Consider the following 56,951-nt stretch of genomic DNA (forward strand, 5'->3'; position numbering starts at 1 on the left):
CGGTGAACATCGTCATCCCGATCATCACGCCGAGCGTGCCGCCGATGATGGCCAGCGCGCCCGTACCGAAGCAGACCTCGGTCAGCAGGCGCGCCATCTCCCGCGAGTACCGGGCGATCGTGCGGGGCGACCAGGCCAGTGCCCGCGCGTAGAAGGAGAGCTGCTGGCCCAGTCCCTCCAGGCCGGCGCCGGGACGCGCGATGATCTCCAGCGTCCTGTCGGAGAGCTCCTCCCGCTCCTCCTGCTCACGCTCCTCCTGCGTGCGCTCGGCCGATGTCGTCATACGATCACAACGCCTTCGGTGGAACGACTTGCAGGTAGATGGCGGTCAGCACGACGTTGATCAGGAAGAGCGCCAGGAACGAGATCACCACCGCCTGGTTGACAGCGTCCCCGACGCCCTTGGGCCCGCCCGCCGGGTTGAGGCCCCGGTACGCGGCGACGACACCCGCGACGAACCCGTACAGCACCGCCTTGAACTCGCTCACCCACAGGTCCGGCAGCTGTGCGAGCGCGTTGAAGCTCGCCAGGTACGCGCCGGGCGTGCCGCCCTGCATGATGACGTTGAAGAAGTAGCCGCCGAGCACGCCGACCACGCTGACCAGCCCGTTGAGCAGCACCGCGACCACGGTGGCGGCGAGCACTCGCGGCACGATGAGGCGCTGCACCGGGTTGACGCCGAGCACCTCCATGGCGTCGATCTCTTCGCGTATCTTACGGGCGCCGATATCGGCACAGACGGCAGAGCCGCCCGCTCCGGCCACGAGCAGCGCCGTGATCAGCGGGGCCGCCTGCTGGACGATCCCGAGCGCGGCAGCGGCGCCCGTGAAGGACTGCGCCCCGATCTGCTCGGTCAGCGAGCCCAGCTGCAGCGCGATGACGGCCCCGAACGGGATGGCGACCAGCGCCGTCGGCAGGATCGTCACGCTGGCGAAGAACCAGCACTGCTGGATGAACTCCCTGAACTGGAACGGACGGCGGAACGTGCCACGCAGCACCTCCCACGCCAGCGTGGTCATCCTGCCGACCTGCGCGAGCGCAGCAGAGCCAGGCACCGATACTCCGGTACCCCTGACGGCCATCGGCTTCCTCCACGCTCCTGTCGTGCTGCCCTTCAGCACTGGGCCTGCGCGCCTCGCGCCGGGCAGGTTCGGCGAACTAGACCTTCAACGAGTGGGTCGTCGTCACCCCTCCGTCGGCGACGAACTCCGCCCCCGTGCAGTACGAGCTCTCGTCGCTGGCGAGGAAGACGACGAGATCCGCGATCTCGTCGGCCTCACCGAGGCGACCCAGCGCGATCCGCTTCGACAGCCAGCTGGTGTCCAGCTCGATCCCGCCCATCGCATCCTGCACCATCTGAGTATCGATCATGCCAGGATGTACCGAGTTGGCGCGAATGCCGTCTTTGCCGAGTTCCAGTGCCGCGACCTTGGTCATCCCCCGGATGGCGAACTTGCTGGCGGTATACGACATCAGCATCGGCACGCCTGCCAGCCCGTCAATCGAGGAAAGGTTCACGATCGATCCGCCACCTGCCTCTCGCATGGGTTCAACGACCGAACGCATACCGAGGAACGTACCGGTTTGATTAACACGGATAACGCGTTCGTAATCACTGAGGGTGGTGTCGGCCAGCTCCGCGAAGTGCAGCACGCCCGCGTTGTTGACCAGCACGTTGAGCGTGCCGAACGTGGCGACCGCCAGCTCGACGGCCTCGGCCCACTCCGCCTCCTCGGTGACGTCCAGGTGGCAGAACAGTGCCGCGTCACCGAGCTCCTCTGCCAGCGCCTTGCCGTCCTCGTCGTTCACATCGGCGACGACGACGCGCGCTCCCTCGGCAACGAACCGGCGCGCCGCCGCCGCACCCTGCCCCCTGGCAGCCCCGGTGATCAGCCCTACCTTGCCGGACAGCCGACCCATGTTCACTCCCTTACCTGCTCGACACTCGCTACCGCGCTCACATCAACTCGTCACCGAGCGGCATCATCACCGTCTTGAGCTCGGTATATGCCTCGAAGGCCGACTGGCCTCCCTCCCGGCCGAGGCCGGACTGCTTGAACCCGCCGAACGGGGCATGCGGCTCGATCTGGAACCCGTTGATCCCGACCGTGCCCGCCCGCACACCGCGCGACACGCGGAACGCACGCTGCACGCCGCTGGTGAACACACCGGCGCCGAGCCCGTACTCGGTGTCGTTGGCCAGCCTGATGGCTTCCTCCTCGTCACCGAACGGGACCACCGACAGTACCGGCCCGAAGATCTCCTCCTGTGCGATCGTCGAGGAGTTGTCCACATCCGCGAAGATCGTAGGCGAGACGAAGTTGCCTGCCGAGTACTCGCCCTCGAGGCGCTCCCCGCCCATGACCAGCGTGGCACCCTCTTCCTTCCCCTTGGCGATGTAACCGAGCACCCGCTCGAGCTGCTGCTCGTTGATCAGCGGGCTGGCCAGCACGCCGGGGTCGAACGGGTCCCCGAAGGTGATGGCCGAGGCCATACCCTTGGCCGCCTCGAGGAACTCGTCGTAGATGTCCCTGTGCACCAGTGCCCGGGTATTGGCCACGCAGGCCTGCCCGGAAAGCCCCATGGTGACCGCGCCGACCACCGTGGATGCAGCGAGAGTGACATCCGGGGCGTCGTCGAAGACCACGGCGGGACTCTTGCCGCCCAGCTCGAGCGAGACCCGCTTGAGCGTGCCCGCCGACGCCTCGACGATGCGCTTGCCGACGCCCCTGCTGCCGGTGAAGCTCACCTTGTCCACATCACTGTGCGTGATCAGCGCTTCCCCGCACTCCTCGCCGGTACCGGTGACCATGTTGAGCACGCCTGCGGGAAGCCCCGCTTCCGCCAGCAGCTCGACCATGCGCAGCACGGAGTACGTCGCGTACTCCGAGGGCTTGAGCACGACACTGCAGCCCGCGGCGAGCGCGGGGGCGACCTTCTGCGCGAACAGCAGGAACGGCGCGTTCCACGGCAGGATCGCGGCGACCACTCCCAGCGGCTCGCGGAACGTCATCGTCAGGTGGTCGCCGCCCTGGTAGGGCGGCAACGTCTGCCCGCCGATCTTGTCCACCCAGCCCGCGTGATGGTCGAAGACATCGGCCGCGGCGCCAACCGACGTCGCGTAGATCGAGCCGAAGGACAGCGGCACGCTGTTGTCCAGTGCCTGCAACCCGCGCAGCTCGTCGGCGTGCTCGCGCAGCAGCCGCGCGTACCGTTGCAGCACGGCGATACGCTCACCCGCGCGCGCCTGCGACCATGTGCCCGCCTCGAAGGAGCGCCGTGCCGCCGCCACGGCCGCGTCCACATCCGCCGCACTCGCTCTGGCGAACTCGCCGATCACCTCTCCCGTCGCCGGGTGACGGTGCGTCCACGTGGCACCACCGTCCGCGGCGCCCCAGTGGCCGTCCACAAGGAGCTGCCCGGTCCGCACACCGAGCTCGTCCCGGTGCGATAGCACGCTAAGCGTCATGATTCGTGTCTCCTCACCTGCGTTGGCCCCTGCCCGCTCGGCGCGGTCACGGGAGGTCGTTCACCTCGGTGGCCGCGAACATCCGGTCGGTTGCCCGGCCGTCGAAGTAGCCACCCACCTGCTCGGCCAGCTCTGCCGGGCTCCACTGCCCCTCGGCGGCGTCGAAGCGTGCCTCGACCGCCGGCGGCGCCATCAGCGCCACCATCCCCCCGTGCACCACGAACACCTGCCCGGTGATCCGCTCGGCTTCGGCAGAGGCGAGGTACGTGACCAGCGGCGTGACGTGGTCGACGGAGAGCGGGTCGATGCCGCTCTCCGGTGCCGGGCCGAAGATGTCGGAGGTCATCGCGGTCCGCGCGCGGGGGCAGATGGCGTTGGCACGTACGCCGTACCGCGCCATGCCGCGCGCGGTGGCCGTGGTGAGTGCCGCGATCCCGGCCTTGGCCGCCGCGTAGTTCGGCTGCCCCTCGGAGCCGAGCAGGAAGGCCTCCGAGGTCGTGTTGATGACGCTGCCGTACACCGGCGCGCCATCCGATTTGGACTTGCCACGCCAGTAGGACGCCGCGTTACGGGAGAGCAGGAAGTGCCCGCGCAGGTGCACGCGGATGACGTCGTCCCACTCGGCGTCCGTGGCGTTGAACAGCATCCTGTCCCTGGTGATGCCGGCGTTGTTCACCAGGATGTGCAGGCCGCCGAACCCCTCGACCGCCGCGGAGGTCAGCGCGTCCGCCGTGTCCCGCTCGCCGACGTCACCCGGTACGAAACGTGCCGTGCCGCCCGCTTCCGCGATCTCGTCGACGACGCTCTTCGCCGATTCGTCGAGGTCGCCGACGACGACCGAGGCGCCGGCTCCGGCGAGCGCGAGCGCCTCGGCCCTGCCCAGCCCGCTGCCCGCACCGGTCACGACGGCGACGGTGCCTTCGAGACTGCCACTCACGCGATGTTCACCACCTGCCGGATCAGATCGTGGTTGCCCGCACGCAAGACGTCCAACCCGTCGTTGATCTCGTCGAAGGTCAGACGCTTGCTGATCATCCCTTCCAGGTCGAGCATGCCCGCCCGCCAGAACTCGATCATCCTCGCCGTGTCCCTGTGTACATGGCACGACCCGTAGAAGGACCCGAGGATCTTCTTGTCGTGCATGAAGAGTTCCTGCGCGCTGAACTCGACCATGCTGTCGGCCTTGCCCGCGCCGACGATGACGACGGAACCGCCACGGCGCGTCTGGTCCCAGGCCGACCGGATGGTCGCGGGCTGGCCCACCACGTCGAAGGCGTAGTCGAACCCGGCACCGCCCGCGAGCTCCTGCTTGAGCTCGTCCAGCTCCTCGGGGGCGACCGCGTGGGTAGCCCCGAACTTGCGGGCGAGGTCGCGTTTGGCCTCCACGGGATCCACCGCGACGATCGTGGTAGCGCCCGCGATCCGGGCTCCCTGCAGGACGGAGATCCCCACCCCGCCGCACCCGATGACGACCACGTTCGAACCCGGCTCGACCGCCGCGGTGTTGAGCACCGAACCCACACCGGTGAGCACGCCGCAGGCGACGAGCGCGGCGATCTCGAACGGAACGTCACTGTCCACCTTGATCGCTCCTGCCGCGGGGACGACGACCTCCTCGGCGAACGTGCCGAGGCCCGCGTAGCCGAACAGGGCGGCGTCGCCTCGCTGGAAGCGGGGCGAGGTGAAGGCGGCCACCGCGTGGACGGCGCAGAGGTTCGGCTGCCCACGCAGGCAGTCCGCGCAGGCGCCGCACGGCGGGACGAAGGAGACAGTCACGTGGTCACCGGGGGCGAGGTGCTCCACGCCGGAACCGATCTCGACGACCTCACCGGCGCCCTCGTGCCCGACCACGCCGGGCGCCAGCGCGGGCAGCGTTCCGTCCATGGCGGAGAGATCGCTGTGGCAGATGCCCGAGGCGCGCACCTTGATCCTGACCTCTCCCGGGCCAGGCGACACGGTCGTGACGTCGTCGCACAGATCCAACTCGTCCACGCCGATCTCGGTCAGCACAGCAGCTTTCACGTGAACTCCTCCTCATCGAGGTCGCCGCGTTGGCCTTCTCGTAACTCGGGCGGCTCACCTCAGCCGGGTCACCTGGTCCGGCACGGGCACCCGAGTTTCCCGGCGACGGGCTACCGGCCCGCCGCGACGGATACGCGCCGACTCCGCCGTCTCGGGGCGGCTCTCGCCCGCCAACTCGTGAACAGCCCTCCCGGTGCACCACCACGAACTAGAACTTGTTACTAGCAGAGACTAGAACGTGTTCTCGATTTGCACAAGGGTCAGCCGGGCGCGCCGGACGCGCGGTCGTCTCGCGCCGGTTCGGCCAGCACACAACGGGTACCGCTGTAGATCGTCGGCATGCACTTGTTGCAGTGAATGCACAGCGAGTCCTCCCGGTCCCCCGCGGCGATGGTCTCGACCAGCGCGGGCTCGCGCAGCAGCGCACGCGCCATGGCCACGAACTGGAAGCCCTCCCGCATCGCCTGGTCCATCACCGGTTTGCTCGCGATCCCGCCGAGCAGCACCATCGGCAGGCCCGTCTCGTGCCGGACCTGCCTGGCACCGTCCAGGAGGTAGGCGTCCCGGTACGGGTAGCTGCGCAGCAGGAACCTCCCGAACATCCGCACGCCGAGCCGGACGGGCCGGGGCATCGCGTCGGCGAACTCGCCGATCGGCACGTCACCACGGAAGAGATACATGGGGTTACTCAGCGAGCTGCCCGCGGTGAGCTCGAGCGCGTCGACCGAGCCGTCGCCCTCCAGCCAGCGGGCGACCGGGATCGCCTCGTCGAGCCAGAAACCGCCGGTGGTCCCGTCGTCCATGTTGAGCTTGACGATGATCGCCAGGCGGTCGCCGACCGCGTCCCGGACCGCACGGGCGACCTCGCGCAGGAAGCGCGCCCTGTTCTCCAGCGACCCCCCGTAGGCGTCGTCGCGCCGGTTGAGCCTCGGGCTGAGAAAGGAACTGACCAGGTAGTTGTGCCCACAATGGAGCTCGACCGCGTCGAACCCGGACTCGGCGGCGAGCACCGCGGCGTCGGCGTGGTCCCGCACGATACGCCGGATCTCGTGCTCGCTCACCGCGCGCGTGCGGCGCATGCTCATCGGCTGCAGCAGCTTGCCAGGGGCGAGCGCGCGCATGCCGGTACTGAGCGGGTTGGCCACCGGCCCGGCGTGGCCGAGCTGCGCGGAGACGGCCGCACCCTCGGCGTGCACCGCATCCGTCAACTCCCGTAATCCGGGTACGGCATCGCGCCGCATGTGGATCTGGTGACGATCGGTCCTGCCCTCCGGGGAGACCGCGCAGAACGCCACGGTCGTCATGCCCACTCCGCCTGCCGCGGGCCGCCTGTGGAAGTCGATGAGCCCGTCGGTGACCAGCCCCTCCCGGCTACGCCCCTCGTAGGTCGCCGCCTTGATGACGCGGTTGCGCAGGGGCACGGGGCCGATCCTGGCCGGGCCGAGCACATCCGGCGTATGCCGATGCGACTGCTGTCCGTCGGGCACGGTATCGACCTCCAGCCGAGCGTAGTCCGGTACACGGGTCCTCCACACGATTCTAGAACTTGTTCTAGGATCGGGATAGGAGGCATGCTGTCCATCAACACCGACCCCAGGAGAAGCGGAGGCAGGCGATGCGCATCGGCTACACGGATGAGCAGACGAAGCTGCGCCACCATCTGCGCGACTACTTCGCCGATGTCATGACACCCGAACGCCGCACCGAGCTCGCGGGCGAAGGCGGCGAGTACGGGGACGGCACCGCCTACAAGGAGATCGTGCGCGAGCTGGGCCGTGACGGCTGGCTGGCACTCGGCTGGCCCGAGGAGTACGGCGGCCAGGCGCGGCCGATGCTGGACCAGCTCATCTTCACCGACGAGGCGGCGGTGGCAGGCGTGCCGGTGCCGTTCCTGACGATCAACACGATCGGCCCGACCATCATGCGCTACGGCACCGATGAGCAGCGCGCGTACTTCCTGCCCAAGATCGCCGCGGGTGAGCTCCACTTCTCCATCGGCTACTCCGAACCCGACGCGGGGACCGACCTGGCCTCGCTGCGCACCCACGCTGTCCGGCACGGGGAGGGCCCCGACGGTGAGTACGTCATCAACGGGCAGAAGATGTGGACGAGCCTGATCGAGTACGCCGACTACGTCTGGCTTGCCGCGCGCACCGATCCGGACGCCGAGCGGCACCGGGGCTTGAGCATCCTGATCGTGCCGACCTCGGCGAGCGGCTTCTCCTGGACCAAGGTGCACACCGTCGCCGGACCGGGCACGAGCGCGACCTACTACTCCGACGTGCGCGTACCGACCTCGGCACTGGTCGGCGAGGAGCACAAGGGGTGGCGGCTGATCACCAACCAGCTCAACCACGAGCGGGTCGCGCTGACCTCGGCGGCACCCATGCAGGACGCGCTGCGCGAGGTTCGCCAGTGGGCTCAGCAGACCACGACACCCGACGGCAACAGGGTGATCGACGCGGAGTGGGTACAGCTGCACCTTGCCCGCGTGCACGCGCACGCCGAGTACCTCAAGCTGCGCAACTGGAAGACCGCATGGGCGGCGAGCAACTCCGAGCTCGGCCCTGCCGAGGCCTCGGCGACCAAGGTGTTCGGCACCGAGTTCGCCACCGAGGGCTACCGGCTGCTGATGGAGGTGCTCGGCGCGGGGGCGGTCGTCTGCGAGGGCTCGCCGGGGGCGCTGCTGCGCGGCAAGGTCGAGCGGCTGCACCGCTCCTCGCTCATCCTCACCTTCGGCGGCGGGACCAACGAGGTGCAGCGCGACATCATCGCCGCGGCCGCCCTCGGGCTGCCCGTTTCCCGCTGACGCCCGACCCCCGCGACCGGGGCGGCCCCTTCCGGACCACGACCCGCACAAGGAGCACCATGGACTTCTCGCTCACCGAAGCACAGCAGGACCTCGGTGGTCTCGCCGCGCGCATCCTGGGCGACTGGAACGAACGTTCCGGCAGCAGCCGCGCCGAAGCGTACGACCCCGATCTCTGGGCGCAGCTTGCCAGGGCAGGCCTGCTCGACGCCGCACTCGGCGAGTCGGTCGGCGGCGGCGGGTTCGGCTTGCTCGAGCAGTGCAGCGTGCTGATCGAGCTCGGCACCGTCGCCGCCCCGGTTCCCTACCTGTCCAGCATCACCGGCGGCGCCGCCGCGATGGCCGAGTTCGGCTCCGGGCTGCACACCGAGCGCTGGGTGCTGCCCGTGACCCGCGGGCAGCGCACGCTGGCCGTCGCACTCGCCGACGAGGGCAGCCCACCCGGTTTCACCGGGCGCTACGTCGACGGTTCCCTGCGGGCCTCCGGAGCGCAGACCGCCGTGCTGCACGGCGCGCACGCGGACGGCTACGTGTGCGAGCTGGCCACCCCGGACGGTGCGGCTCTCGCCGTGCTCGACCGCGCGCACGAGGGGCTGAGCATCAGCGAGCAGCACGCGGTCGACGGCACCGGCGCCGCCCTGGTCGAGCTGGATGACGCCGTCATCGACGAGGACGCACTGCTCGGCAGGCCGGGCTCCGGCGCGGCGACGTGGCTGCGGCAGCGCGTCACCGTGGGGCTGTGCGCGTCGCAACTGGGCATCACGTCCCGCGCGCTGGAGATGACCAGCGAGTACGCGCAGAAGCGCGAGCAGTTCGGCGAGGTCATCGGGTCGTTCCAGGCGGTGCGGCAGCGCCTGGCGGAGGCCTACCTCGATGTGGAGGCCGTCCGCCTGACCCTGTGGCAGGCCGCGTGGGCGCTGTCCGAGGGCAAGCCCGCAGCCGAGGAGGTCGCCACGGCCAAGTTCTGGGCCGCGCAGGCCGGGCACCGCGTGGCGCATTCCGCCGTGCACGTGCACGGCGGGGTGGGTATCGACACGGACTACCCGCTGCACCGCTACTTCGTCGCGGCGAAACGCGCGGAGTTCGCGCTCGGAGGCGCCACGGCCCAGCTCCGCGCGCTCGGCTCACTGCTGGCGGACACCCCGGCATGACGGCGACCGCGGACGGACCACCCACCGTCACCGGCCACCTGCTGGCCCGTGCCACGGAGGAGCACACCGGGCTCGCCTTCGGTGCGGCCACCTGGACCTGGCAGGAACACGTCCAGGAATGCGCCGAGCACGCCGCGCTGCTGCGGGAGCTGCACGACGCGGACGCCCCGTTCCACGTCGGCGTGCTCGCCGACAACATCCCGTCCTTCTCGTTCCTGCTCGGGGCCGCTGCCCTGTCCGGAGCCGTCCTCGTCGGGCTCAACCCCACGCGCAGGGGCGACGCTCTCGCGCGGGACGTGCGCATCGCGGACTGCCGGATCGTGATCACCGAGAGCGCCTACCGCCCGCTGCTCGACGGTCTCGACCTCGGCGCCGCGAACGGGAAGGTGTTCGATGTGGACAGCACGGAATGGGGCGAGGCGCTTGCGGCGCACCGGGGAGCGCGGCTGCGTCCCGTCCCGAGCGAACCGGACGACCTGCTGATGCTGATCTTCACCTCGGGCACGAGCGGGGAGCCGAAACCGGTCCGGTGCACGCACGGCAAGATCGCCTACCCCGGCGAGATGCTGGCGTCGCGGTTCGAGCTCTCCGCAGCGGACACGGCGTACGTCGCCATGCCGCTCTTCCATTCGAACGCGGTCATGGCCGGGTGGTCGGTGGCCGTGGCCGGCGGTGCCACCCTCGCGCTGCGCAGGCGGTTCTCCGCATCGGGCTTCCTGCCCGACGTGCGCGCCTACGGGGCGACCTACGCCAACTACGTGGGAACGCCGCTGTCCTACGTCCTCGACGTCCCCGAGGGCGCCGACGACGCGGACAATCCGCTGCGCGTCGTCTACGGCAACGAGGGCGCACCTGCCGACCTCGCCGCGTTCGCCGAGCGGTTCGACTGCGCCGTCGTCGACGGGTACGGCTCCACGGAAGGCGGGGTGGCGATCTCGCGCACGCCGGACACCCCGGCAGGCGCGCTCGGCCTGCTGCCGGACGGCGTGGACATCCTGCACCCCGATACCGGGCAACCGTGCCCACCTGCCCGGTTCGACGCGGCCGGGCAGCTGCGCAACCCGGACGAGGCGATCGGCGAGCTGGTCAACACGGCGGGAACCGGGATGTTCGCCGGGTACTACAACGCCGCGGACGCCGAGTCCGACCGCGTGCGTGACGGCATGTACTTCACAGGGGATCTCGCCTACCGCGATGACGGGGGCTTCTGCTACTTCGCGGGGCGCACCGGGGAGTGGCTCCGCGTGGGCGGGGAGAACCTCGGCGCGGCCCCCATCGAGCGCGCGCTGCTGCGCCACCCGGACATCGTCGAGGCCGCCGTGTACGGCATCCCGGACGAGCGGGTGGGTGACGCCGTGACGGCCGCGCTCGTGCTCGCCTCGGGGGCCTCCTTCGACGCGGAGGCCTTCGGTGCGTTCCTCGCCGAGCAGGGCGACCTCGGGCCGACCCAGTACCCGCGCTACGTGCGCGTGCTGGCCGAGCTGCCGCGCACCCCGACGCACAAGGTGCTCAAGCGCGAGCTCGCCGCGCAGCAGCTGGACTGCCCCGAACCGGTGTACGAGCGCACGTCCCGCGTGCCGCCGAGCTACGCGGCCCGGTGAGCCGCCCGCCACGCGGTAGCATTCGGGCAAGGCGCGCAGCGCGGGAGTCATGGTCGAACGTCGTGGGCGGAGTATCGGGTCGGTGAGCACCAACGGGCGGCAGCGGGCAGCGGCCGCGCGCGGGCGCGGCCGCCCGCCCGTGATCACCCGCGAGCAGATCGTGCGCGCCGCACGCGAGGTCGGGCTGGCCGACCTGCGGATGGCGGCCGTGGCCGAGGTACTCAACGTACGCCCGGCCGCGCTCTACCATCACGTGCGCGACCGGGACGAGCTGATCGAGCTCGTCGCCAGGCAGGTACTGGAGGAGACCGAGTACGACGAGTGGGCCCCCGGCACGGACACCGACTGGCGGGGGTGGCTCCGTGCCTACGCCTACGCGCTGCGTAAGGCGATGCTGGACAACGCATCGCTGTTCCAGTACATCCGGCTCAGCACCGCGACGACCGCGCACCGTCTCGACCAGATCGAGCAGCTGGTTGAGGTGCTCGTCGATGCCGGGTTCGACCACGGCACGGCCAGCCACGCCATCCAGCAGGTTCACCTGATGGCAGAGGCGGAGTTCCACGACGCCCAGGACCCGCCGGGCAGCCAGCGGCGCCAGTTCAGCGAGTTCCGTAAGGCCCTGCAGGCCAGGCCCGACGACGAGCTACCCCACCTGCGCCGCATGGCCGAACTGCGCCCCGACCCGGACCCCGACGCCCAGTTCGACTTCATGCTCGGCTGCCTGCTCGCCGGCCTGGAGACCCGGCTGGACACCTAGGGCGTGTGGGAGCCCAATGTGACACCGGGCTCCCTCTATGGAACCGAGGACCCCCTCGGCTCCCTCCGCGGAGCGCTGCGTACCCGCCCGTGGGGTGCTGGGGGCGCTGTTGGGTGACCCGGGACGCCCGGCTAGCCGGCGGCGTCCCCGGGGCCGCCGGCCAGCATGGCCTCCAGGCCCGGGCGGTTGTAGAACACGTCGTCCGGGTCGTCGGGGAACTCCCGCTCGCCGAAGTAGGCCTGCCGGTGCGCGACCCTGGCCATCACGACCGCGCTGCGCAGCGCGGCGTAGACGATGTAGAAACCGAGGTCGGTGACGGTGTGGCCGGTCAGGGCCTCGTAGGTGTCGGTGACGTCGCTCGCCGTCAGAAACCCGGGCATGCCGTCCAGCCCCGCCATGCCGGCCAGTTCCTCGAAGAACCGGTGGTGATAGATCAGCCAGCCCAGGTCCAGCTCGCGCGGCCCGACAGCGGCCATCTCCCAGTCCAGCACACCGACCGGGCGGAAGTCGCGGTAGAGGATGTTGCCGATCCGCGCGTCGCCCCACACCAGCACCGGCTCACCGACCGGCTCCGGCCAGTGCCGGTCCAGCCACGTGAAACCCCGCTCGATCAGCGGGTGCCTGCACTGCCTTGCCACCCACTCGTAGTAGGCGCGCAACTCGGCCACGTGCCGGTGCAGGGCCGTCGGCCCCGCGCGGTCGAACTCCAGGAACGCCAGGTCGGCGTTCGCCGGGGTGAGGCTGTGGACCCCGGCGAGAACCTCCACCGTCGCGGCCTGCAACCGTTGCCGGTCGGCAGGAGCGGCATCCAGCAACCATCCCTCGAAGTTGTACGGCATGACATCGGCCGGCACCGCGCCGTCGACGTGTTCCATCACGAACAGCGGCGAGCCGAGCGCGTCCGGCTCGGCCTCGAACCACAGCGCCCGCGGCACCGGCACGCCGGTACGCTCACCCACCAGTCGCATCACCCGGAACTGGCGGTCGAGCTCGTAGCGGGGGAACACCGGCATCGCCGAGTCCAGCGGGGCCATCCGGGCCACACAGGACAGGGACGTACGCCGGCCGCCGCCTTCGGACATGGTGAGGTCGAACGTCACGGTCTCGCTGGACATACCGTTGCCCGGCGGGACCTCCAGGCCGCTGATGGCGGGCTCTGACCCCGCGGGCAGCTTCGTGGCCAGCCACGACTCCAGGTTCGTGCGCAGCACGGCGTAGTCCCGTGTGGACGTACGCGGACGCTCGATACGTTCGGGCATGGAACCCACCTACTCGAATGGCAGCGTCACTGACTTGAGCTCGGTGTACGGTTCCAGCCCCTCGGGGCCGAACTCCCTGCCGATCCCGCTGGCCTTGTACCCGCCGAACGGGGCGTTGGCGTCGATCAGGTAGTTGTTGACGCCGAGTGTTCCGGTGCGTACGCGCCGCGCGATCTCCAGCCCGTGCTGCACATCAGAGGTCCAGACCGAGCCTGCCAGCCCGTACTCCGAGTCGTTCGCGATCGCCACCGCGTCGTCCTCGTCGTCGTACGGGATGACCGCGAGCACGGGGCCGAAGATCTCCTCCCGCGCGATACGCATGTCGTTGTGCACGTCGGCGAACACGGTGGGGCGCACGTACCACCCCGCGGTCAGCCCGTCCGGCATGCCGGGGCCACCTGTCGTGATCCGGGCGCCCTCACCGGTGCCGATGTCGAAGTAGCGGGCCACGCGCTGCTGCTGCCTGCGTGCCACCATCGGTCCGATGTAGTTCGCCTCGTCGTGCGGGTCCCCCACCGGCAAGGCCCGCACCATCTCGGTCAACGCCTCGACCACCTCGTGGTAGCGCCTGCGGGACGCCAGGATGCGTGTCTGCGCCACGCACGCCTGGCCGCTGTTGATCAGCGAGGCCATCTTCAGCCCCTCCACCGTCCCGGGCAGGTCGGCATCGTCGAGGATCACCGCCGCGGACTTCCCGCCGAGCTCGAGCGTGACCCGCTTGAGGTCGGTGCCGCACAGCGAGGCGATCCGGCGCCCGGCGGCCGTGGACCCGGTGAACGCCACCTTGTCCACCCCTGAGTGGGTGACCAGGTACTCGCCGACCTCGCGGCCTGCGGGTAGCACGCTGACCACACCTTCCGGAAGCCCGGCGGCGTCCAGGATCTCCGCGAGGAAGAGCGAATCGAGCGGGGTCTCCGGTGCCGGCTTGACCACGACGGTGCAGCCTGCGAGCAGGGCGGGCACGAGCTTGGCCATCAGCACGAACTGCGGCGCGTTCCACGGGATGATCACACCGACGACGCCCACGGGCTCCCTGCGGACCACGACCTCCTCGCCGAACGCCCCGGAACGCCGCTCCTCCCAGCCGAACCGTTCGGCCGCGGCGAGCAACGACCGCAGGGACATCGCGGTGGCCTGCGTCTGGCCGAGATGCGAGAACCAGATCGGCGACCCCATCTCGGTGGTGATCAGCTCGGCCATCTCGCCGAGCCTGGCCTCGTAGGCCTTGGCCAGCCGTTCCACCACGCGCTGCCGTTCCGCCGGGGCGAGGCGCGGCCAGTCCCCCCTGTCGAACGCGTTCCTGGCGGCGGCGACGGCCGAGTCCACATCGGCCTGGGTCGCCTCCGGTGCGCCACCGACGAGCTGCTCGGTGTGCGGCGAGACCACATCGATCCTGCTGTCCGAAGCCGGCCTCTCCCACCGGCCACCGACGTAGAGCTTCTGGTACTCGTACATACTTGACTCCTCTACGGGGCGACGTCGTCCCAGCCGGTGAAGCCGGATGGCTCGTGCGGGCCGAAGCAGGCGAACTCGAACATCCCCCAGCCGGCATGGTTCCCGCAGCGGGCGCGCACGAGGTTGTCGGTGACGCTCCAGTACGCCGCGCGTTTGGGCGCGTCGCTGACGTCGTAGGTGCCTCCCTGCACCACCGCCTGCTCGCCCAGGTACATCCCGTGCCGCCAGTCGTCGGTGCCGTAGCCGCCGCCCGCGCCCAGCGCGAGCGGTACCTGGGTCTCGACCGTGACGGAGGTACCGTCCGCGAAGCCCAGTGTCGCGGCGCCGACCTCCCGCGTGCCGGGTACGAAGTCGATCGTGATCTCCGGCCTGCCGAGGTACTCGACCTCGCGGCCGCTCGCCTCCGGCCACACCCGGACGGCTTCCTCGAGCGAGCGGTGCCCGCGCGCGTCCTCCTGGGCGATGGTGATGATGCTGAAGTCGGGGAACTGCAGCGGGGCGTACACCCAGTAGAACGAGCCGGGCTCCTTGGCGGCGCCGATCCCGGGCGGCTCGGGGTCCCCGACCGGCCGGATACCCCACGAACGGTCGCGCGTCCCCCACCAGCGGTCCGGCGTGACCTCGCTGGTCACACCGTCCACCGTGAGCGTCCCGCTCCAGCATCCGGTCTGTGCCAGCCGGTTGGAGTCGACGATGGTGCGGCCGTGCTGGCGCAGCTCGTGCCGGGGCTCGAGCACGGCCGGGACGGCCCCTGTGAAGGTCAGGTCGAACTCCAGGCCCCACTCGTTGGGTTCGAGGACGACCCGCAGCTCGCGAAGCCCTTCGACGACCTCGATCCGGAACGGCCCGACCGTGGTATCCATCCGGTCGGCCCCCAGCTCGCGCGAGGCGCGCACGGCGAGCTGCTCGCCGCCCCGGTGCAGGGTGGCGAACGCGTCGGTGACGCTGAGGTTGGGGTACTGGCCCATGCCGGTCACCAGGAACAGGTCCGGCGAGCCGGCATGGCAGTTGAAGTAGTACCGGTCGTAGAAGTTGCGGTCGCTGGTGCCGACCCGCCGGACCGGCTCGACCACTTGGTGGATGGGGAAGTCGTCCAGGGGAGAGAGCACCGCGGTCACCGCCCAACTGTCGCGTGCCGTCGTATGGCTCATATTTTTACTGCATTAAGAAATTAAGTCAACAGTGCGCCACCGGTCCACACAAAAAGGTGGGAGCCCGATGTGACACCGGGTTCCCTAGAAGAACCGGATGTGACATCGGGCTCCCACCACACCCGCGGCGAGCCACCCCGGGAACGTAGCCGGCGGCCGGACCAGCGCGCGGTGTGTCAGCGTGTCTTGTCCAGTCTCGACAGCGCTTCGTCGAACTCGCGGACGAGGTCGGCCATCACGTCCGCGACCGGGCGGACCTCGTTCATCTTGCCGACGATCTGGCCGACCGGCATCGCGACGACCGACGGGTCATCCGCGGCCGCTATGCGCTGATGAGCCTCGCTCACCAGCAAGTTCTGCAGCGGCATCGGCAGCGGGTCGGGCGCGTCGGGCGCGCTCCAGGCCTCGGTCCAGCGCGTCTTGAGCAGGCGAGCCGGCTTCCCGCTGAAGATGCGGGTACGCACGGTGTCCGAGGAGCTCGCCCCGAGCAGCGCCTGCTGCATCGTCGCCGAGGTACTCATCGTCTCCAAGTACTCCGAGGTGGTCAGCCAGTACGAGCCCATCCACACCCCGGATGCGCCGAGCGCGAGCGCCGCTGCAACCTGCTTACCGGAGCCGATCCCGCCCGCGGCCAGCACGGGAGCGCGGTCGCCGACCCGCTCGGCGACCTCGGGAAGAAGCACCATGGAGGCGACCTCACCGGTGTGCCCGCCTGCCTCGTAGCCCTGCGCGACCACGATGTCCACACCGTTGTCGACATGGCTGACGGCGTGCTCGGCCTTGCCCGCGAGCGCGGCGACCTTGACGCCCCTGTCGTGGGCCTGCTCGATGACGTCGTTCGGCGGCGACCCCAGCGCGTTGGCGATCAGGCTGATCGGGTGCTTCAACGCGACCTCGACGTGTGCCCGCGCCACCGAGTGCAACCATCCGAGCACGCCCGCGTCGTCGGTGGTCGACGGCAGGTCCGGCACGCCGAGCTCGTTCAGGGTCCGCTCGACGAAGGCGCGGTGCTCGTCCGGGATGTGCTTCTCCAGATCGGTCATGCTGCCCTCGGTGGGCACCTTGGAGGGCATGACGATGTCGACGCCGTACGGCTTGCCGTCGGTGTTGGCGTCCATCCACTCCAGCACGCGGTCGAGCTCGTCGGCGTCATTGAAGCGTACGCAGCCCAGCACACCGAGACCTCCCGCCCGGGAGACCGCAGCCGCGACGTGTTCCGAGGGGGTGAACGCCACAATCGGGTAAGTGGTCCCCAGGGTGTCACACAGTGATGTCCGCATCGTGCTCCTCTGCATAAGACTTGGCCCACGTGTAGTCGGGCTTGCCGCTCGGTTGCCTGCGTACCTCGGATACGAACCACAGGCTGCGCGGCACCTTGTATCCGGCGATCTTGGTACGCACGTGGTCGTTCAACGCGTTCGCGTCGATCGAGGTGCCGTCGGACGGCTGGATGACGGCTCCGACCCGGTTGCCCCATCGCTCGTCCGGGACGCCGACGACCAGGGCGTCGAAGACGTCCGGATAGGACTTCAAGGCACCCTCGACCTCTTCCGGGTAGACCTTCTCGCCGCCGGTATTGATCGTCTGCGAGCCACGGCCGAGCAGCGTGACCGTGCCGTCCTCCTCGTAGCGCGCGTAGTCACCGGGAACGACGTACCGCTGCCCGTCGATCTCCACGAAGATGCTCTTGGTCTTCTCGGGGTCCTTGTAGTAGCCGACGGGCACGTGCCCACCGCGCGCCATCTTGCCCACCGCGCCGGGCTTCGGCTCGATAAGGTTGTTGTCCTCGTCCACGAGCACGGCCTGCTTGCTGAAGTTCACCCGGGGACCAGCGGAGTGGTCACTGTCCTTACTGATCATGCTGATCCCGGTGAACCCGCTCTCCGAGGCACCGACGGCGTCGGTCAGCACCGCGTTCGGGAACTCCTCGAGATACTCGTGCTTGAGCGACTGCGAGAACAGCGCGGCATGGCTGGTGATCGCCACCAGGGAGGAGGCGTCGTAGTTGCCCTCCCGGTAGGCGGCCAGCAGCGGCTTGCCCATCGCGTCCCCGACCATCGTGAGCACGTTGACCTTGTGCTCCTGGATCTCCCGCCACACCTGGTGCGCGTCGAACTGCGGCACGAACACGACCGAGCTACCGGCGAACAGCGCGCCGAAGGCGGCCCACTGCGCCGCTCCGTGGATCAGGGGCGAGACCGGCATCCGGACAAGGCCGGGACCTTCCTTCGCCTGGTTGGCCAGTGTCCACTCGTCCGGGACGTACTCGCCGGTCAGGAAGTCGATGCCGCCGCCGAGCGTGCGCCAGACGTCCTCCTGGCGCCACATCACGCCCTTCGGGTAGCCGGTGGTCCCTCCGGTGTAGAGGATGTAGAGATCGTCGGCACTTCGCTCACCGAAGTCGCGCTCACCCGAGTGGCGGGCGAGGGCGCTCTCGTAGGCGACCCCGTCATAACGGGAGTAATCCGCGTCCGAGCCGTCCTCGACGACCATAACGTGTTTCAGTTTCGGCGCGTCCGGGAGCACTTCGGCGACGCGGTCGGCGAACTGGCGCTCATGGATCAGCGCCACGAGGTCGGCGTTGTCGAAGAGGTAGCGCAGCTCCTCCGCGACATAACGGAAGTTGACGTTCACCGCACGCGCCCGCAGCTTGTACGCCGCGAACATCGCTTCCATGGACTCGATCGAGTTGCGGGAGTAGATCCCCACATGGTCGTCCTTGCCGACACCGACCGAGGCGAGGTGGTGAGCGAGTTGGTTCGCGCGCTTGTCGAGCTCACCGTAGGTGACCTGACGGCCGTCACAGATGACGGCAGTACGTTCCGGCACGGCGTCGACGGCGTGCTCCAGGAGGTCCGCGATGTTCAGAGCCATACACCACAAACTAGAACATGTTATCGTTCAAGGCAATGGTCAACTTGGTTCCGCGCCCGCGGCGCGGAACTCGCACGACCTCTCGGCCCCGGGCCGATACCTCACCAGCGACCGGGAAGGGACCTTCCATGACCACGACACCACCGGAGACCGAGCGTGACGGCGAGGCACACGCGCTTGTGGAGCAGCGCGGGCACACGCTGATCGTGACCATGAACCGCCCGGAGGCGCGCAACGCGCTCAGCGGCGAGATGATCGAGATCATGGTCGACGCGTGGAACACGGTCGACAACGACCCGTCCATCCGCAGCTGCATCCTCACCGGAGCCGGTGGCTCGTTCTGCGCGGGTGCCGACCTCAAGTCGATGAGCAAGAACAACCCTGGAACCGCGATGTCCAGCGGGGGCTGGGACCCGTCGCGGATCGAGGGGCTGCTCAAGGGGCGGCGCCTGACCAAACCGCTGATCGCCGCCGTCGAAGGTCCGGCCATCGCGGGCGGGACGGAGATCCTGCAGGGCACGGACATCCGTGTCGCCGGCCGCAGCGCGAAGTTCGGGGTGAGCGAGGCGCGGTGGAGCCTGTTCCCGATGGGTGGCTCCGCCGTGCGGCTGCCACGCCAGATCCCGTACACGGTCGCCGCCGACATCCTGCTCACCGGGCGGCACGTCACGGCGGACGAAGCCAAGGACATCGGCCTCATCGGGCACGTCGTCGACGACGGTACGGCCCTGGACAAGGCCCTGGAGATGGCCGAGCTGGTCAATGCCAACGGCCCGCTCGCCGTGCAGGCGATCCTGCGGACGATGCGCGACACGGAGGGCATGCACGAGGAGGAGGCGTTCGGCATCGACGCCAAACTGGGCCTGAACGTGTTCACCAGCGCAGACGCCAAGGAAGGCCCCCGCGCGTTCGCCGAGAAGCGCACACCGCAGTTCCGCGGCGAGTAGCGAAAGAGGGGGCGAGCCGAAGGACTCCTCGGGTACCAGATATGCACCGAAGGAGCCCCTCGGCTCGCCCCACCGCCCGGCTAGATGGCGCTCTCGCGGTCCTGCCAGTACGGGTCGCGGAGCCTGCGCTTGTACAGCTTGCCGTTCGGGTCGCGCGGGAGCTCGTCGACGTAGTCGACGCTGCGGGGGAGCTTGAACTTGGCGAGGCGGCCCCGCGCGTGCTCGAGCAGCTCCTCGGTCAGCTCGTCCCCCGCCGACACACCGTCGGCCGGCTGCACGACGGCCTTGATCTCCTCGCCCCAGTCGTCGTTCGGGACGCCGAAGACCGCGACATCGGCGACCTTCGGGTGCACGACGAGCTCTCCCTCGATCTCGGCGGGGTAGATGTTCACCCCGCCGGAGATGATCATGTCGCTCTTGCGGTCGCACAGGTAGAGGTAGCCGTCCTCGTCGAGGTAGCCGACATCGCCGAGCGTGAACATGTCGCCGACCTTGGACTTCTCCGTCTTCTGCCTGTCCTTGTGGTACTCGAACGACGAGGAGCCCATGCGCATGTACACGGTGCCCACCTCGCCCGCTGGCAGCTCGTTGGCATCGTCATCGAGGATCTTGACCGTCGAGCCGGGCCACGGCCTGCCGACCGACCCCGGCTTGCGGAGCCATTCCTCCCCGCTGATGGCGGTGCCGCCACCCTCGGTCGCCGCGTAGTACTCGGTGACCACCGGCCCCCACCAGTCGAGCATCTGCTGCTTGACCTCTCGCGGGCACGGCGCGGCCCCGTGGATCACGTTGCGCAGCGAGGACACGTCGTAACGCAGGCGCACCTCCTCCGGAAGCGCGAGCAGGCGCACGAACTGGGTGGGCACCACATGGCTGTGCGTGACCCTGCGCTCCTCGATCAGCCGGAGCATCTCCTCGGGCTCCCACTTGTCCATCAACACCGCGGTGTGCCCGAGGTGGATGGAAATGGACACGAAGTTCAGCACCGCCGTGTGGTACATGGGCGAGCCGCACAGGTGCACGTGGTCGTCGAACGGTTCCAGCCCGAAGATGCCGAAGAACCACCGCCCGGCCATCGGGGCCTCGTGCGGATCCTCCCCGGTCAACGGCCTGCGGACACCCTTGGGTTTGCCGGTCGTACCCGAGGTGTACAGCATCGGCGAGCCGGCCGTGCGCTCCTCCGGGGCGGTGTCGGGCTGGCCATGGCCCAGCTCGGAGACCGGCCGGAAACCCGGTATGTCGCCGACCGCGAACCGGGCCGACGCCGGCAGGCCCGCCTCGTCCGCCGCGGCCACGGCCGACTCGGCGAACCTCTCGTGCGCGAGGAACGCCTTCGCCCCCGAGTCCGAGATCAGGTACGCGATCTCGCTGCCGACCAGGTGCCAGTTGACGACGACCACGTAGAGGCCGCTCTGCATCGCCGCGAAGTAGCCGGCGAGCAGGTCCACGCCGTTGGGTTGCAGGAGCACGATGGCATCGCCGGTCTCGAGGCCGAGCGCGCGGAGGCCGTGCGCGTACCGGTTGGCCGCGGCTACGAGCTCGCCATAGGTGAAGTCACCCCGCTCGGGATCGACGACGGCGATGCGGTCGGGCTGCTCGTCGGCGATACGCCACAAGCCCGGGCTCGCATTCTGCGTCGCTGGTTCGGCCGTCATGATTGCACTCCGCTCCGCGTCGAACGTCCATACATCGGTTCAGCAGACAATCTAGAACGTGTTCTATGTTTGAGCAAGCCAAGCGGGGCGACTCACTACGGGTCAGTACCTACGCGCGCCCGCCACTTGCTCCCATTTCGAGAACATGTTTCACTCTGAGTGTGATCACAGAAGAGACTCCACTGCACGCACCGCTGGAGATCGGGTTCGACTACACCCGCTCGCTCGGGCCTGTTCTCACGCACTTCATGACCCAGCTCGCCAACCGGCGCATCACCGGCATCCGCGGCTCGGACGGCCGCGTGCATGTCCCGCCGGTCGAGTACGACCCCCACACGGCCGAGGCGCTGACCGAGTTCGTCGATGTCTCCGACGTCGGCACCGTACGCACCTGGTCCTGGGTGTCCCACCCGGTCGAGGGCCAGCCCATCCAGCGTCCCTTCGCCTGGGCCCTGATCACCCTGGACGGGGCGGACACCGCGCTGCTGCACGCCGTCGACGTGAACTCCACCGAGCAGATCCACACCGGTATGCGCGTGCGGGTCCGCTGGGCGGACGAGCCCATCGGGCACATCACCGACATCGCCTACTTCGTGCCCGCCGACGCGGGCGAGGAGCGAGGCGACGCCCCGACACCACCGCGTCCGCCTGCGACCGAGCGCGCCGAGGACGGCGCGGTCAGCACCGTGATCACACCGATCCGGCTGGACTACACCCACTCGGTCTCACCGGAGGAGAGCCGGTACCTGCGCGCGCTGGCCGAAGGCCGCATGCTCGGGCAACGGTGCCCGGAGTGCGAGAAGGTCTACATCCCACCGCGTGGCGCCTGCCCGACCGACGGGGTACCGACCACCACCGAGGTGGAGCTGCCCGACACCGGCATCGTCACGACGTTCTGCATCGTCAACGTCCCCTTCCTCGGGCAGCGCATCCAACCCCCGTACGTCACGGCCTACATCCTGCTCGACGGCGCGGACATCCCGTTCCTGCATCTCGTGCTCGGCTGCGAGGCCGACGAGGTGCGGATGGGCATGCGCGTGCGAGCCGCCTGGAAGCCACGCGAGGAGTGGGAGACGTCCCTGCAGAACGTCGACCACTTCGAGCCGACAGGGGAGCCGGACGCCCCGTACGACTCGTACGCCCACCATCTCTAGCCCACCCGGAGAAACGATCATGAGCAACGTCGCCGTCGTGGGGTTCGCGCAAGCACCCAACGTGCGCAACACGCAGGGTACGACGAACGGGGTCGAGATGCTCGTCCCCACCCTGGCCGAGGCATTCGAGCAGACCGGCCTGACCAAGTCGGACATCGGGTTCTGGTGTTCCGGATCCTCCGACTACCTGGCAGGCCGGGCCTTCTCGTTCATCTCGGCCGTCGACGCCATCGGCGCCTTCCCCCCGATCAACGAGTCCCACGTCGAGATGGACGCCGCCTGGGCGCTGTACGAGGCATGGGTGAAGATCCTCACCGGTGAGGTCGACACCGCGCTGGTGTACGGCTTCGGCAAGTCCTCGGCAGGCACCCTGCGCCGCGTGCTGTCGCTGCAGCTCGATCCGTACGTCACAGGTCCCCTGTGGCCCGACTCGATCAGCATCGCGGGGCTGCAGGCACGTATGGGCCTGGAGTCCGGCCGGTGGACCGAGGAGGCCATGGCCGAGGTCGCCGCGCGCAGCCTCGCCGACGCCACGACGAACGAGCACGCGCAGCGTTCCGGCGACGCCGGCGTCGCCGAGCTGCTCGCCAACCCGGTGGTAGCCGATCCGCTGCGCGCGCACGACATCGCCCCCGTCACCGACGGGGCCTCGGTGGTCGTACTCGCCACGGCGGAACGCGCCCGCGAGATCGTCGACCGTCCGGCGATGATCACCGGGTTCGAGCACCGGGTGGACTCGCCGTCGCTCGGCTCGAGGGACCTGACCGACTCCCCGTCCACTCGCGCGGCGGGCGCGTCCGCGGGCACCGACGGCGTCGAGCTCGCCGAGCTGCACGCGCCGTTCACCCACCAGGAGCTGATCCTGCGCGAAGCGCTCGGGCTGGACTCCGGCGTCCGCGTCAACCCCTCCGGCGGTGCGCTGGCCGCGAACCCGATGTTCGCCGCCGGACTCACCCGGATCGGCGAGGCCGCCAAACAGATCATCGACGGCACGGCAGGCAAGGTCCTCGCGCACGCCACGAGCGGGCCGGCGCTGCAGCAGAACCTTGTCACGGTAATGGAGGGCATCCGATGACCAAGCAGCGAGCAGCCGTACTCGGCACGGGGCAGACCCACCACACCACCAAGCGCACCGACGTGTCGATGCCGGGCCTGCTGCGGGAGGCCGTCGACCGCGCGATGCGCGACGCCCAGGTCGACTGGTCCGACATCGACGCGGTCGTGCTGGGCAAGGCACCGGACCTGTTCGAGGGTGTCATGATGCCGGAGCTGTTCCTCGCGGACGCGCTCGGCGCGAGCGGCAAGCCGCTGCTGCGGGTGCACACGGCGGGTTCCGTCGGCGGGTCCACCTCTCTCGTGGCGGCCAGCCTCGTGCAGTCCGGGGTGCACCGCCGGGTGCTGACCGTGGCCTACGAGAAGCAGTCCGAGTCCAACGCGATGTGGGCGCTGTCCATCGCCCCGCCGTTCTCCATGCCGGTCGGCGCGGGTGCGGGGGGCTACTTCGCCCCGCACGTGCGCTCCTACATCCGGCGCACCGACGCCCCCGACCACATCGGGGCCCTCGTGGCGGTGAAGGACCGGCGCAACGGCGCCCTCAACCCCTACGCCCACCTGCGGCAGGAGGACATCACCTTCGATTCCGTTCGCGCCTCGCAGATGCTGTGGGACCCGATCCGCTACGACGAGACCTGCCCGTCCTCGGACGGGGCGTGCGCGATGGTGCTGGGTGACGAGGCGGCAGGCGATGCGGTCGACGGCGGCGCGGCGTGGCTGCACGGCACCGCGATGCGTACCGAGCCGACCACGTTCGCTGGCAGGGACCAGGTGAACCCCCAGGCAGGCAAGGACGCCGCTGCCGCCCTCTGGAAGTCGGCGGGCATCACCGATCCCCTCTCCGAGATCGACGTCGCCGAGCTGTACGTGCCGTTCTCCTGGTTCGAGCCGATGTGGCTGGAGAACCTGGGTTTCACCGAGGAGGGCTCTGGCTGGAAGCTCACCGAGTCCGGTGCGACGGCGCTCGACGGCACGCTGCCGGTGAACCCGTCAGGGGGTGTGCTCTGCACCAACCCCATCGGAGCGTCCGGCATGCTGCGCTGCGCGGAGGCTGCCAAGCAGGTCATGGGTCGTGCCGGTGACTACCAGGTCGACGGCGCCCGCAAGGCCGTCGGTCACGCCTACGGTGGCGGTTCCCAGTACTTCGCGATGTGGCTCGTCGGAGCGGACAAGCCCGAAAACTAAAGCGTGTTGGGCGTGCGGACACCCCGTGTTGGGCGACGGCTCGGTCTAGTTGCCCAACACGGGGTGTTTACACGCCCAACACGCCAGGGGTTTACGAGTAGGCGACCTGGTAGTGCTTGATGCCGTTGAGCCAGCCGGACCGTAGCCGGACGGGCTCGGAGACCTCCCGGATGTCGGGCATCTCGTCGGCGATCGCGTTGAACATCAGATCGATCTCCAGGCGGGCAAGGTTGGCACCGAGGCAGTAGTGCGTCCCCGTCCCACCGAAGCCGACATGCGGGTTCGGGTCCCGCATGATGTCGAACTTCATGGGCTCGTCGAAGGCGTCCTCGTCGAAGTTGGCCGAGCTGTAGAACATGCCTACGCGCTGGCCCGCCTTGATCTGCTGACCCCCGAGCTCGGTATCGGCGGTGGCTGTGCGCTGGAAGACCATCACCGGCGTCGCCCAGCGGACGATCTCGTCGGCAGCCGTCTTCGGGCGCTGCTCCTTGAACAGCTCCCACTGCTCCGGATGCTCCAGGAAGGCCTTCATCCCGTGCGTGATCGCGTTGCGCGTCGTCTCGTTGCCCGCGACGGCCAGCAGGATGACGAAGAAGCCGAACTCGTCCTGGTCGAGCGACTCGCCGTCGATATCGGCGTTGACCAGCTTGGTCACGATGTCGTCGACCGGGCACGCCTGGCGTTCGGCGGACATGTTCGCCGCGTAACCCAGGATCTCGGTGGAGGCGTTGACCGGATCGATCTCGTACTCGGGGTCGTCGTAGCTGATCATCTCGTTGGACCACTCGAAGATCTTGCCCCGATCCTCCTGGGGCACCCCGAGCAGCTCGGCGATGGCCTGCAGCGGCAGCTCGCACGCGACCTGCTCGACGAAGTCACCGCTGCCCTGCTTCTTCGCTTCCTGCACGATCGCGCGCGCCCGGTTGTTGAGGGCCTCCCGGAGACTCTCCACAGCCCGCGGGGTGAACCCCTTCGACACGATCCGGCGCGCCTTGGTGTGCTGCGGCGGATCCATGTTGACCATCATGGCGCGCTGCAGCTCGATCTCCTCGCGCGAGATGTCGCCGTTGAAGCGGATCACCGCGGTGTTCTCCCACGAGGAGAACAGCTCCGGATTCTTGGAGATCTGTTTGATGTCCTCCAGCTTGGTAACGACCCAGTACCCGCCGTCGTCGAAACCGCTCACGCCCGCAGGCTGCGGATTCCACCACACCGGCGCCGTGCGCCGCAGCTCGGCGAACTCCTCGAGGGGGATCCGCTGGGTGTACAGGTCGGGGTCGGTGAAGTCGAAGTTCGCGGGTATCGACGGCGTTGCCACGGCTACCTCCTACGGGGTCGCGCTGCACCTGAAGCAGCCCATACTCAGCATGAATGGAACACGTTCTACCACGATTGAAGCACACGCGCCCGGCAAAGTGAAGACGTGGAGTGAAACCCGTTAACTCGACCAAGATCGCCTGCCATCACCCCTGCCAGGGCAGCTCGACAACAGCCTCACCGCGGGGCGCGACCGAACGGCATTGCCGAAAGAGAGAACATGTTCTAATTTTGAGAGTAGTCGACATTCCGGGAGGAAACCTGTGGGTAATCCAATGATCGTCGGAGCTGTCCGCACGCCGATCGGCAAGCGCGGCGGATGGCTGGCCGGCCTGCATCCCGCCGAGCTCCTCGGCGCGGCCCAGCGCGCGCTCCTCGACCGCACCGGGATCGACCCGGTCCACGTCGAGCAGGTCATCGGCGGTGCCGTTACCCAGGCCGGGGAGCAAGCCGGCAACACCACGCGCACGGCGTGGCTGCACAACGGCCTTCCCGAGACGTGCGGGGCCACCACGATCGACGCCCAGTGCGGATCGGCGCAGCAGGCCACCCACCTGGTCGCCGGACTGATCGCGACGGACGCCATCGACGTGGGTATCGCCTGCGGGGTTGAGGCGATGAGCAGGGTGCCACTCGGCGCCAACCGCGGCAGCGGGGTCGGCCAGCCGCGGCCCGACTCGTGGGCCATCGACATGCCCGACCAGTTCACCGCCGCCGAGCGTATCGCCGCACGCCGGGGGATCAGCAGGGAGGACATCGACGAGTTCGGGGCGAACTCGCAGCTCAAGGCGGGTGCCGCGTGGTCGCGCGGGCTCTTCGAAGCCGAGATCAGCCCGGTCAAGGCCCCGGTACTCGCGGACGGCGAGCCCACGGGTGAGACGCAGGTCGTCTCCCGCGACCAGGGTCTCCGCGAGACCAGCAAGGAGTCGCTCGCGCAGCTCAAGCCGGTCCTCGAGGGCGGCGTGCACACGGCCGGGACCTCCTCCCAGGTCTCCGACGGCGCGTCCGCGGTGCTGCTCATGGACTCGGACAAGGCACGTGAACTGGGCATCGTCCCGAGGGCACGCATCGTCTCGCAGGCGCTGATCGGCGCCGAGCCGTACTACCACCTGGACGGCCCGATCGCGGCGACGGAACGGGTCCTCGACCGTGCCGGGATGACCATCGGCGACCCGGACCTGTTCGAGATCAACGAAGCGTTCGCCTCGGTCGTGCTGTCCTGGCAGAGCGTGCACCAACCGGATCCGGCCAAGGTCAACGTCAACGGCGGCGCCATCGCACTCGGCCACCCGGTCGGCAGCACCGGCACCCGCCTGATCACCACCGCGCTGCACGAGCTGGAGCGCACCGGAAAGGCCACCGCCCTGATCTCCATGTGCGCAGGCGGGGCCATGTCCACGGCCACCATCATCGAACGCGTGTGATGTGCTGAATGACGCTTTCGGCCCGCCTGGCGGGCCGAAAGCGTCATTCAGCACAACTCGGCACGACGCCGGGTCAGGTGCCGTAGACCGGTTCCGGGTCCGCTCCCTCCGCGATGAGCTCGGCCACCACCGGGCCGAGCTCGGCAGGCTCCCAGCGAGCACCCTTGTCCCGCGCCGGGCCGTGGTTCCATCCCTCGGCCAGCGACACGGTGCCGCCCTCCACCTCGAAAACACGCCCGGTGACGTCGCCCGACTCACCGCTGCCGAGCCAGACGACCAGCGGGGAGATGTTCTCCGCGGCCATCGCGTCGAACCCGGACTCGGGCGCGGCCATGTCGTCGGCGAACGCCTGCTCGGTCATGCGCGTGCGCGCGGACGGGGCGATCGCGTTCACCGTCACCCCGTACCGGGCGAACTCGGCCGCGGCCACGACCGTCAGCCCGCAGATCCCCGCCTTGGCAGCAGAGTAGTTGCCCTGACCGATGCTACCGAGCAGCCCCGCCCCGGAACTGGTGTTGATGATCCGGGCATCCGGCTGCCTGCCTGCCTTGCTCTCCGCCCGCCAGTGCGCCGCGGCGTGCCGCATCGTAGCGAAATGCCCCTTCAGGTGCACCCGGATCACCGCGTCCCAGTCCTGCTCGTCCAGGTTGACCAGCATCCGGTCGCGCAGGAACCCCGCGTTGTTCACCAGCACGTCGAGCCGCCCGTAGGTGTCCAGCGCCGTGGAGATGAGGTTGCTCGCCCCCTGCCAGTCCGCCACGTCGTCGGTATTGGCCACGGCCTTGCCGCCCAGCGCCTCGATCTCGTCGACGACCTGCTGCGCCGGACCGACGGACTCCCCTTGCCCGTCGAGCGCCACGCCCACGTCGTTGACGACCACCGTGGCGCCTTCCCGCGCGAACGCCAGCGCGTGCGCCCGTCCGATGCCCCGGCCGGCACCCGTCACGATGGCGACCCTGCCGTCGGTGATTCCGCTCATACTCGCTCCTCAGTGTGCTTGCTGCTGCTTGTCGGCTACGTGGGCAGTCGCCGCGTCGAGAAACGCCGGGCGTTCCCCGCCCCCGTGTACGGTCAGCGTCGCGCCGCTGACGTAGGACGCCAGTGGCGAGGCCAGGAACGCGGCACACTGCCCGATCTCCTCCGGCTCCGCCAGCCGTCCCAACGGGACGGTCGATCCCACCGCGGCGACCCCGTCGGAGTCCCCGTAGTGCAGCTCGGCCTGCTCGGTGCGCACCATCCCGACGTCGAGCGCGTTCACCCGTACCTTCGGCGCCCACTCGACGGCCAGGCTGGCTGTCAGGTTGTCGAGTCCTGCCTTGGCGGCCCCGTAAGCCGCAGTACCCGGTGACGGACGCGTGCCGCTGACGCTGCTGATGTTGACGATCACGCCGCCGGCCTCCTGGCCGTCCATCACGGCGTGCGCGCGCTGCGCGGCGCGTAACGGAGCCAGCAGGTTCAGCTCGACGACCTTGTCGTGGAACCGTGTCGACGCCGTGGCCGCCTCTGCGAAGGGGGCGCCTCCGGCGTTGTTGACCAGCACGTCCAACCGCCCGTAACGCTCCACGATCCCGGTGACGAGCTGGTCGATCTGCTCAGGATCGCGGATGTCGCAGCTGCGGAAGTCCGCGCTCGCGCCGTCGGCGGTGACCGGCTGCTCCGGAACGGAGCGCGCGCAGGTCACCACCGTCGCTCCCGCCCGGAGGAACGTCCGCACGATACCGGCGCCCACCCCGCGGGCACCGCCCGTCACCAGCGTTACTGCTCCCTCCAGGTCCAGCGACAGCGCCATCGGCCCGCCTCCTCGCGTGTCGTACTCCGGCCGACTACGGGCTGTCCCGATCGGCATGACCCTGATAACGTACCAAGCAAGTGTTAGGTTCGGTAGGTGTGGACAGGCCGGAGGCTGATATGTCGTCACCCGTAAGCGTCGTCGAGGCGGAACCGCATGTGCGGGTCGTCACGGTGCACGCACCACCGGTGAACGCCCTGACCGTGCAGGGCTGGTTCGATCTCGCCGAGGAGATCACGGCCGCAGGCAGGGATCCCGGCTGCCACGTCGTCGTGCTGCGTGCCGAGGGCCGCGGGTTCAACGCAGGCGTGGACATCAAGGAGGTCCAGGCAAGCGACGGTTACTCGGCACTCATCGGCGCCAACCACGGTTGTGCGGCCGCGTTCTCGGCGGTCTACGAGTGCGAGGTACCCGTCATCGCCTCCGTGCACGGGCACTGCCTCGGCGGCGGTATCGGGCTGGCCGGCAATGCCGACGTCATCGTGGCCTCCGAGGACGCCACGTTCGGTCTGCCCGAAGTAGACAGAGGGGCGCTTGGCGCGGCGACCCATCTCGCCAGGCTCGTCCCCCAGCACCTGATGCGCACGCTCTACTACACGGCGAGCACCGTCACGGCACAGCAACTGCATCACTTCGGGTCGGTGTTCCGGGTCGTGTCGCGGGAGGAGCTCGACGAGGCCGCGATGGTACTGGCGCGCGACATCGCCGCGAAGGACACGCGGGTGATCCGGAAGGCCAAGGAAGCCATCAACGGCATCGATCCCCAGCAGGTGCACCACAGCTACCGCTTCGAGCAAGGATTCACCTTCGAGCTCAACCTGGCGGGCGTCTCCGACTCCGCCCGCGAGGAGTTCCTCGGCTCGGCACACTCCAACCAGGAGCAAGGATGATCGACAAACGCATGACCGCGGACGAGGTGGTCGCCGAACTCCGCGACGGGATGACCATCGGCATCGGGGGATGGGGATCACGCCGCAAGCCGATGGCGCTGGTCAGGGCGATACTGCGCTCGAACCTCCGTGATCTCACGGTGGTCTCCTACGGCGGGCCCGACGTCGGCCTGCTCGCCTCGGCAGGCAAGATCCGCAGGCTCGTCTTCGGCTTCGTCACCCTCGACTCGATCCCGTTCGACCCGCATTTCGCCGCGGCCCGGCAGGACGGGCGGATCGAGGTCACCGAGTACGACGAGGGAATGTTCCACGCCGGGTTGAGCGCGGCCGTGAAACGCCTGCCGTTCCTGCCCATCCGCGCGGGACTCGGATCCGATGTGGTCACGGTGAACCCCGGGCTGCGCACCGTGCGGTCGCCGTACTCCGACGGCGAGGAACTGCTCGCCGTTCCCCCGCTACGGCTGGACGCCGCGCTGGTGCACCTCAACAGGGCCGATATGCACGGCAACGCGCAGTACCTCGGACCGGACCCGTACTTCGACGACGACTTCGCTCTCGCCGCGGACCGGTGCTTCGTCAGTACGGAGCGGGTCGTGGACACCGCCGAGCTCACCGCGGAAGGGCCGGTGCAGTCGTTGCTGTTGAGCCGCTCCGCGGTCACCGGCGTCGTACAGGCCCCGCACGGGGCGCACTTCACCTCGGCCGCCCCCGACTACGGGCGCGACGAGCGCTTCCAGCGCCACTACGCCGCCTCCGCGAAGGACCCGGAGGAATGGCCACGCTTCGTCGACAGGTTCCTCTCCGGGGACGAGGAGCGCTACCAGGCCGAGGTCACCAGGTTCACCAGCGAGGAGGCCGCCGTATGAGTGAGGCGACACGCGCCGAGATCGCGATCGTGGCCTGCGCGGAGCTGTTCCGGGGCGACGGGGAGGTCGTGGCGAGCCCGATGGGGCTCGTGCCCGCTATCGGAGCGCGGCTGGCCCGCATGACCTTCGAGCCCGGCCTGCTGATGACCGACGGGGAGGCTTACCTCGTCGCGGGAACGCCGGGAGAGGCCACCACGATCGAGGGGTGGCAGCCGTTCAAGAAGATGCTCGACACGGTCGTCCCGAACGGGAAGCGGCACGTGGTCATGGGCACCAACCAGCTCGACAGGTTCGGCAACCAGAACATCTCGGCGATCGGCCCGCACTCCCGGCCCGACCGGCAGCTGCTCGGCGTGCGGGGCGCGCCGGGCAACACCGTCAACCACCGCACGAGCTACTGGGTACCCAAACACAGCACGCGCGTGTTCACCTCGGAGGTGGATGTGGTCTCCGGGGTGGGCTACGACCGGGCATCCGCGGGCGGCCCGGCCGCGTCCCGGTATCACGACCTGCACCGCGTGGTCACCAACCTCGGCGTCTGCGACTTCGACACCCCGACACGCAGCATGCGGCTCGCCTCGGTGCATCCCGGCGTCACCGTGGACGAGGTCGTCGACAACACCTCGTTCGAGCTGGACACCTCGGCGGTGACGGAGACGCGGCTGCCCACGGATGAGGAGCTCCGCCTGATCCGTGACGTGCTCGACCCCGACGCCACGCGAGACAAGGAAGTGCGCGCATGACAACGGGGCCACGACTGCGCACCGCGCTGACCGAGCTGGTCGGCATCGAACATCCGGTCGTGCAGACCGGTATGGGCTGGGTCGCGGGCCCGCGCCTGGTCTCGGCCACGGCCAGGGCAGGCGGCCTCGGGATCCTGGCCTCGGCGACCATGAGCTACGACGAGCTCGCCGCGGCGATCAGCGAGGTCAAGCAGCGCACCAGCGCCCCGTTCGGGGTGAACCTGCGGGCCGACGCCGAGGACGCCCAGCAGCGGATCGAGCTGCTCATCTCGGAGGGCGTGCGGGTAGCCTCGTTCGCGCTCGCCCCGCGCAAGGAGATGATCGCCCAGCTCAAGGAGGCCGGGGTCGTGGTCGTCCCCTCGGTCGGGGCCGCGCGGCACGCCGCGAAGGTCGCGTCCTGGGGAGCGGACGCGGTGATCGTCCAGGGCGGCGAGGGAGGCGGGCACACCGGCGATGTGGCGACCACGCTGCTGCTGCCGTCCGTACTCGACGCCGTGGATATCCCGGTCGTGGCCGCGGGCGGCTTCTACGACGGCCGTGGGCTCGCCGCGGCGCTGTCCTACGGCGCGGCGGGTGTCGCCATGGGAACGCGGTTCCTGCTGACCAAGGAAAGCACCGTGCCGGACGACGTGAAACGCGCCTACCTCGAGCGTGGGCTCGCCGACACGGTGGTGACGCGGAAGGTGGACGGGATGCCGCACCGCGTGCTGCGCACCGAGCTGGTGTCCACCCTCGAACGCACCGGCAGGCTGCGGGGACTCGTGCACGCCGCGCGCAACACGGTGCGGTTCCGCAAGATGACCGGTGTGTCGTGGCGCGCCCTGATCAGCGAAGGGCTCGCGATGAAACGCGGCGGCGAGCGCAGCTGGTCGCAGCTGATGATGGCGGCGAACACCCCGATGCTGCTGCGTGCCGGTCTGGTCGAGGGCGACACCGGCGCCGGGGTACTCGCCTCCGGCCAGGTGGTCGGCATGCTCGACGAGCTACCGGCCGTCGCCGAGCTGATCGACGACATCGTCGAGCATGCCGAGCGCCGCCTCGATGAGCTGAACAAGCTCCGCACGAGCGACTGACACCTCGACGAGGTTCGCGCGCGACCGACGCGGCGGGATCGGGCTGCCCTGCCGGCGATCCCGCCGTACCGCCGTATCCTCGCGGTATGGTCACACCTGACGAGCTCGCCTCGCTGTGCCGCGCGTTTCCGGGTGCGCGCGAGGAGTTCCCGTTCGACGACAAGCACTCCGTGTTCAAGGTGGGCGGGAAGATCTTCGCCATCACCGCACTGGACGGCGACCCACTCGAGGTCAGCCTCAAGTGCGAACCGGCACTGGCCGAACAGCTCCGGGTCTCCTATCCCGCCATCCGGCCCGGCTACCACCTGAACAAGCGGCACTGGAACACCGTCACGATCGACGGCTCGGTCCCGGACCGGTTGCTGCGCGACATGATCGAGGACTCCTACGACCTCGTGGTCGACTCGCTGCCGAAGGCACGGCGCCCTGCCCCGCCGTGAGGTGTGCTGAATGACGCTTTCAGTCCACCTGCCGGACCGAAAGCGTCATTCAACCCCTCAAGTGGACTGAAAGCGTCATTCAGCGTTCGATGATGGTGACGTTGGCGGTGCCGCCGCCTTCGCACATCGTCTGCAGCCCGTAGCGACCGCCGCGGCGCTCCAGCTCGTGCAGCATCGTGGCGAACAGCTTCGTACCCGTCGCCCCGATCGGGTGCCCCAGCGCGATGGCGCCGCCGTTGACGTTCACCCTGTCCGGCTCGGCACCGGTCTCGGCCATCCACGCCAGCACGACGCTGGCGAACGCCTCGTTCACCTCGAACACGTCGATGTCGGAGACCGACAGCCCCGCCTTCCGCAGGGCCCGCTGCGTGGCGGGGATAGGACCGGTAAGCATCCACACCGGATCCGCGGCGGCCACCGAGATGTGCCGGACACGCGCCCGTACCGGCAGCCCGTGCTCTGTGGCGAACCGCTCGGACGTGACCAGCGCGGCACTGGCAGCGTCGCTGATCTGGCTCGCTGTCGCCGCGGTGATCCGTGAGCCCTCGCTCAGCGGTTCCAGCGCGGCCATCTTCTCCAGCGAGGTCCCCTTCCTGGGACACTCGTCCACCGTGACGTCGCCGTAGGGAAGCAGCTCGGCGTCGAACCGGCCGGAGTCGATCGCCGCGAGCGCGCGCTCGTGGCTGGCAAGGGCGAAGCGCTCCATGGCCTCACGCGACAGGTCCCACTTCTCGGCGATCATGTCGGCGCTGCGGAACTGGGACACCTCGGAGTCACCGTAGCGCGCCCGCCAGCCCTGTGCACCGGAGAACGGGTCGTCGAACCCGTACTGCTGGCCGGCGAGCATGGCCGCGCTGATCGGGATCTGGCTCATGTTCTGCACACCGGCCGCGACCACGGCATCGGCTGTCCCGGACAGCACCGCCTGCGCGGCGAAGTGCACCGCCTGCTGGCTGGAACCGCACTGGCGGTCCACCGTCACACCCGGCACATGCTCGGGAAGTCCCGCTGCCAGCCACGCGGTACGCGCGATGTTGCCTGCCTGCGAGCCGAGGGTGTCGGTGCACCCCATCACGACGTCATCGACCAGGTCGGCGTCCACCCCGGTCCGTTCCACGAGGCCGGAAAGCACGTGCGCGCCGAGATCGGCGGAATGCGCCGCACTCAACCCGCCACCGCGCTTGCCACCCGGCGTCCGCACCGCATCGACGATCACTGCATCAGTCACGACAACCACTCCTTAACCGGCACTCTTCCTCGCGGGCCGCCTGCCGCGGCGCGCGGCGATCCCGTCCAGCACGATCCCCAGGTACTCGTCGGCGATGTCGTCGGCGGACAGCGACCCGGCAGGCTTGTACCAGTGCACGGCGACCCACACGGTGTCCCGGATGAACCGGTAGGTCAGCTCCACATCCAGGTCCGCGCGGAACGCCCCGGTGCGCACGCCTTCGGAGAGGATGGAGGTCCACAGCTCGTGGAACTCGGCATTGCGCTCGGCGAGGTAGGCGAACCGGGGGAACTGCACCAGGTACTTGGCCTCGTTCTGGAAGATCGCCACCTCGTCGTGGTGGTTGTGCACGGCCTCGAACGACGTCGCCACCACGGCCTCGAGGGTCTTCCTCGGCCCCAGGTCCCGCGCGACGATCTCGCGGTACGTGCCGAACAGCTCGTCGAGGAACGAGCGCAGGATCTCATCGGCCATCGACTCCTTGGAGTCGAAATGGTGATACAAGCTACCCGAGAGGATCCCGGCCTCCTCGGCGATGTCCCGCACCGTCGTGGACTTGAAACCGCGCTCGGCGAACAGCCTTCCGGCGAGAGCGAGCAACTCCGCCCTGCGGCTCGAGCTGCCGTGGCCCGAATCGGCCGTCTGCTTGGTACTGCTCATCTGGTCCTCACAGATCACGGTCAGGGATGCTGGCTGCTCACCGAAACCACCTCGCCGGTGAGGTAGGAGGCGTAGTCGCTGGCAAGGAACACCATTACATTCGCCACCTCCCACGGCCGCGCCGCCCTGCCGAAGACCTCCCGCTGCTCGAGCTCCCCGAGCAGCTCCTCACCCGCGACCTTCGCCAGGAAGGGATGCGTCGCCAAGCTCGGTGCCACCGCGTTGACGCGGATACCGTGCTCGGCGACATCCACCGCTGCGCACCGCGTCAGCCCCATCACCCCCGCCTTCGCCGCGGCGTAGTGGGACTGCTCCGCCTGGGCGCGCCAGCCGACGACCGAGGAGTTGTTCACCACGGCACCACCCCCGCCCTGGGCGATGAACTGGCGCAGCGCGGCCCTCGTCGCGCGGAAGGTCCCGTCCAGCGTGATGTCGAGCACGCGGGACCACTCGTCGTCGGTCATATCCACAATGGATGTCGAGCCGCCGAGACCGGCGTTGTTGATCATCACGTCGATCCGGCCGAAACGCTCCACCGCCCCGGAGATGAGGGTGTCGACCTGCTCGGTGTCGGTGACGTCGCAGGCGGTGGCGTGCACCCGGTCACCGTGGTCGGTGGCCAGCTCGTCGAGCTTCTCCGCGAGCCTCCGCTCGTGCCAGTCGCTGATGACGACCCGGGCGCCTTCCTCGAGGCAGCGAGCCGCGACGGCGGAACCGATCCCGGTACCCGCCGCGGCCGTCACCACGACGACCTTGTCCGCGAGCAGATCCTTACCGTGCGGATACGGCGGGATGGTGGTCACTGGCGTACCTCCTGAACTGTCGGTTCCCTGTGTCCCCCTGCCGGTTCCAGCCACGCTGCGCTCCTCGCCCCGCTACGATGCTCACGTGGCTTTCATCGCCACCCCAGCCCGGTCGATTCCCACCACGCTGCGCTCCTCGCCCCGCTACGATGCTCACGTGGCTTTCATCTCCCTTGGTAAGCCCAGTACGCGTTCCGCGATGACGTTGCGCTGAACCTCGTTCGAGCCGCCGTAGATGGTGTCGGCCCTGCTGAACAGGTACAGCCGCTGCCACTCGTCCAGGTCGTACGGCTCGCCGCGGGTGACCAGCGAGGCCGCCCCCCGCACCCGCATGGCCAGCTCACCGAGCGCGCGGTGCCAGTTGGCCCACAGCAGCTTCGAGACCTCGGCCGTACCCGTCCGCGCGTCCCCGAGCGTGCGCAGCGCGTGCGCCCGCATGACGTCGAGCTCCACCCAGGCGCGCGCGAGATCCGCCCGGATCGCCGGGTCGTCGATGGCGCCGTTCCCGCGCGCCAGCTCCGTCAGCTCGGCAAGCTCGCGCCGGAACCCGATCTGCTGCCCGAGGGTGGCGACACCCCGCTCGAACGCGAGCGTGCCCATGGCCACGCGCCACCCCTGACCTTCCTGGCCGACGACCATGTCCGCGGGTGTGCGCGCTCCCTCGAAGAAGACCTCGTTGAACTCCGATGTCCCGGTGAGCTGGTTGATCGGGCGCACATCGACACCCGGCTGGTCCATCGGCACGAGCAGGTAGCTCAGCCCGGCATGCCTGCGCGACCCCGGCTCCGTCCTGGCGAGCACGAAACACCAGTCCGCGACGTGCGCCAGCGACGTCCACACCTTCTGGCCGGTGACCACCCACTCGTCCCCTTCCCGGGTGGCCGTGGTGGACACCGCGGCGAGATCGGATCCCGCGTCGGGCTCGGAGTACCCCTGGCACCACAGCTCCGTCACGTCGCGGATCGGGGGAAGGAACCGCTCCTGCTGCTCGGCCGTGCCGTACGCGATCAGCGTCGGGCCGAGCAGCTCCTGCCCGAGGTGGCTCACCTTCCCCGGCGCCTGCGCACGCGCGTACTCCTCGTGGAAGATGACCTGCTTGTCCAGCGGGAGGCCCGCGCCGCCGTGCTCGACCGGCCAGCTCAGGCAGCTCCACCCCGCCTCGGCGAGGTGCTTCTCCCAGCTGACGCGCTCGTCGAACGCCTCGTGCTCCCTGCCCGGGCCACCGAGACCGCGCAGCCCGGCGAACCGCCCGGAGAGGTTGTCCTCGAGCCAGTCCCGAACCCGAGCACGGAACCGCTCGTTCGACTCGACTCCGTGCTCACCCACGGGATCCTCCCTACGACTCTGGCCAAACCGGCGGAAGCTACGTACGCTAGACTACCAAGCACTTGCTAGGGAGGTGAAGAGGTGAGTTCGCCCGACGACACGAGGTCGGCCACAATCCCAGACGCACTCGTCACGGCAGCGCACCGGTTCGGTGACCGGGAGGCGGTTGTCGACGGCGACACCCGCTTGACCTACAACGAACTGCACCAGCGGGTCCGCGACTGCGCGCGGCTGTTCATCGCCAACGGTATCCGGGAAGGCGACCGGGTGGCTGTCTGCTCACCGAACACCCACCACTGGGTGGAGGCAGCGCTCGGCGCCCTGTACGCGGGAGCCACCCTCGTCCCGATCAACACCCGTTTCACCGGCGCGGAGATCCTCGACATCGTCCGGCGCAGCGAGGCGACCGCGCTGGTCGTCGCGGGACCGTTCCTCGGGACGGACCGCCTCGCCGCGCTGCGCGAGGCGGCCGCGCACGACGGCGACACCGGCTCCAGCACGGACGGCCCGGTGCCCGGCATCCCGACGCTGCGTACCGTGCTGCGCGTCCCGCTGGGCGAAGGCCTCCCGGAGGACCCCGCCGTACTGGACTGGGCGGACATCCCCGGGTACGCGGTTCGCGTCGGCAGCGGCGAGCTGGACACGCGCCTGGCACACGCGAACCCGGACGAGCCGAGCGACATCCTGTTCACGTCCGGCACGACCGGGCGAAGCAAGGGAGCCATGAGCTCGCACGCGCAGTCGCTCGGCGTCGCCGGGGCATGGGCGCAACTCGGCGGGCTCACCGAACGGGACCGCTACCTGGTGATCAACCCGTTCTTCCACAGCTTCGGCTACAAGGCGGGCATCCTCGCCGCCATCCTGCGCGGCGCCACGATGATCCCGCACACAACCTTCGATGCCGAAGCGGCATTCGCCGCCATCGAGTCGGAACGCGTCACCGTCCTTCCCGGAGCACCCACGATCTACCAGGTGATGCTGGATCATCCCAAGCGAGGCGACTTCGACCTCTCCAGCCTCCGGCTCGCGGTGACGGGCGCAGCGACCGTTCCGGTGGTGCTGGTCGAGCGGATGCGTGACGAGCTCGGCTTCGACTGCGTACTCACCGCGTACGGGCTCACCGAGGCGGCGGTCGCCACCATGTGCCGCCCCTCGGACAAACCGGAGGTCATCGCCACGACCTGCGGCAAGGCCGCGGCGGGCTTCGAGGTCACCACGATCACCACGGACGGTTCCGGCACCCCGACACCACCCGGCGAGCCCGGCGAGGTCCTGCTGCGCGGGCCCAATGTGATGCTCGGGTACCTCGACGACCCGGAGGAGACGGCGCGCGCGATCGACCCGGACGGGTGGCTGCACACCGGCGATGTCGGGGTGCTCGACAAGCACGGCTACCTGACGATCACCGACCGGATCAAGGACATGTACGTCTCCGGCGGGTTCAACGTCTACCCGGCCGAAGTGGAGCAGGCACTGGCCGGACTGGACGGCGTATCCGAGTCCGCGGTGATCGGCGTTCCCGACGACCGGCTCGGCGAGGTGGGCAAGGCCTACATCCTGCCGAAGCAGGAACACGGGGTGTCCGAGTCGGACGTCATCGAGCACTGCAAGGCACTGCTGGCGAACTACAAGGTGCCACGCCAGGTCGAGTTCGTCACCGAGTTCCCCCGCAACGCGACGGGCAAGATTCTCAAGCGGGTCCTACGGGAGCAAGCGACGGCCACGAAGGAGCAGGCATGAGTACAACCGACGACGAGGTGGTCCGCTACGAGCGTCGCGGCAGGACCGCGGTCGTCACGATGAACCGTCCCGAGTACCGCAACGCCCAGAACTCCGCGATGACCTACGCGCTCGACGCGGCGTTCCAGCGGGCCGTGGACGACGACGAGGTCAAGGTCATCGTGCTTGCCGGGGAGGGCAAGCACTTCAGCGCAGGGCACGACATCGGCACTCCCGGTCGCGACGTGGACACCTCGTTCGACCGCACGGCGGTGCTGTGGTGGGACCACGTCGGCAAGGAAGGCGGCGACAAGCGCTTCGCCCGCGAGGCGGAGGTCTACCTCGGCATGTGCCGGCGCTGGCGGGAGATCCCCAAACCGACCATCGCGAGCGTGCAGGGTGCCTGCATCGCGGGCGCGCTGATGCTCGCCTGGACCTGCGACATGATCGTCGCCACCGAGGACGCGTTCTTCTCCGACCCGGTGGTACGGATGGGTATCCCGGGCGTCGAGTACTTCGCCCACCCGTGGGTTCTCGGCCCCCGCGCGGCCAAGGAGGTGCTGTTCACCGGGGAGCGCTTCAGCGCGGCCCAGGCCAAGGAGTGGGGCATGGTGAACCGGGTCGTGCCCGCGGATGAGCTCGAGTCCCACACCCAGGCGCTCGCCGAGCAGGTCGCCGAGATGCCGGGCTTCGGCCTCGCGCTCACCAAGAAGGCTGTCAACCAGGCAGAGGACCTGATGGGGATGCGCAGCGGGATGGACTCGGTGTTCGGGCTGCATCACTTCGCGCACGCGCACAACGCCGAGGTCCACGGCGGCGACTCGCTCGGCGGGCAGGATGCCAGGTCTATGGCCTCCGATAAGCGAAAGGAATAGCTTGTGGATCTCGAGTTCGACGAGGCCACCCTGGCGTTCCGCGAGCAGGTACGGGACTGGCTCGCCACGAACGTCCCCGAGCGTCCGCTCGAGTCGTTCAACACCGCACGCGGTTTCGAGCAGCACCGCGCCTGGGAGGCGAAGCTGGCCGACGCGGGCTACGCGGCCGTGGCGTGGCCGGCGGCCTACGGCGGGCGCGACGCCTCGCTGCTGGAGTGGCTGGTCTTCGAGGAGGAGTACTACGCAGCGGGCGCCCCGGCCAGGGTCAACCAGAACGGCATCTTCATGCTCGCGCCGACCCTGTTCTCGCACGGTACCGAGGAGCAGCGGGCACGCATCCTTCCGGAGATGGCCCGCTCCGACCGGGTGTGGGCGCAGGCCTGGTCCGAACCGGACGCCGGCAGCGACATCGCCGCGCTGCGCAGCACAGCCACCCGGACCGAAGGCGGCTGGCTGCTGTCCGGGCAGAAGACCTGGAGCTCGCGGGCCGCGTTCGCGGACTCCGCGTTCGGGTTGTTCCGCAGCGAACCGGACAGCGAGCGGCACAAGGGCCTGACGTACCTGATGTTCGACCTGGACGCCGAGGGTGTGCAGGTCCGCCCGATCGCACAGCTCGACGGGGAGTACGGGTTCGCGGAGATCTTCCTGGACAACGTCTTCGTCCCGGACTCCGACGTGCTCGGCGAGCCGAATGACGGCTGGCGTGTCGCGATGACCACGGCCAACAACGAGCGCGGGCTCTCCCTGCGCAGCCCCGGCCGGTTCCTCGCATCGGCCGAGCGTCTGGTCGACCTGTGGTGCCGCGAGGGCGACCCGACCGACACCGCCCTCGGGGAGCGGGTGGCCGACGCCTGGATCGGTGCGCGTGCCTACCAGCTGTACACGTTCAACACCGTCTCCCGGCTCGCCGAGGGTGGCGAGCTCGGTCCGGAGTCGAGCGTGAACAAGCTGTACTGGTCCCACCTGGACGTCGCGCTGCACGAGACGGCGCTCGACCTGCTCGGGCCGAGCGCCGAGCTCACCGGGGAGTCCGCTCCCGACACGGGCCGGTGGAGCTCGGGGTACCTGTTCTCCCTCGCCGGACCGATCTACGGCGGGACGGACCAGATCCAGCGGAACATCGTCGCCGAGCGCCTGCTCGGGCTTCCCAGAGAGAGCACTGCGAGCAAGAACCGAGGTGCCACATGAGATTCGCGCTGTCCCGCGAGCAGCTTGACTTCTCCCGCAGCATCGGCGCGCTCCTCGCCGAGGCCGACACTCCCGGCGTGATACGCGCCTGGGGAAGCGGTAAGCACGAGACGGGCCTGACGCTGTGGCAGCGCCTTGCCGAGCTCGGCGTCACCGCGCTCGCCGTCCCCGAGCGCCACGGCGGGCTCGGCGCGGACGCGGTGGACCTCGTGGTCGCGCTGGACGCTCTCGGCTACCACGCCGTTCCGGGACCGGTCACCGAGTCGGTCGCGACCGTGCCCGCGCTGCTCGGCGAGTGCGGGGAGATCGACCAGGCCGCTACGTGGCTTCCCGCCCTGGCCTCGGGGACGAGCATCGCGACGCTGGCCGCGGCGCCGGACGCCCCGTACGCGCTCGACGCCGATATCGCCGACATCCGGCTGTGCGTGGCCGACGGCGTGCTCTACGAGTTCGACCGGCCGGCGGACGCTCCGCTGTCGTCAGTAGACGTTTCGCGCAGGTTGTTCGCGGTCGACTCGCCGGCACGGAGCGAGATCGCTGCGGTGATGCTCGCGATCCACCGGACCCTCCCGGTCGCCGCGCTCGCCACGGCCGCCCAGCTGCTCGGCGCCGGCAGGCGGCTGCTCGAGGAGAGCGTGGACTACGCCAAGCAGCGGTTCCAGTACGGCAAGGCGATCGGGCAGTACCAGGCGATCAAGCACATGCTCGCCGATGTCGCCACCCAGCTGGAGCTGGCCAGGCCGCTGCTGTTCGGCGCGGCGGTCGCCATCGACTCCGCAAGCCCCGACGCGAGCCGGGATGTCTCCGCCGCGCGCGTGGCCACGGCAGACGCCGCCTACCAGGCGGCACGCACCGCCCTGCAGGTACACGGCGCCATCGGTTACACGGCCGAACACGACATCGGCCTGTGGCTGACCAGGGTCCGCGCGCTGACCTCGGCCTGGGGTACCCAGGCCACGCACAGGTCGAGGGTGCTCGGCGAGCTGGCCTCCGGCGCGGGAAGGGCGAGCTGATGCCGGGTACGACCGACGAGCAGGAGGAGCTGGCACGGACCATCCGGAGTGTACTCGAACGTGAGCCGGGCCCGGACCGGCTCACGTCACAGGCGGCGCCGTCGCATGGCTACGACGCCAAGCTCTGGTCGGTGCTGTGCGAGCAGGTCGGCGTGGCGGCGCTCGCCGTCCCGGAACGTTTCGACGGCCTCGGTGCCGGCGTGCGCGAGCTTCAGGTGGCCGCGGAGGAGCTCGGCAAGGACCTCACACCGAACCCGCTGCTGGGCTCGGCGGCACTGGCCACCCGGGCACTGCTGGAGTCCGGCGACGAGCAGGCGTGCGAGCGGATCCTCCCCCGGATCGCGACAGGGGAGGCGCTCGCGACGCTCGCCTGGGCAGGCGCGGACGGGAGGTGGGACCCGGACGAACCCGCATGCACCGCCCGGCAGGACGGGGCACAGCACGCGCTGGACGGCACCGCACACTACGTGCTCGACGGCGATCTCGCCGACGTACTCGTGGTGGCGGCCGCACATGCCGGCTCCGTGGCGCTGTTCGAGGTCGACCCGGGCCAGGGTGCTGTCACCAGGGAGCACACGCCTGCGATGGACCAGGAACGCAGGCTCGCGACCGTCTCCCTGCACGGGGCGCGCGGTACGCGGCTGGCCGGGGCCGACGGTGCGACGGCCCTGCGCCGCGCCCGGGACACCGCGTGCGCGGTGCTCGCTGCCGAGCAGGCGGGAGCCGCGGCGCGGGCACTCGAGGTGACGGTGGAGTACACCAAGAACCGGGTCCAGTTCGGCAGGCCGATCGGGAGCTTCCAGGCGTTGAAGCACCGCATGGCGGACATGCACGTGCTCGTCGAGACCGCGCGCTCGGTGAGCTACGCGGCAGGCGAGGCGATCGACGCGGGCAGCGAGGAGGCCGAGCAGGCCGTACTCGCCGCCACCGTGCACTGCTCGGACGCGCTGTCGCGAGTGGCCTCCGAGATGATCCAGCTGCACGGCGGGATCGCCATCACCTGGGAGCACGACGCGCACCGCTACTTCAAGCGCGCGCACTCCTCGGCGCAGCTGTTCGGCCAGCCGCACGAGCATCTGGAACGGCTGCTACGTGTGTGACGGCCGCCCCTCGGGCGACCGTCACGCACGCGGGATGTTCACACGCCGGAGACCGACCTGATCCAGTCGCGGTACTCGATCACACTGGTGTAGGCGGTACGCGAGCGCCGGTCGCTCGTGGACGCCACACCGACCTGGACGTCGTCGTTGAACATGGGACCACCGGAGTCACCGCCCGCGGGGATCCCGTCCCCTCGCTGGGCGCAGATCGCCGTGCCCCAGCCCGCATCCCGGCAGTTCGTGGACGTGACGTCGACGTTGGCGTATTTCAGGTACCGGGACTGGCACTCCCGCTCGGGCCGGTCCGTGCAGGTCGCGCCCCAGCCGTAGACCTGTGCCGTGTCGCCGACACGCACATCACCGGACGAGTCGGCCAGCTCGGCATACGCTGTGTCGACCGGCCGGTCCAGCTCCACGAGCGCGATGTCCGCGAAGTAGTGCGTGTGGATATCGACGCCCGTGGCCATCGTGCCGCCGGAATGCTGGTCCGTGCTGCCGATACGGAAGGTGTGCTCGCCCCGGCCGACGCAGTGGTCGGCCGTCAGGATCCAGGTCGGCGCGATGATCGACGCGCTGCACCGCTCGTCGCCGTCGACGAACATGCGCGCGGCCCACGGCGCCTCGTCGGCGTACCCACCATCGATGATCAACGGTTCCGCCCCGGCGGGTGTCGCCTCCGGGGCCGAGGCCGCGGCCGCTACGGGGCCAGCGGCGAGAAGGGCGAGGCTCGCCGCGGTAGCGGCGAGAGCCAGCCGGATCTTTCTCATCGGTATCACTCGCTCCTGTGGCGTTGCGCCACGATCGGCAGACAAGGTACCGATCAAGCTTCACTCGTTCGAGTGGGAACGAACTACCGTCGAACGTCGGCACGTGGCACGACGATGGGCGGGAATCCGGCCGGAGACCCGCGCCGTAGCGCGCCGTCCCGGCGGCGGGTGGGAGCCGAAGGTGACATCGGGTTCTTAGAAGGAGCCGGATGTCACCTTCGGCTCCTACCCCTGCCGGGGTGGGTCATCCCGCCTGGCTGCGGATGTCCTCACGGTGGTGGACCATCTCGTGCAGGGTGTGCATGGCCAGCCACCGCAGCGTCCGCGGGCGGTCGTCCGGCCAGTTGTAGTTCAGCGTGCGCGACCAGTCCTGCGGTCCGAGCCTGGCGAGCACGCCCGTGAACAGGCGGGCGAACTCGGTGAGCTGACGTGCCACATCGACCGGGTGCTGCTCGGCGTAGCCATCGTGCTCGACCCGTTCCTCGCGGCCCATCCGCTCGATATCGGGGCACTCCACCACGCGCGCACGCAACGCCCGCTCCCGCTGCACGATGAGGACGTCGCGCATATGACACGCGTACTCCAACCGCGACCAGGTGCCGGGATCGGGCCGCACGCGCAGCGCCGCCGCGTCCGTACCCTCCAACAGCGACACGACCTCGGCCACGGTCGCGACGATGCGCTCGCCTGCCTCGGCGAACGCGGTCTCGTCGTAGTCGGCCACCTGTTGATCATCGGTCACCTCGGGTTCGGTGTCCGTCGAGACCACGAATCCGCAGCCAGCACAGCGAGTCATGCCGATCATCCTAGGCGCGCGCACCACCCCGTGCCCACACAACGAGCGAGTAGCGGGGCGCCCAAGGTGACCTTGGCTCCATAGAAGGAGCCGAGTGTCACATTGGGCTCCCACCTGCCCGCGCCGGCGCGGCACACTACGATGAGGCGCGTCCGCAGCGGCGGGTTCCCCGGACTCGCCCTGCCGGTCCCGCGCTGCCCGTCCCGCCCTGCCGGTCCCGCGCTACCAGCGACGAAAGGCGACCCCTCGTGCCGATGCCCGACGAGCTGATCGACCACGCCGTGCGCGCGCCCGGCTTCATGCCCAGCGAGGAAGGGGTCGCGCTCTACGAGGCGGCACGCGAGCACCTCGCGGGCGGGCTCGCCGTGGAGATCGGCAGCTACTGCGGCAAGTCCACCGTCTTCCTCGCGGCCGCCGCGCGCGAGGCCGGCGGCACGGTCGTCACCGTGGACCATCACCGCGGCTCGGAGGAACACCAGCCGGGCTGGGAGTACCACGACCCGGAACTGGTGGACGCGCGTTCCGGCAGGCTGGACACGCTCGCCGCGTTCCGCCGCACGATCACCGATGCCGAGCTGGAGGACCACGTCGTGGCGGTGGTGGGCCGGTCGGACGCGGTGGCGGCGTTCTGGCGCACGCCCATCACGTTCCTGTTCGTCGACGGCGGGCACAGCGAGGAAGCGGCACAGGCCGATTACGCGGGCTGGGCGCCCTGGGTCGCACCGGACGGTGTCCTGGCGATCCACGACGTCTTCCCCGACCCTCGCGACGGGGGCCGCCCGCCGTACCACGTCTACCGGCGTGCCATCGACAGCGGAACGTTCACCGAGGTCTCCGCGACCGGCTCACTGCGGGTGCTGCGCAGGGTGAGCGGTCAGCCGGGCGCGCCGGTGGCGTAGAGGCTGCGGCAGCCACAGCGGGTGCCGTCGATGGCGAGCCCGGTCGGCAGCTCGTCCGCCCGGAAGATGTCGCTGGCGGGCGTGGTCCCCGACAGCGCGTCCGCGGCCAGCACCACGGCGGCTCCGGTCCAGGTAGTGCGCTCCTCGGGCCACCGCTTGTCGTCGGAGTACACCAGGCCGGTCCAGTACGAGCCGTCCGGGTCCCGCAGGTGCTGCATCGCGGCGAGCAGGTCCCTCGCGAGGTCCACCTCGCCCACCGCGTCGAGGCTCAGCGCCAGCTCGCACGTCTCCGCACCGGTGACCCACGGGTGGTCGTCCACGCAGCGCGCGCCGAGCTCGTCGAGCACGAAATGCCGCCAGCGTTCCCACAGCCGGTCCCGCCCGGCCTGGCCGCGCAGGACTCCGCCGAGCACCGGGTAATACCAGTCCATCGAGTACCTGCGTTTGTCCACGAAGGAGTCCGGGTGATGGCGCAACGCGTGCGCGAGCCTGCCGAGAGCCACCTCCCACTCCGGCTGCGGCCGGTCCACGTACGTGGCGAGCGCGAGGGCGCACCGCAGGCTGTGGTGGATGCTCGAACACCCGGACAGCAACGCCTCCGGCAGGATCCCGCCGTTCTGGTCGCCTGCCCAGTAGATCTCCCCCCGCTCGGCCTGCAGCCCGAGCACGAAGTCGATGGCCTGCCGCACAACGGGCCACATCCGGTGCGCGAAATCCGCGTCACCGGTGACCCGCAGGTGGTGCCATACGCCGACGGCGATGTAGGCGCAGAAGTTCGTGTCCGCGCCCGCGTCCTCCACCACGCCCTCACGCACCTGCATCGGCCATGACCCGTCCGCACGCTGGGTGCGCCGCGACCACTCGTAGGCGGCTTCGGCCTCGGCACGCAACCCGCCCGCGCTGAGCGCCATAGCGGACTCGACGTGGTCCCAGGGATCGACATGGCCACCCGTGAACCACGGGATCGCCCCTGAGGGTTCCTGGGTCGCGGCGATGGACCGGACGGTGGCCAGTACCGCGGACGGGGTGAGGATGCCCGGTACGCACGGGACGTTACCGGGGGCCAACCGGAACCTCCTGCTTGACCAGGTAGACGGCCACGCTCTTGCCGAGCACCGGATCGAGGACGCGCTCGGCGCCGCGGGTCAGCCACGGTCGGCTCATCATATCCCACACCAGCAGGCGATGATACGCCTTGACCAGCGGGTTGTCCTCGTTGTCCACGCCGACCGCGCACTTGAGCCACCAGTACGGCGAGTGCAGGGCGTGCGCGTGGTGCTGGTGCACCGGGCTCAGCCCGGCCGAGCGCAGCCGTTCGGTCAGCTGAGTCGCGCGGTAGATGCGCACGTGCCCGCCCTCGACTTCGTGGTAGGCGTCCGACAGGGCCCAGCACACCCGCTCGGGCAACCACTTCGGCACCGTCACCGCTGCCGTCCCGCCGGGCCGCAGGACCCTGGCCAGCTCCCAGATGGCCTTGTCGTCCTCGGGGATGTGCTCGAGGATCTCGGAGGCGATCACGCGGTCGAACGAGGCGTCCGGGAACGGCAGCTCCAGCGCGTCCCCGGCCACCGTGCTCGCCGATGCCGTATCGGGAACCTCACCGGCCTCGGACATCGCGGCGAACATCTCCTCGACGGCGTCCAGCTCCGCGCGGTCCTGGTCGAACGCGACGACCTCGGCGCCGCCCCGGTACGCCTCGAAGGCGTGCCTGCCCGCCCCGCACCCGAGGTCCAGCACGCGGTCGCCCGGCCGCATCCCCAGCTGCTCGAAGTCCACTGTCAGCACGTGCTCGCTCCCTTTCCGCTCCGGGCTCTGTCGATCGCCTCCGCGTAGCACTCCGCGGTCGCCGCGGCCACCGACGTCCAGCTGTACCGGTCCACCGCACGGCGCCTGCCGGCCTCGCCGAGCCGCCGTGCGCGCTCCGGGTCGTCCAGCAGGCTCGCCAGCCGCTGCGCGAGGGCCTCGGTGTCGCCCGGCGGTGCCAGCAGAGCACACTCCCCGTCGCCGCCGACGACCTCTGGCAACGCGCCCGCGTCGCTGACCACGAGCGGGGTGGCGCAGGACATGGCTTCCACGGTCGGCAGCGAGAACCCCTCGTACAGCGAGGGCACGCACGCCACCTCGGCGGATCCCAGCAGCGTGGCGAGCTCGGCGTCGTCGATACCGCTGACGGTATGCACGATGTCGCCGATGGCGAGGTCCTCGATCAGCCGTTCCGTCGGACCGCCCTTGGTCAGCTGCGTCACCACGGTCAGCTCGACCGCCCGCTCGGTACGCAGCTTGGCCACGGCCTCGAGGAGATGGCGCACCCCCTTGAGCGGGACGTCCGCGCTGGCCACCGCCACGATCCTGCCGGGAACCCGCTGGCTGCGGGAGGGCCGGAACAGCGAGGTGTCCACCCCGAGCGGGACCGTGCGGATCTGCTCGGCAGGCACCCCGAAGTCGTTCGCGATGTCCTCGGCCGAGCTGCGCGAGACCGTGATCACGTCGTCCAGCTGGCGTGCCACGCGTGCCTGCATCCGGACGAACCCGTACCAGCGCCGGACAGCCAGCTTGCGCCGCAGTGGCGCCGCCGCGAGGTCCGCCGTGCGGTCCTGGGTGATGGGGTGGTGCACGGTGGCCACCAGCGGGGTTCCCGACTCGCGCAGCGGCAGCAAACCGGAGCCGAGGCTCTGGTTGTCGTGCACCACGTCGAACTCGTCCGCCCGGGCGCGCAGCATCCTGGCCACCCGCATACTGAACGTCAGCGGCTCGGGGAAGCCCGCCGTCCACATCAACCCGAGCTCGAGCAGGTCGATGCCGTCGCGGATCTCGCTCGGGCGCGGTGTGCGGAACGGGTCCGACTCGCGGTAGAGGTCCAGGCTGGGCACCTTGGTCAGCTCGACTCCGGGGTCGAGCTCCGGATACGGCTGCCCGGAGAAGACCTCCACCTCGTGCCCCAGCTCGGCGAGGCCCCTACTCAGGTACCGAACGTAGACTCCCTGACCCCCACAGTGCGGTTTACTCCGGTAGGACAGCAGTGCGACACGCACGGTTCACCTCCCACCCACGCAGCCGCGCACCGCATGCTGCCACGGGCCGCTTCTCATCGTCGTTGACACACCCACAGTCGGCGAGTACCACCGATCAGCGTAACCTACCGGCGAGTTTAGAACATGTTCTCTACCACAGTAGGCGACTGTGACGACGGCTACACCGGACCGGCCTAGACCCAGTCGTCCGGGCCGGGCCAGGTGAGAAACGCTGTCAGGTGCTCGGGTGCGGGCGCGGCCTCACCGCGCTCCAGCCCGATCGCGGCATACCGGCCACGGTAGAACAGCAGCGGGCGGTCTTCGGCGATCTCCCCGAGCTCGCGCACCCTGCCGACGACGATGAAGTGGTCCCCCGCGTCGTGCACCGTCTCCACCGCACAGTCGATCCAGGTCAGCGCGCCGTCGAGGATGGGGGCACCGGACTCCGCGCGCGTCCAGTCGACCCGGGAGAACCGGTCGTCGCCCGGGGAGCCGAACACCGTGCTCACGTCCCGCTGGGACTCGCCGAGCACGTTCACCGCGAAGTACCCGGCGGCTTCGATGACCGGCCACGCACGCGAGGCCTTTCCGGGACAGAAGAGGATGTAGGGCGGGTCCAGCGAGAGCGCGGCGAACGACTGGCACGCGAACCCGGCGGGACCGTCCGCCCCGTAGCCGGTGACGACCGTCACACCGGTACAGAAATGCCCGAGCACCGTACGGAACCGGGCCGCGTCCACGGCCGCCTCCTGTCCGGTTGCTGCCTGTGCAGTCATATCCCCTGCCCTCACTGCTCGTTGCCGCGCATCGCGACGTGCCCTACTGGTTGCGCCAGCCGACGCTGAAGTCGTGTCCCCAGAGACTCACCGCGGTGCTCTCCCGCGCGATCCAGGTCTCGTCCGAGACCTGCCTGCCCTCGCAGCCGAACTCGACGTCGAACCCGCCGGGGGTCTTCATGTAGAACGACAGCATCAGGTCGTTGACGTGCCTGCCGAGCGTGGCCGACATGGGCACCTTGTGCTTCTCCGCGCGATCCAGGCACAGCCCCACGTCATCGGTGTTCTCCACCTCGATCATCAGGTGCACGATTCCGCTCGGGGTCGGCATCGGCAGGAACGCGAGGCTGTGGTGCCGCGGGTTACACCCGAAGAACCGCAACCACGCGGGGGCGTCGTCGGCGGACCGGCCGACCACCTCGGGCGGGAACCGCATGGAGTCGCGCAGCCGGAACCCGAGCACGTCGCGGTAGAAGCGCAGCGAGGACTCGTCGTCGTGAGTGGACAACACGACGTGCCCGAGCCCCTGCTCGCCCGTGACGAACCGGTGGCCGTGCGGGCTGACGACCCGGTCGTGCCGCAGCGCGATGCCGTGGAAGGCCTCCAGGGTGTTGCCCGTCGGGTCGGTGAAGCTGATCAGCTCGTCGACACGGCGCTCGGCGAGCTCGTCCGCCGTTCCCTCCTTGTAGGCGACACCTGCCGCCTCCAGCCGCTCCCGGATCTCTTGCAGCTCCCCGGCGTTGGCGACCTCCCAGCCGGCCTGCGCGAGCCGGTCGGTCTCCCCCGGCACGATCACCAGCCGCGCGGGGAACTCGTCCATCCGCAGGTACAGCGCGTCCGGGTCGGCCCCGGACCCCTCAACGAGGCCGAGCACCTCCAGCGCGTACTCGCGCCACGCCGCCATGTCGGTGGCCTCGATCCGGAGGTAACCGAGCGATCGAATGCCCATCACACACCACTCCTCATGTCTCGTGTGGCTCACGCAGGGTCGTTCAGGGGTCGTTTTCGGGGGCCGCCTCAGGAGCCGTTCAGGGGAGGGGCCGTCACGGGTCGGACAGGAAGTCCGTGGCGAGCCGGTTGAACTCCTCGAACTTCTCCAGCTGCGCCCAGTGACCGCAGCGCCCGAACACGTGCAGCTGCGCCCTGGGGATCGTTTTCAGCGCCATCAGCGCGCCGTCCAGCGGGTTGACCCGGTCCTCCCGGCCCCAGACGAGCAGCACACGCTGCCGCAGCCGGTAGGCCTCGCGCCACAGCATGCCGCGTTCGGCCTCGTCGGCACGCATGAACGACTCGCCCATGGCCTTCATGGCCGCCATCGACTCCGGTGTGCTCGCCGCCGCGTACCGCTCCTCGACCAGTTCCGGGGTGATCAGCGACTGGTCGTAGACCATGACGCGCAGGAACTGCTCCAGCTTGTCCTTGCTCGGCCCCGGAGGCGCCGCGAAGTCGGCGAGCTTCTGCACGCCCTCAGTCGGGTCGGCCGAGAACACGTTCACGCTCAACCCGCCGGGCCCCATCAGCACCAGCCTGCCCGCACGGTCCGGGTAGTCCAGCGCGAACCGCACGGCGGCGCCACCGCCGAGGGAGTTGCCGATCAGGTGGACCCTGCCGATGCCGAGCGTGTCGAGCAGGCCCGCGAGCGCGCTCGCGCTGTGCGTGAAGTACTGCGGGTGCTCGGTCGGCTTGTCCGAGCGCCCGAACCCGGGCTGGTCCACAGCCAGCACGTGGAACTTCTTGGCCAGCTCCGGGATGTTGCGCGCGAAGTTGCTCCACGCTGAGGCCCCTGGACCGCCGCCGTGCAGCAGGACGACCGTCTCGTCGTGCTCGGTACCCGCCTCGTGGTAGTGCAGCCGGAGGCCGTCGCGTGCCTCGGCGTAGCTGCCTTCGGTCATGAACCGGCCCTCCTAGACCATCGAGTCCTTGACGCGCTGACCGAACTCGGCGGTGCCGAACATGGTGTACGCCCGCTCCGGGTCGTTGGCCGCGTGCACCCGTCCGGCGTGCGCGTCCCGCCAGAACCGCTGGATCGGCGTACCGGACTTCAGTGCCCGTCCCCCGGAGTTCTCGAAGAGCCGGTCGATGGCCGCGATCGCGCGTTCGGTGCCGCGCACCTGGTCGCGGCGCACCCGCACGCGCGAGGAGAACGGGATCTTCTCACCGGCGCAGGCATGCTGGTACAGCTCGTCGATGTTGTGGGTCAGCTGCAACCACGCGGCGTCGATCTCGCTGGCGGCCTCGGCGATGCGCACCTTGGCGAACGGGTCGTCCTTGGACTCCTCACCGGCATAGGCCGCACGCACCCTGCTGCGCTGGTGTTCCACGTGGGCGTCGTACGCGCCCTGGGCCATACCGATGATCGGCGCGGTGATGGTGCTGGGATGCACGGAGCCGAACGGGAGCCGGTACAGCGGGCCCGGGTTGACTTCCTGACCAGGCACCTCGCACTTGGACATGGGGATGAAGCTCAGCACGCGGTGCTCGGGGACGAAGACGTCGTCGACGATGATGTCGTTGCTGCCCGTCCCGCGCAGGCCGACGGTGTCCCACACGTCGTCGATGGCGTAGTCACTGTTCGGCAGCAGGTACGTGCAGAAGTCGACGGCGTTGCCCTCGGAGTCGAACGCCGGCCCACCGAGCAGTACCCAGGTGGCGTGGTCGCACCCCGAGGAGAAGTTCCAGCGTCCGGACAGCCGGTACCCACCGTCGACGAGCTGGGCCTTGCCCATCGGCGCGTAGGAGGAGGAGATCCGCGTGTCGGTGTCCGCGCTCCACACCTCCTCCTGTGCCCTGCCGTCGAACAATCCCACGTGCCACGGGTGCACGCCGAGGATCGACGCGACCCATCCGGTCGAGCCGCACGCGCTTGCAACACGTTTTACCGCGCTGAAGAAGCTGACCGGGTCGGCCTCGTAGCCCCCGTGGCGCTTCGGCTGGAGCAGCTTGAAAAAGCCCGTCTCCTGCAGCGCCTTGATCGACTCGTCCGGAATCCGCCGGGCATCCTCTGTGTCCTGGGCCCTTTCGCGCAGCACCGGAAGCACGTCGTCGATGCTGGCTAGCACCTCGCCGGCAGTGTTGTCAGCCATGAATGCCCCTGTTCGTCAACCGTTGCAGCCTTCGCGGCGAGGAGTTCCCGACCTCGCGTCGCTCTGCACCCAGACTAGAACATGTTCTCGTTTTTGTCGATAGCGGACCCCGGAGCGCCCCTCGGCGCGGCGCGAGACCCGGGCGTCGCGGATCAACGGGAGCCCTGGATGCCCGGACCCGCCGCGCGGTGCGTCCCCGTCCCTGCCAGTGGGACACCATCTAGAACTGAAACACGTTCTCGTTTATGGTGACCCTGGAACCACTGCGGCCCTAGCAGTGAAGGATGGAGTCCACCGGGTTGAATATTGTAACCTGTTTCAGAAAGCACGCTGAGGGCGCGCGGGTAGGCAGCGCGGGCACACGGCCCGGGCAGGCTTAAGGAGCGGCATGCAAGAGTTCGACGTCATCGTCGTGGGCAGCGGCGCGGCCGGGATGACGGCAGCGCTCGCGGCGGCGCACAGCGGGCTGTCGGTGCTCGTCGTCGAGAAGTCAGGCACGTTCGGCGGGTCGACCGCGCGCTCGGGCGGCGGTGTCTGGATCCCGGACAACGAGGTACTGCGGGAGGCCGGGATCACCGACAACCCGGACGACGCGAAGGCCTACCTCGAACACATCATCGGCACCGACGTAGACCCCGAGCGCATCGACACCTACCTGGAGCGCGGCCCCGAGGTGCTGTCCTTCCTGCTGCGCAGCACCCCGCTGCGGATGCGCTGGGTGCCGCACTACTCGGACTACTACCCGGAGGCGCCCGGCGGCCGGGCGCACGGGCGCTCGGTCGAGCCACGACCGTTCGACGGAACACGGCTCGGCGCCGAGCTTGCCAACCTGGAACCGGACTACGGCAAGGCGCCGCTGAACGTCGTGATCACCCAGGCAGACTTCCGCTGGCTCAACCTCATCTCGAGACATCCCCGTGGCCCGCTGCGCGCACTGCGCGTCGGTATGCGCTGGTTCGGCGCGAAACTGCTGCGTAAGAAACTGCTCGGCAGGGGTCAGGCGCTGGCGGCCGCACTGCGGCGGGGCCTGCACGACGCGGGTGTACCGCTGTGGCTGAACACCCCGCTCGTCGAGCTGACCCAGCAGGACGGCGAGGTCACCGGAGTCGTCGTGCGCAGCGAGGGCAGCGAGCTGACCCTGCGCGCGCGGCACGGTGTGGTGCTCACCACAGGCGGCTTCGAGCACAACGAGACCATGCGCAAGCAGCACCAGCGCGAGCCGATCGGCACCGAGTGGTCCGTGGGCGCCAAGTCCAACACCGGCGACGGCATCCGCGCCGGGCAGGACGTCGGCGCCGCCGTCGAGTTCATGTCCGACGCCTGGTGGGGGCCATCGATCCCGCTGACCGGTGGCCCGTGGTTCTGCCTCGCCGAGCGCTCGCTGCCGGGCAGCCTCATGATCAACGACCGCGGCGCGCGCTTCGTGAACGAGTCGGCTCCTTACGTCGAGGCCGTACACGCCATGTACGGGGGGCCGCGCGGCCAGGGCGACGGGCCCGCGGAGAACATCCCGACCTGGATCGTCTTCGACCAGCGCTACCGCAACAGGTACGTCTTCGCCGGTGTCGGCCCCAGGCAGAAGCTGCCCGGCCGCTGGTTCAAGGCAGGGGTCGTGCAGAGCGCACCCACCGTCGCCGAGCTGGCCGAGCGCATCGGCGTGCCCGCGGATGCGCTGGAGGCCACCATCGAGCGGTTCAACGGCTTCGCGGCAGCGGGTGAGGACGCCGACTTCGGCCGCGGGCGCAGCGCCTACGACCACTACTACGGCGACCCCCGCAACCGGCCCAACCCCAGCCTGGCCCCGCTCGAGGTCGCCCCGTTCTACGCGGTGAAGATGGTGCCGGGCGACCTCGGCACCAAGGGTGGCCTCCGCACGGACGCGCGGGCGCGGGTGTTGCGCTCCGACGGCACGCCCATCGGCGGGCTCTACGCCGCGGGCAACGCCAGTGCTCCCGTGATGGGGCACACCTATGCTGGCCCGGGAGCGACGATCGGGCCCGCCATGGTTTTCGGGTACCTCGCAGTACACGACATCGCGAGCACGGGCTCCGCCGCGCTCAGCGAGCAACGCAACGGAGGGATGGAATGAGCTCCCAGTCGAACACCGCCGAGACCCCGTTCCGCACGATCGACAGTGGCGAGCTACCGGACCGGTTCGCCCGCGGCTGGCACTGCCTCGGGCTGACCGAGCATTTCGCCGACGGCAAGCCACACGCCATCAACGCCTTCGGTACGAAGCTGGTGGTCTTCGCGAGCAGCGATGGCACCATCAACGTCCTCGACGGGTACTGCAGGCACATGGGCGGTGACCTCACGCAGGGCGAGGTCAAGGGTGACGAGATCGCCTGCCCCTTCCACGACTGGCGCTGGGGCGGTGACGGCAAGTGCAAGTCCATCCCGTACGCGCGCCGCATCCCGCTGCGTGCCCGCACACGGTCGTGGCCGACGCTGGAGCGGAACAAGCAGCTGTTCGTGTGGAACGACCCTGAGGGCAACCCGCCGCCCGAGCACGTCACGATCCCGCAGATCGAGGGCGTGGGCAGCGACGAGTGGAGCAACTGGACCTGGAACTCGGTGTACATCGAGGGCTCCAACTGCCGCGAGATCGTGGACAACGTCGTGGACATGGCGCACTTCTTCTACATCCACCACGCCTTCCCCACCTACTTCAAGAACGTGTTCGAGGGCCACATCGCCTCGCAGTACCTCAACACCAAGGGCAGGCCGGACAAGGGGATGGCGTCCAACTACGGCGGGGAGGAGAACCTGCTGCGCTCCGAGGCGCACTACTACGGCCCCTCGTACATGATCAACTACCTGCACAACACCTATAAGGGCCTCGAGATCGAGAACGTGCTGATCAACTGCCACTACCCGGTCACGGCGAACTCGTTCGTGCTGCAGTGGGGCGTGATGGTCAAGAAGCTGCCCGGTGTGGACGACGAGCAGGCCGACAACATCGCAGGCAAGTTCGCCGAGAGCATCGGTGAGGGCTTCATGCAGGACGTGGAGATCTGGAAGAACAAGGCGCGCATCGACAACCCCTTGCTCTGCGAGGAGGACGGTGCCGTCTACCAGCTGCGGCGCTGGTACGAGCAGTTCTACGTCAACGCCGACGAGGTCACCGAGGACATGACCAAGCGCTTCGAGTTCGAGGTGGACACCACCCGCGCCAACGAGGCGTGGGAGGCGGAGGTCGCCGAGAACCTGGCGAACCGGCAGCAGGAAGCAGGAGTCTGACGGCGTTGACCTCGAAGTCCTCGGAGATCGATACCCCCGGCGCGGCGACCACGTTCGGCAGGGCGACCACGCGCGCCGACACGCTCGCCGACCGCCGGTCCTACCTCGTCGACGGGCTCGCCCCGGTGTCCTGCGACACGTGCGGGACCGAGGTACTGGTGCGCAAGAACAGCACCAAGCACACCAGTATCCAGTGGACGACCGACCCGGCCCGTAGCTGCCCGATCTACGCCGAGCAGGCGTCCCGGGGCGAGAACACCGCGCTGCTGGACACCTGCGAACGGCTGACCGCGAGCATCGCGCGCGCGGTCGAGACCGGGCGGATCCGCGTCGGCTCACCGGAGGAGGGTGCGTCGTGAGCGAGCAGCTCCAGGCCGAGGCCGGTGCCGCCGCCGAGCCCGCGCTGGCGGGCGAGCGGGTGCACCGGCTGCGGGTCAGCGGCACCGTCGCCGAGACCCACGACGCGCGGTCGATCGTGTTCGAGGTACCGGTAGGTGAGGCCGAACGGCTCACCTACCGGCCGGGACAGTTCCTCACCCTGCGCGTGCCGAGCGAGCGCACCGGCTCGGTGGCCCGCTGCTACTCGCTGTCCAGCGCACCCCACAGGGGCGGCGAACTCAAGGTCACCGTCAAGCGCGTCGAGGACGGGTACGCGTCGAACTGGCTGTGCGACAACGTCACCGAGGGCATGGAGCTGGACGTGCTCGAGCCTGCCGGGGTGTTCACCCCGAAGTCGCTCGACTCGGACCTGCTGATGTTCGCCGGTGGCAGCGGGATCACCCCGGTGATGTCCATTGTGCTGTCCGTGCTCGAGCGCGGCACGGGCACCGTCTCGCTCGTCTACGCCAACAGGGACGAGCGTTCGGTCATCTTCGCCGAGGAGCTGGCCGAGCTCGCCGCCGCCTACCCGGACCGGCTCACCGTGGTGCACTGGCTGGAGTCGGTGCAGGGCCTGCCGACGGCGGCGGGCCTTCGGGCACTGGCACGGCCGTGGACAGGCAGGGAGGCGTTCATCTGCGGGCCGGGTGCCTTCAAGGAGGTCACCGCGCAGGCCCTGCGAGACCTGGACGTCCCGTCCAACCGCATCCACATCGAACGGTTCGTGTCCCTGTCCCGCAACCCGTTCGAGGAGTCCGCGACCGGTGATACGGCAGGCGAAGCAGGGGCCGGTTCCGGGACCAAGAGCGACGCCGCGCCTGCCGCGCTCGAGGTAGAGCTGGACGGCGAGCGCAACACCTTCGCCTGGCCGCGTTCCAAGAAGCTGCTGGACTTCCTGCTGGAGAACGGTGTCGACGCGCCGTACTCCTGCCGCGAGGGCGCCTGCAGCGCGTGCGCGTGCCGGGTGACCTCCGGCGAGGTCAAGATGCTCAACAACGACGT

At 69.5% G+C, this 56,951-nt stretch carries 53 protein-coding genes (2 of these 53 running past the window's edge); 24 read left to right on the top strand and 29 right to left on the bottom strand.

Annotated elements, in window-relative coordinates:
- From H0B56_RS15540 to H0B56_RS15570, 7 genes are all read right to left on the bottom strand, one after another.
- Positions 1–283: the start of an MlaE family ABC transporter permease gene (locus tag H0B56_RS15540; RefSeq protein ID WP_180893776.1), read on the bottom strand. It extends 605 nt beyond the left edge of the window; 283 of the gene's 888 nt are visible here — the first part of the coding sequence; the start codon lies at positions 281–283; its stop codon lies off the left edge, out of view.
- A 4-nt stretch (positions 284–287) separates the two neighbouring features.
- A complete protein-coding gene (locus H0B56_RS15545; protein WP_089303114.1) occupies positions 288–1,082 on the bottom strand; it encodes an MlaE family ABC transporter permease in 795 nt (264 codons plus the stop codon).
- A gap of 76 nt (positions 1,083–1,158) precedes the next feature.
- Entirely contained in the window at positions 1,159–1,920 is a 762-nt protein-coding gene (locus H0B56_RS15550) for a glucose 1-dehydrogenase (protein ID WP_180893777.1), read from the bottom strand.
- Positions 1,921–1,957: 37 nt separating this feature from the next.
- Positions 1,958–3,469, bottom strand: coding sequence for an aldehyde dehydrogenase family protein (locus tag H0B56_RS15555; protein WP_180893778.1), 1,512 nt, complete (start codon positions 3,467–3,469; stop codon positions 1,958–1,960).
- Between the two features lie 46 nt (positions 3,470–3,515).
- Positions 3,516–4,406: a 3-oxoacyl-ACP reductase gene (locus H0B56_RS15560; RefSeq protein ID WP_180893779.1), complete on the bottom strand. Its 891-nt coding sequence runs from the start codon at positions 4,404–4,406 to the stop codon at positions 3,516–3,518.
- On the bottom strand, positions 4,403–5,491 hold the full coding sequence (locus H0B56_RS15565) for a zinc-binding dehydrogenase (protein ID WP_180893780.1): 1,089 nt from the start codon (positions 5,489–5,491) through the stop codon (positions 4,403–4,405). The genes H0B56_RS15560 and H0B56_RS15565 overlap by 4 nt, the downstream gene beginning before the upstream one ends.
- A gap of 260 nt (positions 5,492–5,751) precedes the next feature.
- Positions 5,752–6,978: an oxidoreductase gene (locus tag H0B56_RS15570; protein ID WP_180893781.1), complete on the bottom strand. Its 1,227-nt coding sequence runs from the start codon at positions 6,976–6,978 to the stop codon at positions 5,752–5,754.
- Positions 6,979–7,106: 128 nt separating this feature from the next.
- On the opposite strand from H0B56_RS15570, the gene H0B56_RS15575 reads away from it, so the two are divergent.
- The 4 genes from H0B56_RS15575 to H0B56_RS15590 all read left to right on the top strand — a co-directional run bounded on the left by H0B56_RS15575 (position 7,107) and on the right by H0B56_RS15590 (position 11,812).
- Positions 7,107–8,300: an acyl-CoA dehydrogenase family protein gene (locus H0B56_RS15575; protein ID WP_180893782.1), complete on the top strand. Its 1,194-nt coding sequence runs from the start codon at positions 7,107–7,109 to the stop codon at positions 8,298–8,300.
- Between the two features lie 59 nt (positions 8,301–8,359).
- Complete coding sequence (locus tag H0B56_RS15580; RefSeq protein ID WP_180893783.1) at positions 8,360–9,451, top strand: acyl-CoA dehydrogenase family protein; 1,092 nt, start codon at positions 8,360–8,362, stop codon at positions 9,449–9,451.
- Complete coding sequence (locus tag H0B56_RS15585) at positions 9,448–11,052, top strand: long-chain-fatty-acid--CoA ligase (protein ID WP_180893784.1); 1,605 nt, start codon at positions 9,448–9,450, stop codon at positions 11,050–11,052. The genes H0B56_RS15580 and H0B56_RS15585 overlap by 4 nt, the downstream gene beginning before the upstream one ends.
- Positions 11,053–11,134: 82 nt before the next feature.
- Entirely contained in the window at positions 11,135–11,812 is a 678-nt protein-coding gene (locus H0B56_RS15590; RefSeq protein WP_180893785.1) for a TetR/AcrR family transcriptional regulator C-terminal domain-containing protein, read from the top strand.
- Between the two features lie 131 nt (positions 11,813–11,943).
- On the opposite strand, the gene H0B56_RS15595 is transcribed toward H0B56_RS15590, so the two are convergent.
- The 5 genes from H0B56_RS15595 to H0B56_RS15615 form a co-directional block, all read right to left on the bottom strand.
- On the bottom strand, positions 11,944–13,071 hold the full coding sequence (locus tag H0B56_RS15595; RefSeq protein WP_180893786.1) for a phosphotransferase family protein: 1,128 nt from the start codon (positions 13,069–13,071) through the stop codon (positions 11,944–11,946).
- Between the two features lie 9 nt (positions 13,072–13,080).
- Positions 13,081–14,526, bottom strand: coding sequence for an aldehyde dehydrogenase (locus tag H0B56_RS15600; RefSeq protein WP_180893787.1), 1,446 nt, complete (start codon positions 14,524–14,526; stop codon positions 13,081–13,083).
- Positions 14,527–14,537: 11 nt separating this feature from the next.
- Positions 14,538–15,677 (bottom strand): Rv3169 family protein, encoded by a 1,140-nt coding sequence (locus H0B56_RS15605; RefSeq protein ID WP_180893788.1) that lies wholly within the window; start codon positions 15,675–15,677, stop codon positions 14,538–14,540.
- Between the two features lie 176 nt (positions 15,678–15,853).
- Complete coding sequence (locus tag H0B56_RS15610; protein ID WP_180893789.1) at positions 15,854–16,957, bottom strand: NAD(P)H-dependent flavin oxidoreductase; 1,104 nt, start codon at positions 16,955–16,957, stop codon at positions 15,854–15,856.
- The gene (locus tag H0B56_RS15615; RefSeq protein ID WP_180893790.1) at positions 16,938–18,551 is read right to left on the bottom strand and encodes an acyl-CoA synthetase; all 1,614 of its coding nucleotides are present in this window, start codon (positions 18,549–18,551) and stop codon (positions 16,938–16,940) included. Before H0B56_RS15615 ends, H0B56_RS15610 begins: the two co-directional genes overlap by 20 nt.
- Before the next feature lie 128 nt (positions 18,552–18,679).
- On the opposite strand from H0B56_RS15615, the gene H0B56_RS15620 reads away from it, so the two are divergent.
- Positions 18,680–19,498: a crotonase/enoyl-CoA hydratase family protein gene (locus tag H0B56_RS15620; RefSeq protein ID WP_180893791.1), complete on the top strand. Its 819-nt coding sequence runs from the start codon at positions 18,680–18,682 to the stop codon at positions 19,496–19,498.
- A gap of 80 nt (positions 19,499–19,578) precedes the next feature.
- Here the strand turns inward: H0B56_RS15620 and H0B56_RS15625 are convergent, their stop codons facing one another.
- The gene (locus H0B56_RS15625; RefSeq protein WP_180893792.1) at positions 19,579–21,153 is read right to left on the bottom strand and encodes an acyl-CoA synthetase; all 1,575 of its coding nucleotides are present in this window, start codon (positions 21,151–21,153) and stop codon (positions 19,579–19,581) included.
- A 161-nt stretch (positions 21,154–21,314) separates the two neighbouring features.
- Between H0B56_RS15625 and H0B56_RS15630 the strand changes: the two genes are divergently transcribed.
- From H0B56_RS15630 to H0B56_RS15640, 3 genes are read left to right on the top strand one after another with little or no spacing between them, the layout of a single operon-like run.
- Positions 21,315–22,307 (top strand): Zn-ribbon domain-containing OB-fold protein, encoded by a 993-nt coding sequence (locus tag H0B56_RS15630; protein WP_343063915.1) that lies wholly within the window; start codon positions 21,315–21,317, stop codon positions 22,305–22,307.
- Between the two features lie 19 nt (positions 22,308–22,326).
- Positions 22,327–23,382 carry a thiolase domain-containing protein gene (locus H0B56_RS15635; RefSeq protein WP_180893794.1) on the top strand — a complete coding sequence of 352 codons (1,056 nt, stop codon included), beginning with the start codon at positions 22,327–22,329 and terminating at the stop codon, positions 23,380–23,382.
- A complete protein-coding gene (locus H0B56_RS15640) occupies positions 23,379–24,545 on the top strand; it encodes a thiolase domain-containing protein (protein WP_180893795.1) in 1,167 nt (388 codons plus the stop codon). Before H0B56_RS15635 ends, H0B56_RS15640 begins: the two co-directional genes overlap by 4 nt.
- Before the next feature lie 91 nt (positions 24,546–24,636).
- Here H0B56_RS15640 and H0B56_RS15645 read toward each other — a convergent pair whose 3' ends face one another.
- Entirely contained in the window at positions 24,637–25,863 is a 1,227-nt protein-coding gene (locus tag H0B56_RS15645) for a cytochrome P450 (RefSeq protein WP_180893796.1), read from the bottom strand.
- Between the two features lie 262 nt (positions 25,864–26,125).
- On the opposite strand from H0B56_RS15645, the gene H0B56_RS15650 reads away from it, so the two are divergent.
- Positions 26,126–27,286, top strand: a complete 1,161-nt coding sequence (locus H0B56_RS15650; protein WP_180893797.1) for a steroid 3-ketoacyl-CoA thiolase — start codon at positions 26,126–26,128, stop codon at positions 27,284–27,286.
- 73 nt (positions 27,287–27,359) lie between these two features.
- Here H0B56_RS15650 and H0B56_RS15655 read toward each other — a convergent pair whose 3' ends face one another.
- Positions 27,360–28,265 (bottom strand): SDR family oxidoreductase, encoded by a 906-nt coding sequence (locus H0B56_RS15655; RefSeq protein ID WP_180893798.1) that lies wholly within the window; start codon positions 28,263–28,265, stop codon positions 27,360–27,362.
- Between the two features lie 9 nt (positions 28,266–28,274).
- Positions 28,275–29,075 (bottom strand): SDR family oxidoreductase, encoded by an 801-nt coding sequence (locus tag H0B56_RS15660; protein WP_180893799.1) that lies wholly within the window; start codon positions 29,073–29,075, stop codon positions 28,275–28,277.
- Positions 29,076–29,194: 119 nt separating this feature from the next.
- Here H0B56_RS15660 and H0B56_RS15665 point away from each other — a divergent pair, with 119 nt between their 5' ends.
- The 5 genes from H0B56_RS15665 to H0B56_RS15685 all read left to right on the top strand — a co-directional run bounded on the left by H0B56_RS15665 (position 29,195) and on the right by H0B56_RS15685 (position 33,087).
- Complete coding sequence (locus H0B56_RS15665) at positions 29,195–29,965, top strand: enoyl-CoA hydratase family protein (RefSeq protein ID WP_180893800.1); 771 nt, start codon at positions 29,195–29,197, stop codon at positions 29,963–29,965.
- Positions 29,962–30,831, top strand: coding sequence for a CoA transferase subunit A (locus tag H0B56_RS15670; protein ID WP_180893801.1), 870 nt, complete (start codon positions 29,962–29,964; stop codon positions 30,829–30,831). Before H0B56_RS15665 ends, H0B56_RS15670 begins: the two co-directional genes overlap by 4 nt.
- Positions 30,828–31,574 carry a CoA-transferase subunit beta gene (locus H0B56_RS15675; RefSeq protein ID WP_180893802.1) on the top strand — a complete coding sequence of 249 codons (747 nt, stop codon included), beginning with the start codon at positions 30,828–30,830 and terminating at the stop codon, positions 31,572–31,574. The genes H0B56_RS15670 and H0B56_RS15675 overlap by 4 nt, the downstream gene beginning before the upstream one ends.
- The gene (locus tag H0B56_RS15680) at positions 31,571–32,647 is read left to right on the top strand and encodes an NAD(P)H-dependent flavin oxidoreductase (RefSeq protein ID WP_425484537.1); all 1,077 of its coding nucleotides are present in this window, start codon (positions 31,571–31,573) and stop codon (positions 32,645–32,647) included. The genes H0B56_RS15675 and H0B56_RS15680 overlap by 4 nt, the downstream gene beginning before the upstream one ends.
- An 86-nt stretch (positions 32,648–32,733) precedes the next feature.
- Complete coding sequence (locus H0B56_RS15685) at positions 32,734–33,087, top strand: MmcQ/YjbR family DNA-binding protein (RefSeq protein WP_180893803.1); 354 nt, start codon at positions 32,734–32,736, stop codon at positions 33,085–33,087.
- 79 nt (positions 33,088–33,166) lie between these two features.
- On the opposite strand, the gene H0B56_RS15690 is transcribed toward H0B56_RS15685, so the two are convergent.
- The 4 genes from H0B56_RS15690 to H0B56_RS15705 all read right to left on the bottom strand — a co-directional run bounded on the left by H0B56_RS15690 (position 33,167) and on the right by H0B56_RS15705 (position 37,104).
- Positions 33,167–34,315 (bottom strand): acetyl-CoA C-acetyltransferase, encoded by a 1,149-nt coding sequence (locus H0B56_RS15690; protein ID WP_180893804.1) that lies wholly within the window; start codon positions 34,313–34,315, stop codon positions 33,167–33,169.
- A gap of 12 nt (positions 34,316–34,327) precedes the next feature.
- On the bottom strand, positions 34,328–34,975 hold the full coding sequence (locus H0B56_RS15695) for a TetR/AcrR family transcriptional regulator (RefSeq protein WP_180893805.1): 648 nt from the start codon (positions 34,973–34,975) through the stop codon (positions 34,328–34,330).
- A gap of 20 nt (positions 34,976–34,995) precedes the next feature.
- A complete protein-coding gene (locus H0B56_RS15700; protein WP_180893806.1) occupies positions 34,996–35,778 on the bottom strand; it encodes an SDR family oxidoreductase in 783 nt (260 codons plus the stop codon).
- A gap of 153 nt (positions 35,779–35,931) precedes the next feature.
- Complete coding sequence (locus H0B56_RS15705) at positions 35,932–37,104, bottom strand: acyl-CoA dehydrogenase family protein (protein WP_180893807.1); 1,173 nt, start codon at positions 37,102–37,104, stop codon at positions 35,932–35,934.
- 81 nt (positions 37,105–37,185) lie between these two features.
- Here H0B56_RS15705 and H0B56_RS15710 point away from each other — a divergent pair, with 81 nt between their 5' ends.
- From H0B56_RS15710 to H0B56_RS15730, 5 genes are read left to right on the top strand one after another with little or no spacing between them, the layout of a single operon-like run.
- Entirely contained in the window at positions 37,186–38,844 is a 1,659-nt protein-coding gene (locus H0B56_RS15710; RefSeq protein WP_343063916.1) for a FadD3 family acyl-CoA ligase, read from the top strand.
- The gene (locus H0B56_RS15715) at positions 38,841–39,698 is read left to right on the top strand and encodes an enoyl-CoA hydratase (RefSeq protein WP_180893808.1); all 858 of its coding nucleotides are present in this window, start codon (positions 38,841–38,843) and stop codon (positions 39,696–39,698) included. Before H0B56_RS15710 ends, H0B56_RS15715 begins: the two co-directional genes overlap by 4 nt.
- 3 nt (positions 39,699–39,701) lie before the next feature.
- Positions 39,702–40,886 carry an acyl-CoA dehydrogenase family protein gene (locus H0B56_RS15720; protein WP_180893809.1) on the top strand — a complete coding sequence of 395 codons (1,185 nt, stop codon included), beginning with the start codon at positions 39,702–39,704 and terminating at the stop codon, positions 40,884–40,886.
- The gene (locus H0B56_RS15725; RefSeq protein ID WP_180893810.1) at positions 40,883–41,899 is read left to right on the top strand and encodes an acyl-CoA dehydrogenase family protein; all 1,017 of its coding nucleotides are present in this window, start codon (positions 40,883–40,885) and stop codon (positions 41,897–41,899) included. Before H0B56_RS15720 ends, H0B56_RS15725 begins: the two co-directional genes overlap by 4 nt.
- Positions 41,899–42,999: an acyl-CoA dehydrogenase family protein gene (locus H0B56_RS15730; RefSeq protein WP_180893811.1), complete on the top strand. Its 1,101-nt coding sequence runs from the start codon at positions 41,899–41,901 to the stop codon at positions 42,997–42,999. The genes H0B56_RS15725 and H0B56_RS15730 overlap by 1 nt, the downstream gene beginning before the upstream one ends.
- Positions 43,000–43,037: 38 nt before the next feature.
- Here H0B56_RS15730 and H0B56_RS15735 read toward each other — a convergent pair whose 3' ends face one another.
- Positions 43,038–43,766, bottom strand: coding sequence for a S1 family peptidase (locus H0B56_RS15735; RefSeq protein ID WP_180893812.1), 729 nt, complete (start codon positions 43,764–43,766; stop codon positions 43,038–43,040).
- Positions 43,767–44,010: 244 nt separating this feature from the next.
- The gene (locus H0B56_RS15740; protein WP_180893813.1) at positions 44,011–44,562 is read right to left on the bottom strand and encodes a DinB family protein; all 552 of its coding nucleotides are present in this window, start codon (positions 44,560–44,562) and stop codon (positions 44,011–44,013) included.
- A gap of 254 nt (positions 44,563–44,816) precedes the next feature.
- Between H0B56_RS15740 and H0B56_RS15745 the strand changes: the two genes are divergently transcribed.
- On the top strand, positions 44,817–45,461 hold the full coding sequence (locus H0B56_RS15745; RefSeq protein WP_180893891.1) for a class I SAM-dependent methyltransferase: 645 nt from the start codon (positions 44,817–44,819) through the stop codon (positions 45,459–45,461).
- Here the strand turns inward: H0B56_RS15745 and H0B56_RS15750 are convergent.
- The 7 genes from H0B56_RS15750 to hsaA all read right to left on the bottom strand — a co-directional run bounded on the left by H0B56_RS15750 (position 45,437) and on the right by hsaA (position 52,331).
- Positions 45,437–46,528 carry a prenyltransferase gene (locus tag H0B56_RS15750; protein ID WP_180893814.1) on the bottom strand — a complete coding sequence of 364 codons (1,092 nt, stop codon included), beginning with the start codon at positions 46,526–46,528 and terminating at the stop codon, positions 45,437–45,439. The genes H0B56_RS15745 and H0B56_RS15750 overlap by 25 nt on opposite strands.
- A complete protein-coding gene (locus H0B56_RS15755; protein WP_180893815.1) occupies positions 46,515–47,246 on the bottom strand; it encodes a methyltransferase domain-containing protein in 732 nt (243 codons plus the stop codon). Before H0B56_RS15755 ends, H0B56_RS15750 begins: the two co-directional genes overlap by 14 nt.
- The gene (locus H0B56_RS15760; protein WP_180893816.1) at positions 47,240–48,493 is read right to left on the bottom strand and encodes a glycosyltransferase; all 1,254 of its coding nucleotides are present in this window, start codon (positions 48,491–48,493) and stop codon (positions 47,240–47,242) included. Before H0B56_RS15760 ends, H0B56_RS15755 begins: the two co-directional genes overlap by 7 nt.
- 173 nt (positions 48,494–48,666) lie before the next feature.
- Positions 48,667–49,248, bottom strand: coding sequence for a 3-hydroxy-9,10-secoandrosta-1,3,5(10)-triene-9,17-dione monooxygenase reductase subunit (gene hsaB, locus H0B56_RS15765; RefSeq protein ID WP_180893817.1), 582 nt, complete (start codon positions 49,246–49,248; stop codon positions 48,667–48,669).
- Positions 49,249–49,291: 43 nt separating this feature from the next.
- Positions 49,292–50,197 carry an iron-dependent extradiol dioxygenase HsaC gene (gene hsaC, locus H0B56_RS15770; RefSeq protein ID WP_180893818.1) on the bottom strand — a complete coding sequence of 302 codons (906 nt, stop codon included), beginning with the start codon at positions 50,195–50,197 and terminating at the stop codon, positions 49,292–49,294.
- 94 nt (positions 50,198–50,291) lie between these two features.
- Positions 50,292–51,140: a 4,5:9,10-diseco-3-hydroxy-5,9,17-trioxoandrosta-1(10),2-diene-4-oate hydrolase gene (gene hsaD, locus H0B56_RS15775; RefSeq protein ID WP_180893819.1), complete on the bottom strand. Its 849-nt coding sequence runs from the start codon at positions 51,138–51,140 to the stop codon at positions 50,292–50,294.
- A gap of 12 nt (positions 51,141–51,152) precedes the next feature.
- Positions 51,153–52,331: a 3-hydroxy-9,10-secoandrosta-1,3,5(10)-triene-9,17-dione monooxygenase oxygenase subunit gene (gene hsaA / locus H0B56_RS15780; protein WP_180893820.1), complete on the bottom strand. Its 1,179-nt coding sequence runs from the start codon at positions 52,329–52,331 to the stop codon at positions 51,153–51,155.
- Positions 52,332–52,719: 388 nt separating this feature from the next.
- Here hsaA and kstD point away from each other — a divergent pair, with 388 nt between their 5' ends.
- The 4 genes in view from kstD to H0B56_RS15800 are tightly spaced (at most 44 nt apart) and all read left to right on the top strand, a layout consistent with a single transcriptional unit that may run on beyond the window.
- Positions 52,720–54,420 (top strand): 3-oxosteroid 1-dehydrogenase, encoded by a 1,701-nt coding sequence (kstD, locus tag H0B56_RS15785; protein ID WP_180893821.1) that lies wholly within the window; start codon positions 52,720–52,722, stop codon positions 54,418–54,420.
- A complete protein-coding gene (locus H0B56_RS15790) occupies positions 54,417–55,571 on the top strand; it encodes a 3-ketosteroid-9-alpha-monooxygenase, oxygenase component (protein WP_180893822.1) in 1,155 nt (384 codons plus the stop codon). Before kstD ends, H0B56_RS15790 begins: the two co-directional genes overlap by 4 nt.
- Before the next feature lie 5 nt (positions 55,572–55,576).
- On the top strand, positions 55,577–55,930 hold the full coding sequence (locus H0B56_RS22615) for a hypothetical protein (RefSeq protein WP_246361215.1): 354 nt from the start codon (positions 55,577–55,579) through the stop codon (positions 55,928–55,930).
- Between the two features lie 44 nt (positions 55,931–55,974).
- Positions 55,975–56,951 carry the 5' portion of a ferredoxin--NADP reductase gene (locus tag H0B56_RS15800; RefSeq protein ID WP_180893893.1) on the top strand. Its footprint extends 88 nt past the window's final position, so only the first 977 of its 1,065 coding nucleotides appear in the window; the start codon lies at positions 55,975–55,977; its stop codon lies off the right edge, out of view.

Source organism: Haloechinothrix aidingensis (assembly GCF_013450155.1).
Taxonomy (GTDB): Bacteria; Actinomycetota; Actinomycetes; order Mycobacteriales; family Pseudonocardiaceae; genus Haloechinothrix; species Haloechinothrix aidingensis.

Excerpts from the sequence above, each read along its gene's own strand:
- H0B56_RS15550 (WP_180893777.1), bottom strand. The coding sequence starts at position 1,920 with ATGGGTCGGCTGTCCGGCAAGGTAGGGCTGATCACCGGGGCTGCCAGG.
- H0B56_RS15790 (WP_180893822.1), top strand. The coding sequence starts at position 54,417 with ATGAGCTCCCAGTCGAACACCGCCGAGACCCCGTTCCGCACGATCGAC.
- H0B56_RS15600 (WP_180893787.1), bottom strand. The coding sequence starts at position 14,526 with ATGTACGAGTACCAGAAGCTCTACGTCGGTGGCCGGTGGGAGAGGCCG.
- H0B56_RS15555 (WP_180893778.1), bottom strand. The coding sequence starts at position 3,469 with ATGACGCTTAGCGTGCTATCGCACCGGGACGAGCTCGGTGTGCGGACC.
- H0B56_RS15575 (WP_180893782.1), top strand. The coding sequence starts at position 7,107 with ATGCGCATCGGCTACACGGATGAGCAGACGAAGCTGCGCCACCATCTG.
- hsaD (WP_180893819.1), bottom strand. The coding sequence starts at position 51,140 with ATGACCGAAGGCAGCTACGCCGAGGCACGCGACGGCCTCCGGCTGCAC.
- hsaB (WP_180893817.1), bottom strand. The coding sequence starts at position 49,248 with ATGACTGCACAGGCAGCAACCGGACAGGAGGCGGCCGTGGACGCGGCC.
- H0B56_RS15730 (WP_180893811.1), top strand. The coding sequence starts at position 41,899 with ATGCCGGGTACGACCGACGAGCAGGAGGAGCTGGCACGGACCATCCGG.
- hsaC (WP_180893818.1), bottom strand. The coding sequence starts at position 50,197 with ATGGGCATTCGATCGCTCGGTTACCTCCGGATCGAGGCCACCGACATG.
- H0B56_RS15675 (WP_180893802.1), top strand. The coding sequence starts at position 30,828 with ATGAGTGAGGCGACACGCGCCGAGATCGCGATCGTGGCCTGCGCGGAG.
- H0B56_RS15715 (WP_180893808.1), top strand. The coding sequence starts at position 38,841 with ATGAGTACAACCGACGACGAGGTGGTCCGCTACGAGCGTCGCGGCAGG.
- H0B56_RS15585 (WP_180893784.1), top strand. The coding sequence starts at position 9,448 with ATGACGGCGACCGCGGACGGACCACCCACCGTCACCGGCCACCTGCTG.
- H0B56_RS15635 (WP_180893794.1), top strand. The coding sequence starts at position 22,327 with ATGAGCAACGTCGCCGTCGTGGGGTTCGCGCAAGCACCCAACGTGCGC.
- H0B56_RS15740 (WP_180893813.1), bottom strand. The coding sequence starts at position 44,562 with ATGACTCGCTGTGCTGGCTGCGGATTCGTGGTCTCGACGGACACCGAA.
- H0B56_RS15595 (WP_180893786.1), bottom strand. The coding sequence starts at position 13,071 with ATGCCCGAACGTATCGAGCGTCCGCGTACGTCCACACGGGACTACGCC.
- H0B56_RS15660 (WP_180893799.1), bottom strand. The coding sequence starts at position 29,075 with ATGGCGCTGTCGCTGGACCTGGAGGGAGCAGTAACGCTGGTGACGGGC.
- H0B56_RS15745 (WP_180893891.1), top strand. The coding sequence starts at position 44,817 with ATGCCCGACGAGCTGATCGACCACGCCGTGCGCGCGCCCGGCTTCATG.
- H0B56_RS15610 (WP_180893789.1), bottom strand. The coding sequence starts at position 16,957 with ATGCGGACATCACTGTGTGACACCCTGGGGACCACTTACCCGATTGTG.
- H0B56_RS15665 (WP_180893800.1), top strand. The coding sequence starts at position 29,195 with ATGTCGTCACCCGTAAGCGTCGTCGAGGCGGAACCGCATGTGCGGGTC.
- H0B56_RS15615 (WP_180893790.1), bottom strand. The coding sequence starts at position 18,551 with ATGGCTCTGAACATCGCGGACCTCCTGGAGCACGCCGTCGACGCCGTG.
- H0B56_RS15655 (WP_180893798.1), bottom strand. The coding sequence starts at position 28,265 with ATGAGCGGAATCACCGACGGCAGGGTCGCCATCGTGACGGGTGCCGGC.
- H0B56_RS15685 (WP_180893803.1), top strand. The coding sequence starts at position 32,734 with ATGGTCACACCTGACGAGCTCGCCTCGCTGTGCCGCGCGTTTCCGGGT.
- H0B56_RS15605 (WP_180893788.1), bottom strand. The coding sequence starts at position 15,677 with ATGAGCCATACGACGGCACGCGACAGTTGGGCGGTGACCGCGGTGCTC.
- H0B56_RS15725 (WP_180893810.1), top strand. The coding sequence starts at position 40,883 with ATGAGATTCGCGCTGTCCCGCGAGCAGCTTGACTTCTCCCGCAGCATC.
- H0B56_RS15735 (WP_180893812.1), bottom strand. The coding sequence starts at position 43,766 with ATGAGAAAGATCCGGCTGGCTCTCGCCGCTACCGCGGCGAGCCTCGCC.
- H0B56_RS15580 (WP_180893783.1), top strand. The coding sequence starts at position 8,360 with ATGGACTTCTCGCTCACCGAAGCACAGCAGGACCTCGGTGGTCTCGCC.
- H0B56_RS15545 (WP_089303114.1), bottom strand. The coding sequence starts at position 1,082 with ATGGCCGTCAGGGGTACCGGAGTATCGGTGCCTGGCTCTGCTGCGCTC.
- H0B56_RS15695 (WP_180893805.1), bottom strand. The coding sequence starts at position 34,975 with ATGAGCAGTACCAAGCAGACGGCCGATTCGGGCCACGGCAGCTCGAGC.
- hsaA (WP_180893820.1), bottom strand. The coding sequence starts at position 52,331 with ATGGCTGACAACACTGCCGGCGAGGTGCTAGCCAGCATCGACGACGTG.
- kstD (WP_180893821.1), top strand. The coding sequence starts at position 52,720 with ATGCAAGAGTTCGACGTCATCGTCGTGGGCAGCGGCGCGGCCGGGATG.
- H0B56_RS15670 (WP_180893801.1), top strand. The coding sequence starts at position 29,962 with ATGATCGACAAACGCATGACCGCGGACGAGGTGGTCGCCGAACTCCGC.
- H0B56_RS15680 (WP_425484537.1), top strand. The coding sequence starts at position 31,571 with ATGACAACGGGGCCACGACTGCGCACCGCGCTGACCGAGCTGGTCGGC.
- H0B56_RS15625 (WP_180893792.1), bottom strand. The coding sequence starts at position 21,153 with ATGACGGCCGAACCAGCGACGCAGAATGCGAGCCCGGGCTTGTGGCGT.
- H0B56_RS15640 (WP_180893795.1), top strand. The coding sequence starts at position 23,379 with ATGACCAAGCAGCGAGCAGCCGTACTCGGCACGGGGCAGACCCACCAC.
- H0B56_RS15620 (WP_180893791.1), top strand. The coding sequence starts at position 18,680 with ATGACCACGACACCACCGGAGACCGAGCGTGACGGCGAGGCACACGCG.